The organism is Aquibium oceanicum, from assembly GCF_001889605.1.
Lineage (GTDB): Bacteria > Pseudomonadota > Alphaproteobacteria > Rhizobiales > Rhizobiaceae > Aquibium > Aquibium oceanicum.
Window position 1 is genome coordinate 3603170 of sequence record NZ_CP018171.1, and the last position, 55757, is coordinate 3658926.

Sequence of the window (55757 nt, forward strand, 5' to 3'; positions counted from 1 at the left end):
CCGCGCTCGACGTCCTGCTGGTGGACGAGGGGCCGGCGGACGAGGACCGCGAACTCGCCGAGGCGCTGGCCGGCAGCCCGACGGTGATCGCGGGCGCCGCCGTGTTCGAGGAGATGGCGCAGACGACGCCGGGGGAAGGCCCGCTGGCGGGCGTGCCGGTCGCGGCGCGGCTGCTCCTGCCGCGGCAATCCTTCCTCGATCGCGCCTCGCTCGGCATCGTCAACGTGGCCACCGACCGCAACGGCACACCGCGTTTCGTCCCGATGCTCTTTCGCACCAGCGACAGGCTGGAGATATCGCTTCCGCTCCGTGCAGCCGCTTCCGCGCTGGGCGAGGAGCCGGTTCTCGGAGACGGAGCGCTGCGGCTTGGCGAACGGCGGATCGCCACCGACATAGGCTACCGCCTCCCGCTGGCGTTCTTTGGCGGGCGCGGGACGATCCCGACATTCAGCGCCGCCGACCTTCTGGACGGAACGGTCGCGCCGGAGGCGTTGCGCGGCCAAGTGGTGGTCGTCGGCGCCACGGTGACGGGCGGCGGGGACGTGTTTCCCACGCCCTTCGATCCGGTGCTGCCAGGCGTGGAGGTGATCGCGACGGCCGTCTCCCATCTCATTGCCGGCGACGCCCTCGTGCGCGACCGGAACGTCCGGCGCATCGACGCCGCGATCGCCGTCGTGCTGCCGATGGTCCTGGTGGCGCTGATCGGCTGGCGCCGCAACGTCATCGGCATCGCCGCGGTCGGCGCCGTGCTGACCGTCTGGGCGATCGGCAACGTCGCCGCCTTCGACACCGGCTACTGGCTGAGTGCGGCCGTGCCGCTCGCCGCGGCGGCGCCGCCGGCGCTGATCTACGGCGCGGCGCAGCTGCTGCAGGGCCGCCAGCGCGCCACCTTCTTCGAGACCCAGAGCGCGATGCTCCAGCGCATCCAGGCAGCCGGGCTGTCGCAATGGCTGGCGCGCGATCCTGACTTTCTAAGCGAGCCGGTACGGCAGGACGCGGCGGTGGTGTTCGTCGACCTCTCCGGCTTCACCGGGCTGTCCGAGACGCTGGGTCCGGTGGCGACGCGCGAACTCCTCGACAGCTTCTACGATCTCGTCGACCGCGAGGTAACGGCCTGCCACGGCGCGGTGACCAGCTTCATGGGCGACGGCGCCATGATCCTCTTCGGCCTGCCGGAGCCGACCGCCGGGGACGCGGCCAACGCGGCGGAGTGCGCGGTGCGCCTGTGTCTCCGGCTGCGCGAATGGCTCGACAGGCGCGGCGAGACCCGCATCGGCTTCAAGCTCGGGGCGCATTTCGGCTCGGTGGTCGCCTCGCGCCTCGGCCGCGGCTCCAACCAGCAGATCGCCACGACCGGCGACACGGTGAACGTCGCCAGCCGGCTGATGGAGTTCGCCAAGGAGAACGGCGCCGAACTGGCGGTCAGTGAGGACTTGCTGCGCGAGGCGGGACGCACGACATTCGACCGGGGTACGCTCGACGGTCCGGCCGGCGCGCACCTGCGCGGACGCGCGGGAACGCTGTCGGTGTGGCTGTGGCGGCCGGCGCGGCAGAACCAAAGCGCTTGAGCCGCGTTCGCGCCGATACATATAGCTGTTGCGGGTCGGCGGTCACGCGCCTTTCGGAGGATGCACGATGAACGATGTGGCCGCGGCCGGTTTCGGGTTCTACGACGGGATCGCGCCCGAGACCGACTTCGACCGGCTGGCGGACGGCTCCGCCTACCGCCCGCTGCCCGGCGACTGGTTCGTCGGCGTCGCCGACATCGTCGATTCCACCGGGCACATCGCGGCCGGGCGCTACAAGACGGTGAACACGGTCGGGGCAGCGGTCATCTCGGCGCAGATCAATGCCGCCAAGGGGGCGGCCTTCCCTTTCGTCTTCGGCGGCGACGGCGCCGGCTTCGCGTTCCCCGAAGCGCACCGCGCGGTGGCCGAGGATGCGCTGGCGCGGGTGATCCGCTGGGCGGACGAGGAGTTCGGCTTCACCATGCGCGGCGCCCTCGTGCCCGTCGCCGACGTCCGCGCGGCGGGTCTGGACGTGCAGGTGGCGCGCTACCGGCCTTCGACCGGCGTCGACTACGCGATGTTCGCCGGCGGCGGACTTGCCTGGGCCGAAAAGGCGATGAAGGCGGGACGCTACGGCATCGAGCCCGCGCCGGCCGGCACGTTTCCCGATCTCGAAGGCCTGTCGTGCCGCTGGACGCCGATGCGGGCCCGCAACGGCAAGATCCTGTCGATCCTCATCGTTCCACAGCCCGGCGCGGCCCCCGGCCAGGTCGCCGGCGTCGCGCAGCGGGTGCTGGAGATCACCAAGCGCCTCGACCGCGGCGGGCATCCGGTGCCGGCGGAAGGGCCTGGCGTCGGCTGGCCGCCGGAGGGGTTGGCGCTGGAGGCGCATGCCACGCATGGCCGCACCTCGCTCTTGCGCCGCAAGGCCTATCTGCTGGCGGCGACCTTCATGGCGTACGTCCTGTTCAAGACGCGCTGGCGCGCCGGCACATTCGATCCCTCGCACTACGTCCACACGACGCGGGACAATGCCGACTACCGCAAGTTCGACGACGGGCTGAAGATGACGATCGACTGCGACGCGGAGACCCGGATGAAGATCGAAGCGGTGTTGAAGCGCGCGCAGGCAGACGGGATCGTCTCCTACGGCCTGTTCGAGCAGGACGAGGCGATCATGACCTGCATCGTTCCGGCGGTCTCGCGCGACGACCACGTCCACTTCATCGACGGCGCGGCCGGCGGCTACACCAGCGCCGCGACGGCGATCCGGCAGACCGCGGCGGGCGCGAGCCAAGCCTGAGCATCGTTGCGGATCAGCGCGACACCATGCGGTTCCAGGCGTCGAGGCCGGCGATCTTGTAGGCTTCGGCCAGCGTCGGATAGTTGAAGGTGTTCTCGACGAAGAAGTCGACCGTGCCGCCGAGATTGATCACAGCCTGTCCGATGTGGATCAGTTCGGTGGCGCCCTCCCCCACGATATGCGCGCCGAGCAGCCTGCGTGTCTCGAGCGAGAAGATCAGCTTCAGGAACCCCGAATTGACGCCCATGATGTGGCCGCGCGAGGTCTCGCGGAAGCGCGCGATGCCGCATTCGTAGGGCGCGCCGCTCGCCCTTACCTCTTCCTCCGACTGGCCCACGGTCGAGATCTCGGGAACCGCGTAGATGCCGTACGGAAAGGTCGCAGGCGCCGGCGGCAGCGGCATGCCGAAGGCGTGGCAGGCCGCCACGCGGCCTTGTTCCATCGAGGTGGAGGCGAGGCTCGGGAAGCCGATGATGTCGCCCGCGGCATAGATGTTGCCGGCCGAGGTCTGGAAGGTGCGCGGATCGACCGTGATGCGCCCGCGGCTGTCCGGTTCGATGCCGACGGCGTCGAGCCCGAGGTCGTCGACGTTGCCGGTCCGGCCGGCGGCATAGAGCACGATCTCGGCGCGCACGACGCGGCCGTCGGCCATCCGCACCTCGACGTGGTCGCCCTTCCTCTCCACCGCCGCGACGCCGCAGCCGAGCCGCACGGTCATGCCCCGGTCGCGCATCTGGTGGACGAAATCGTCGACGATCTCGCGATCGACGAAGTCGAGGATCGCCGGGCGCGATTCGATCAGCGTGACGGGAACGTCGAGCGCCGAGAAGATCGTGGCGTATTCCACACCGATGACGCCGCCGCCGATCACCGCCAGCGTTCGGGGCAGGTGCGGAAGATCGAGGATCTCGTCCGAATCAAGCACCCGCTCGCCGTCGAAAGGGATGTTCTTTGGCCGGTGGGGTCGCGTGCCGACGGCGATCAGCGCATTGGCGAACCCGACTTCGCTGAAATCGCCGTTGCCCAGCGACAGCCGCACGCGGTCTGGCCCGACGAAGCGCGCCGCGGCATGGGCACTGCGAACCATGTTGCGCATGAACTGGTGCTGCAAGACTTCTACTTCGTGGTCGAGCGTCTTGTGGAGCCGCGAGACCAGATCGGTCATCGCGATCTCCTGTTTCACGCGGTAGGCCTGGCCGTAGAAGCCACGCTCGCGAAAGCCAGACAGGTTCAGGACAGTCTCGCGGATCGTCTTGGACGGGATCGTCCCGGTGTGCACCGAGACGCCGCCCAGCCGCCGCCCCTTGTCGACCACCAGCACGGACTTGCCGAGCTTGGCGGACTGCACGGCGGCGCGCCGGCCCGAGGGTCCGCTGCCAATGACGAGCATATCGCAGTCCTGCATCGCGCCCCTCCGATGCGAAGCGAACATCATCTGCTGCGACGCACATAATGCACTGCAATATACTAGGTCGTTTCCGGCGCGGAAGTGAAGGCTCTCCGGCGCGGAATCTTGAATTTCCGCAGCTCTCCACCCATTTCAGACGCACAGATGGCCCGCATCCGGGCACGAGGAGAAAAATGACCGAACGCGTACTGGATGGCGAAATCGTTGGTTCGAGGCTCGACGACTGGCGGGCCTACGAGGGCGTGCGCACGCGCCGCGTGTTCGCCTTCCTTATCGACTACCTGATCGTCGGGCTGCTGTGCATCCCGTTCGCGATTCTGATCGCCATCCTCGGGGTCATCACGCTCGGGCTCGGCTGGGCGCTCTTCGGCATCATCGGGCCGCTGGTCGCCGCCATCTACGTATGGAACACGCTCGGCGGAAGCAACCAGGCCACGGTCGGCATGCGCATGATGGGCATCCGGCTCGAAAGGCTCGACGGGCGTAAGGTCGACGGCCTGATCGCTGTGGTGCACACCGTGCTGTTCTGGGCCGGCAACGTGCTGCTGACGCCCCTGATTCTGCTTGCCCCCCTGCTTCTCGACCGCAAGCGCACGGTCCACGACCTGCTCCTGGGAACCGTCGTCACCCGCTCCGACTTCTGATCCGGACGCAAAGCCCCGCCCGCCGCCACGCTTCGGCCCGAAATACGGTTGACGTTTCGCGCCGACCGGACGATTTTTCTGGGGCCACCGCAGAGTCTCGCGAAGAATGACGCATCATCCTACCCAGTCGCCTCAGTTCTTCCTGACCGCGCCATCCCCCTGCCCCTACATCGAGGGGCAGTTCGAACGGAAGGTCTTCACGCATCTCGTCGGCGACAAGGCGCCGGAGATGAACGACCTCCTGACCCAGGGCGGTTTCCGCCGTTCGCAGAACATCGCCTATCGCCCGGCCTGCGAGACCTGCCGCGCCTGCGTGTCCGTGCGGATCATCGCCGACGAGTTCAAGCCGTCCAAAAACATGAAGCGCATCCTGCGCCGCAACGCCGACCTGATCGGCGCCATGCACGATGCCGAGCCGACGACGGAGCAATACTCGCTCTTTCGCACCTATCTCGATGCCCGGCACCGCAAGGGCGGCATGTCGGACATGACGGTGCTCGACTACGCCATGATGGTCGAGGACACCCACGTCGACACGAAGATCATCGAGTACCGGCGACGGGGACCCGATTCCTTCATCACCGGCAAGGGACAGGGCGAACTCATCGCCGTCGCTCTGACCGACAAGATGGCCGACGGCCTCTCCATGGTCTATTCCTACTACAACCCTGAGCTCGAGGACCGCTCGCTCGGGACCTTTTTGATCCTCGACCACATCGCGCGCGCCCGCGCCGCCGGCCACCCGCACGTCTATCTCGGCTACTGGGTCGAGGGTTCGCGCAAGATGGCCTACAAGGTCCGCTTCGGGCCGCAGGAGCATCTTGGCCCGAAGGGGTGGGACCGCTTCGACACCGAGGCCGTGTAGCGGCTGGCCCATCCCTTTCGACCGCAAAGCGCTGTTGCTTTCCAAGCGACGACGATAGCTTGCGGCTCTTTTTTCCCACGAAGCACGAATGCGCGCCGCGCAATCGTCAAACCGCGGCGGATCCGGCGTTTCATGTCCAACCTCTCCAGCAACCACGCCCGGGGGCTTCTGATCACCGGCATCGGCGGAATGGCGCTGACCGTCGACATCCCTCTCATCCGGCTGGCCGATGGCGAGCCGTGGACGATCCTGCTCTTGCGCGGCCTGGCGACGCTGGTGGTAACGCTGGTGATCTGGGGCGCATGGCGCATGTTGCGCGGCGACGCACCCGCGTTGATACCGGGCCGGCCGGGGCTGGCCGTCGCAGGGCTCTACTCGCTCGCCTCGCTGGCCTTCATCACCGCCGTCTACACGACCTCGACGGCGAACCTCGTGTTCATCCTCGCCTTCAACACCATGTTCGCCGCCCTTCTGTCGTGGATCTTCCTGAAGGAACGCCCGCGGCCGGTCACGCTGGCGGCGATGCTCGTCATGCTGATCGGCGTCTTCATCATCGTGTTCGACGGCATGTCGAGCGGGCATCTGCTCGGCGACGCGCTGGCGCTCTTCACCGCCTTCTGCATCGCCTCCGCTATCACAATCACGCGGGCTTCCGGCCGGGACATGGGCTTCACCGCGCTGGTCGCCGTCGCGGCCCCGCTGCTGGTCGCGGCCTTCATGGTCTCCGATACGGGACTGCAGGTCGCAGCGCCGTGGTGGATCATCTTCAATGGAGCGGTGATCACGCCGGTCGCCTTCTTCTGCCTGGCGACGGGACCGAAATACATCACCGGACCGGAGGTGGCGATGTTCTACCTGCTCGAAACGGTGCTGGCGCCGGTCTGGGTCTGGATGATCTTTTCCGAGGTGCCCTCCACGGCATCGATGATCGGCGGCACGATCCTGATCGTCACCCTGGTGCTTCATTCGCTCTGGCAGTTGCAGGACGGCCGCCGGCGCCGCGCCGCGCTGGCCGTGCGCCATCCGGCTTGATCGGGATCTCAACGAAGCCGTGACCTGACGCGATTGCGCGGCTAAAGCGCGTCGCGATCTTCGGATTCGCTCGTTGCGCTTTAGCTGTTTGTTTTTATGCATGTCTTTGTCCCGAAACCGGTTCCCACTTTCGAGAGACATGCTCTAAAGCGCGTCGCGATCTTCAGATTCGCTCGTTGCGCTTTAGCTGTTTGTTTTTACGCATGTCTTTGTCCCGAAACCGGTTCCCACTTTCGGGAGACATGCTCTAGTAGAGAGCGCAACCAACGGAGCGGAGCACGAGGACACAGCATGACCGTCAGGGAAGGCGATCTCATCTGGAAGGGCGACGAGGCCTTCAGGACCGCGTCCAATCCCGCCCGGTTCATGGACTGGCTGCGGCGCGAGCGCGGGCTGGATTTCGCCTCCTACGAGGCGATGCTGGACTGGTCGACGAACGAGATCGAGGCGTTCTGGGCCGCCATCTGGGACTATTTCGGCATCATCTCCGAGACGCACTACGACTGCGTCCTCGAAGCCCGCACCATGCCGGGAGCCTCGTGGTTTCCCGGCAGCCGCGTCAACTACGCCGAGCACATCCTGCGCCGCGAGAACGATCATCCCGAACGCACCGTGTTCCATCACCTGTCCGAGAGCCGTCCGCTCGCCGAGATGAGCTGGGGCGAGCTTGGGTCCAGGGTCCGCATCCTGGCGACGCGGCTGCGCGAGCGCGGCGTCGGCCCCGGCGACCGCGTCGTCTCCTACATGCCGAACGTTCCGGAGACGATCATCGCCATGCTGGCGACCACGGCGATCGGCGCAATCTGGTCGTCGGCGGCGCCGGAATTCGGCGTCAAGACGGTCGCCGACCGCTTCTCGCAGATCGAGCCGAAGGTGCTCTTCGCCGCCGACGGATACCGCTTCGGCGGCAGGGACTTCGTCCGCGTGGCCGAGATCGAAGAGATCGCCGGCGGCCTGCCGAGCCTGGAGACGATCGTGTGGCTCGACTATCTCGGCAACCGCGAGCGCCCGAGAACGCATGTTGACGATTTCGTCGGCTGGGACGAGATGACGGGAGGCGAGCCAGTGACGGCGGAGGATTTCCGCTACGAGCGCGTCGCGCACGACCATCCGCTGTGGATCCTGTTCTCCTCGGGCACGACGGGCCTGCCCAAGGCCATCGTGCACAGCCATGTCGGCGTCATCGTCGAGCACTACAAGACGGCGGCGTTCCACCTGAACCTGCAGCCGCATTCCTGCATGTTCTTCTATTCCACCACCGGCTGGGTGATGTGGAACTCGCTGCTGTGGGGACCGCTGATGGGCGGGCGCGTGGCGCTCTACGACGGCAGCCCCACCTATCCCGGCCCCGACCTCCTGTGGAAGCTCGCCGCCGACGTCGGCGCGACCTCCTTCGGTGCGAGCCCGACCTTCGTGGAGAATATGCGCAAGCAGGGCATCGTGCCTAATGCGCGCTACGACCTCTCGAAGCTGGAGAACGTCTTCCTCGCCGGCTCGCCGTCGACGCCCGAAACCTTCGTGTGGCTGCAGCAGGCTGTGAAGGAGGACCTCTGGATCACCTCGCAGTCCGGCGGGACCGAATTCTGCAGCGGCATCGTCGGCGGCGCCCCGATGCTGCCCGTCCATGCCGGCGAGATCCAGTCTCGCTGCCTGGCCGTCGACGTGCGCGTGCTCGACGACGAGGGGAAGGAACTGATCGGCGAGGTGGGCGAGATGGTGATCGCCAAACCGATGCCTTCCATGCCGATCTTCATGTGGGGCGACGAGGACTTTTCGCGTTACCGCGAGAGCTATTTCGACGTCTATCCCGGCCTGTGGCGGCACGGCGATTTCATGCTGATCAACGAGCGCGGCGGCTGCTACGTGCACGGGCGCTCGGATTCGACGCTGAACAGGTTCGGCGTGCGCATCGGCTCGGCCGAGATCTACCGCACGCTGGAGAAGGTCGACGGCGTGGTCGACAGCCTGATCGTGTGCATCGAGGAGCCCGGCGGCGGCTTCTACATGCCGCTGTTCGTGCAGCTTCGCGATGGTGCGGCGCTCGACGAGGCCCTGGCCGGGGAGATCCGTTCGCGCCTGCGCAGCGAGCGCAGCCCCCGCCACGTGCCCGACGAGGTGATCGCGGTGCCGGCGATCCCCTACACGCTGACCGGCAAGAAGATGGAGGTGCCGGTGCGCAAGCTCCTGATGGGCTGGCCAGCGGAAAAGGCCTACAGCCCGGATGCGATGCAGAACCGCCAGTCGATGGACTGGTTCATCGACTTCGCCCGCCGCCGCAGCGAGGGCGGCGCTGGGATGTACCAGAGCCTGGCGCGACGGTAGCCGCCGCGGCAGGTCAGGCGAGCTTCAGGAGCTTCGCCGCGTTTTCCTTCAGCACCAGGGAACGCACCTCGTCCTTGATGCCGATCTTTTCGAAGTCGGCAAGCCAGCGGTCGGGCGTGATCGCCGGCCAGTCGGAGCCGAACAGCATTTTGTGCTTCAGGATGCTGTTGGTGTACTGGACGAGGATCGGCGGGAAGTACTTCGGCGACCAGCCCGAGAGGTCGATGTAGACGTTCGGCTTGTGGGTCGCGACCGACAGCGCCTCCTCCTGCCAGGGGAAGGACGGGTGCGCCAGGATGATCTTCATGTCCGGGAAGTCGACGGCGACGTCGTCGAGGTACATCGGGTTGGAGTATTTGAGCCGCATGCCCATGCCGCCCGGCATGCCCGAGCCGACGCCGGTCTGGCCGGTGTGGAAGAGCGCGATGGCGCCCTCCTCCGCGATCGCCTCGTACATGACGTAGGCACTGCGGTCGTTGGGGTAGAAGCCCTGCATGGTGGGGTGGAACTTGAAGCCCTTGATGCCGAAGTCGCGCATCAGGCGGCGTGCCTCGCGGGCGCCGGCCTTGCCCTTGGCCGGGTCGATCGAGGCGAAGGGGATCATGATGTCGCTGTTTGCGGCGGCGATCTCGGCCACTTCCTCGTTCTTGTAGCGGCGGAAGCCCGTCTCGCGCTCGGCATCGACGGGGAAGATCACGCAGCCGATCTTGCGCTCGCGATAGTAGGCCGCGGTCTCCTGCACCGTCGGCAGCATGCCCTTGGCGCCGGCCGGGTTGCGGAAGTATTTCGCCATGCCGGCCTGGAACTCGTCGTAGCCGTCGTCGCGCGGGCCGCAGCACGGTTCCTCCGCATGGGTGTGGATGTCGATCGCCACCAGTTCGTCGAGCTTCATGAAAATACCGGTCCCGTTTCGCGCGGCCGCCCCCAACCTCGAAGCGGCCGTCCTCTCGCGAGGAGGAATAGCGCTTCCGCCGCCAATGGCAACCATGTGCATGAAGGGAATGGCGAAGCGGGGCGGCTTCTAGCCGGGAGGTACAGGCCCCAGGCCTCCGAACCGTCCGGCAAACAGCGCCGGCTTCACCTGCCCCGGCATGCCCGCCCGGTCGAGCCAGGCCTCGCTCGGGCCGGCGAGTGCCGCGTACACAATTCGCACAGTCTCGCGCGCCTCCTCCCCCGGCCAGTCCGCCGGAAGCAACGCCTCGGGAAGGCCGGGATCGCGGAGCACGATGCGGCGCCAGGAGTGGTTGACCAGCACGCGCGCGGCCATGGCGTCGAGCGGCGCCAGCGCCTCGCCCCGCGACAGCGCGGCGGCCAGCGGCGCGAGCTCGTCGCGCAGGTCGCGGTAGGCATCGGCGATGCTTCCGAGCTGCCAGAGCCGGCCGACACCGTCCGGTATCCGCGCCGCCGCGCCGTCGATCACGAGCATGTCCTCCGGCAGGTCCTCCAGCGGGTCGGCGCCTTCGGTGTGCGGCTTCAGCCAGGCCGTCGGGCCGGTCGGGACGAAGCCCAGAGCCCGGAGCGACCGGCCGCGATCGCCGCGCCTTCCGCCGTCGCCTTCCGGCGAGACCGCGACGATCCAGCGCCCGTCCCAGGCCGGCGGGCCGGCGGCGTAGATGCGCCGCGTGGCGAGGTCGAAGGCGTGACGCCCTTCCTCCGCCAGCCGGTAGAAGCTGTTGCGGCCGCCGCGCTCGCGCGTCACCCAGTGGTCGGCCGCCAGCCGCGACATCGCGGTGCGCACCGCGCCGGGCTCGACGCGCAGCCGCGCCATCAGCTCCTGCAGCACCGACAGCGGCACCTGCCCGCCGCGCGGCACGACGCCATCGCCGAAGACGGTGATGACGAGCGACCACACCCGCAGCCGCCCTCGCTCGTGCAGGCGGTCGATCATGCGATCGAGGATCATGGGCGCGGATGGCGGCTCGGCATTCATCGCGTCCAGATGACATGCCGGGTTCGGGTCAGGCAAGCAGCGGCACGTTCGGAGACCGTCGCGGGAAGCGATCGCGACATACCGGCGAACGTTCGGCCGTCAGGTCAGGCCGCGGATTCCGCCAACCAGCAGCTTCGTCGCGAGCCCGGCATACTCCCGCCGGCTGACCGGGCCGCCGTCGCGGAACCACATGTAGAACCAGTTCAGCATGCCGAAGAGGCTCATCGTCACCGGCTTGAGCAGCGGCGTGCCCTCGAAGGCCTCGGGATCGATCGCGCGCACGGCCTCGGCGAAGCGCGCGACGAGGTCGCGTTCGAGCGATTTCAGCCGGGCCTGGTCGGCTTCGGGGAGCAGCTGCATGGCGCCGATTTGCAGCTTGTGCTCGGCGTCGGCGTCGCGATAGGCCTCCAGCAGCGCCGCGACCAGGCGCTCCAGACGCTCCTCCGCCGGCAGGCTCGCCTCGTCGGCCGCGTCGACGGCATCGATCAGCTCTTCCAGGTGCGAGTTGACGATGTCGAAGAGCAGCGCCTCCTTCGACGCGTAGTAATGGTAGAGCAGCGCCTTTGACACGCCGCATTCGGCAGCGACGCCGGCCATCGAGGCGCGGTCGTAGCCGTCGCGCGCGAACACGCTCGCCGCCTGGTGCAGCATGGCCTGGCGTTTGTCGTCGTAATCCTTGGCGCGGGTACGGGCCATCAGGTGTCGACCATGAGGCTGCCTAGCCCTTCGGCCGGTTGTCGACGATGCGCTGCGCCTTGCCCTGGCTGCGCGCGACCTTCTCCGGCTCGGTGACGTTGACCCGCACGCTGACGCCGACCACGTCCTTGACGCGCTCACGCAGCCGGTGGCCGGCGCTCATGCGCGCGTCGTCGGCGGTGTGCGTCACGGCGGCTTCCACATGGACGATCATCTCGTCCATGCGGCCTTCGCGGATCAGCTCGATCTGGAAATGCGGCGCCAGTCCCTCGACGGCCAGGATCTGCTCCTCGATCTGCGTCGGGAAGACGTTGACGCCGCGCAGGATCATCATATCGTCGGAGCGTCCGGTGATCTTCTCCATGCGCCGCATGGTGCGCGCGGTCCCCGGCAGGAGCCGCGTCAGGTCGCGCGTGCGGTAGCGGATGACCGGGAAAGCCTCCTTGGAAAGCGAGGTGAAGACGAGTTCGCCCTGCCCGCCGTCGTCGACGGGATCGCCGGTGATCGGGTCGATCACCTCCGGATAGAAATGGTCCTCCCAGATGTGCAGCCCGTCCTTGGTCTCCACGCACTCGTTGGCGACGCCGGGACCCATCACCTCCGACAGCCCGTAGATGTCGACGGCATGCATGTCGAAGGCGTCCTCGATCTCGGCCCGCATGGCGTTGGTCCATGGTTCGGCGCCGAAGATGCCGACCTGGAGCGGGCTCTGGCGCGGGTCGAGCCCCTGGGCGCGGTACTCGTCGAGGATGGAGAGCATGTAGGATGGCGTCACCATGATGGTGGTGGCGCGGAAATCCTCGATCAGCGTCACCTGCCGCGCGGTCATGCCGCCCGAGCACGGAACGACGGTGCAGCCCAGTCGCTCCGCCCCGTAGTGGGCGCCGAGCCCGCCGGTGAACAGGCCGTATCCGTAGGAGATGTGGACGATGTCGCCCGGCCGCGTGCCCGACGCGCGCATCGAGCGCGCCACGCATTCGGCCCACACCTCGATGTCGTTGCGCGTGTAGCCGACCACGGTGGGCTTGCCGGTCGTTCCCGAGGAGGCATGGACGCGCACCACCTTCTCGCGCGGGACCGCGAACATGCCGAAGGGGTAGTTCTCGCGCAAATCCTGCTTGGACGTGAAGGGGAATTTCTTCAGGTCCGAAAGCTGCTTCAGGTCGTCGGGATGGACACCTGCCGCGTCAAAGCTCTTCCGGTAGTGCGCGACGTTGTCGTAGGCGTGCTTGAGCGACCATTTCAGCCGCGAAAGCTGCAGCGCCGCGATCTCGTCGCGCGAGGCGATCTCGATCGGATCGAGATCCTGCTTGTTCGGTGTCAGATCCCTCATGTCGTTCCTCCCACGGACGCCCTCTGCCTCACGCGGCTCAGGCAGCGTCCTCGTCGAAATGCCTGCCCTCGATCGCCCGCGATGCGCCGCGGAATTCGGCGATCAGCCTGCCGGACTGATCGGTGACCCGGACGTCGTAGAGCCCGGAGCGGCCGAAGCGGGTCACTTCCTTCGCCGTCGCCTCCAGCCTGTCGCCGAGCCTCCCGGGCGCGACGAAGGTGATGACGTTGTGCTGCGCCACCACGAGCTGATTGTAGGAATTGCAGGCGAAAGCGAAGGCCGAGTCGGCGAGCGTGAAGATGAAACCGCCGTGGCAGATGTCGTGGCCGTTGGTGTGATGTTTTTCCACCGTCATCGACATGGTGGCGGTGCCGGGGCCGACGGCGTCGAGTGAGGCTCCAAGCCATTTCGAGGCATCGTCGCGCGCCCACATCGCGTCCGCCGAGCGCCGCGCGATCTCCTCAGCCGTCAGTGCCATCCGAGCCTCCCTGCCCGCGCCCCTCCCAGGGCATCGTGGCGGGAGACTTGCATAAACCGGCCGGCCGGTCAATAATACGCATGGAGCCGCCCGCGACCGGCTCCGCGCTTGGGAGGAGCGACATGCAGGCGGAACGATCTCTCGCCGAGGAGTTCGACATCGGCGCACTGACGCCCGGCTTCGCCGAGGACCCCTTCCCGGTCTACCGCGCCCTGCTCGACCATGCGCCGCTGAAGCGCTTCCGCGACGGATCGGTGATGCTGTCGCGCCACGCCGACCTCGACCGCGTCTACCGGGACACAAAGACCTTCTCGTCGGACAAGAAGGTGGAGTTTTTGCCGAAGTTTGGCCGCACGCCGCTCTACGAGCATCATACGACCAGCCTCGTCTTCAACGATCCGCCGCTGCACACGCGTGTGCGCAAGATCATGATGGGGGCGCTGACCCCACGGGCGATCGCGGCGATGGAGCCGGGTCTCGTCGAGCTCGTGGACGGCCTGCTCGACCGCATCGCCGACAAGGGCGAGGTCGACCTGATCGAGGATTTCGCCGCCGCCATTCCGCTCGAAGTGATCGGCAACCTCTTCGTCATGCCGCACGAGGAGCGCGGTCCCCTGCGCGACTGGTCGCTGGCGATCCTCGGCGCGCTGGAGCCTGTGCTGACGCAGGAACAGCAGGAGCGCGGCAACCGCGCCGTGAGCGACTTCAAGGCCTATCTCGGCGAGCTGGCGGAAAAGCGGCGCGCCAGCCCGGGCGATCCCGCCACCGATGTGCTGACCCGCCTCATCAATGGCAATGACGGCGAACTGCTCTCGGATACGGAACTGCTTCAGAATTGCATCTTCATCCTCAACGCCGGCCACGAGACCACGACCAACCTGATCGGCAACGCGCTGCACGAACTCACCCGCTGGCCAGAGGAGCGCCGGCGGCTGGCTGAGAACCCGGACCTCATCGATACGGCCGTGGACGAATTCCTGCGCTTCCAGAGCCCGAACCAGCTCGGCAACCGCATGACCGTGGAGGCCTGCGAATTTCACAGCGAGACGATCGAGCCCGGCACGCGCATCCATCTGGCGATCGGCGCGGCGAACCGCGATCCGCGCCAGTTTCCCGATCCGGACCGGCTCGACGTCGCCCGCAAGCCCAACCGCCACCTCGCCTTCGCGCAGGGCCCGCATCTGTGCGCCGGCTTCTCGCTCGCGCGCATGGAAGGCCGCATCGCCGTCTCGCGCTTCCTCGGGCGTTTTCCGGACTACCGCCTCGCCGGCGAGCCGAAACGCACCGGCCGCGTGCGGTTTCGCGGGTTTTCGACGCTGCCGGCGCGGATCGCCTGAACAACAGGAGTTTTTCCATGACCATCCTCTCGCTCAACAGCTACGCCGCCGGCAAATGGGTCGCGCCTTCGGGCAGAATCTCGGACCTGAAGAGCGCGGTGGACGGTCGCGTGATCGCCCGGCTCGGCGCAGAGCTCGACTTCGAACGCATGACCGACCACGCGCGCAAGGTGGGCGGACCGGCGCTGCGGGAACTCACCTTCCACCAGCGCGCGGCCATGCTGAAGGCGCTGGCGCAGTATCTGAACGAGCGCCGCGACGCGCTATACGAGCTCTCCTACGACACCGGCGCGACCAAGACCGATTCCATGATCGACATCGACGGCGGCATCGGGACGATGTTCGTCTACGCCTCGAAGGGGCGGCGCGAACTGCCCGACGACGTCATCTATGTGGACGGCAATCTCGAACAGCTCGGCAAGACGGGCGCCTTCCTCGGCCAGCACGTGGCGACGTCGCTGCAGGGCGTGGCGGTGCACATCAATGCATTCAATTTCCCGGTCTGGGGCATGCTGGAAAAGCTTGCGCCGACGCTGCTTGCCGGCGTGCCCGCAATCGTCAAGCCGGCCTCGGCCACCGCGTGGCTCGCCGAGGCCGCCTTCCGCATGATGATCGAGTCCGGCGTGCTGCCGGACGGCGCGGTGCAGTTCGTCGCCGGCTCCACCGGCGACCTGCTTGATCGCCTGGGCTCGCAGGACGTGGTCTCCTTCACCGGTTCGGCGGCGACGGCCGGCATGCTGCGCTCCAACGAAAACCTGCTCGGCAATGCGGTTCGCTTCGTTGCCGAACAGGATTCGCTCAACGCCACCATTCTGGGGCCCGACGCCGCACCCGGAACGCCGGAGTTCGACATTTTCGTGCGCGAGGTGCACCGCGAGATGACCGCCAAGGCCGGCCAGAAATGCACCGCCATCCGCCGCGTGCTGGTTCCGGCCGAACACCAGGAGGCCGTCATCGAGGCGATCTCGGAACGTCTGGCGAAGACCGTGGTTGGCGACCCTCGCGCGGAGGCCACGAAGATGGGGGCGCTGGCGAGCCTTGGCCAGCGCGAGGATGTGCTTGAGAAGGCGCGGCTCATCGGCTCGGAGGCACGGCTCGTCTTCGGCAGCACGGACGGTTCGCGGCCAGATGGCGTGGATGCTGAGGGCGCTTTCGTCTCGCCGATGCTGTTTTCCTGCGACGATCCGGACAGAGCCGAGAACGTGCACTCGGTCGAGGCGTTCGGGCCGGTCTCGACCGTCATGGCCTATCGCGATCTCGATCATGCGACCGCGCTCGCCAACCGGGGCGCGGGCTCGCTGGTCGCCTCGGTGTTCACCCACGATCCGCAGGTCGCCCGCAAGGTCGTGCTGGCCTCCGGCGCCTGGCACGGGCGCCTCTATTTCGCCAACCGCGACACCGGCAAGGAGGCGACCGGCCACGGCTCTCCCCTGCCCCATCTCGTCCATGGCGGACCGGGGCGCGCCGGCGGCGGCGAGGAGATGGGCGGCATCCGCGGCGTCATGCACTACATGCAGCGCACCGCGATCCAGGCGAGCCCGGATTTGCTTACCGGCATCACGCGGAGCTGGGTAAAAGGTGCGAGGACAAGGACCGGGGACGCGCATCCCTTCCGGATGACCTTCGGGGAACTTGAGATCGGGGACGCCATTGGCACTCCTTGGCGCGACGTGACGCTGGCCGACGTCGAGCACTTCGCCGAGTTCACGGGGGATAACTTCTATGCCCACATGGACGAGGAAGCAGCGAAGGCGAACCCGTTCTTTCCGGGCCGCGTCGCCCACGGCTACCTGATCCTGTCCTTCGCAGCCGGCCTCTTCGTCGATCCGGCGCCCGGCCCGGTGCTCGCAAACTACGGCCTCGACAATCTGCGCTTCATGAAGCCGGTCTCGCCGGGCGATCGTATCACGGTGAACCTCATCGTGAAGGAGAAGACACCCCGCAATGCGGAATACGGAGAAGTTCGTTGGGTCGTCGCGGTCACCAACCAGGATGGAGAACAGGTCGCGGGCTACGAACTGCTTACGATGAACGCGATGTAGGAGCGCTATCGGGCGCCGCCTTCACCTCCTCGGCGCCATCCCAGCAGCCCGAAGAGGCACAGCGTGCAGATGGCGAGCAGCGTCCAGCAGAACGCGGTGACGCTGTCGCCCGTCAGCACGACCAGAACCGCGACGATCGTCGCCGAGCCGATCTGGCTGACGAAGCCGTAGAAGGCGGCCGTGAAGCCGGCGATGTCGCCGTGCGGGTCGAGCACCATCGCGGCGGCGTTGGAATAGAGAATGAGGTAGCTGGTCGCGAAGAGCACGAGCAGCGCCGTCATGACGAATGCGCTCATGAAGCCGGCCCAGATTGCGGCCAACATGAGAAGCACTGAAACGATCAGCACCGCCGTGCCCGCGAGCATCGCGTTGACGATGCCGACGCGCCGGATCAGCTGCCTGTTCGCCGCCTGGCCGATGATGATCCCAAAGCCGTGGAAGGCGAAGTAGAGCGCGAACGTCGTCCCGGTCAGTCCGAACGCGTGCTCGTAGATGCGCGGCGTCGCGGCGAGGATCAGCAGCATCGACGACATGATGACTGCCGACAGGAACAGGAAGTGCCGCGATTGCGGATGGCGCAAGAGCCGTTGCACCCTCTGCAGGAACACGCGCGGCCGCATGGCATCGGGCGACGGCGTCCGCAGCGTCTCCGGCAGCCGCATCAGGACCACCAGCAGGCCGCCGGCGAAGATCGCGAGCCCCAGGAAGATGAAGCGCCAGCCCGCCAGAGCCCCGACGGCGGCGCCGATCAGCGGCGCGAGGATCGGCCCGATGGCGAAGATCGCGGTGGCGAGCGCGAGGTTGCGGGCGAGCTCCTCGCCCGAGTGCCGGTCGCGGATGATGGCCCGCGACGCCGCGATCGCGGCCGCCGCGCCAAGCCCCTGGAGGATGCGGCTTGCGAGCAGCAGGGTGATCGACGGGGAAAGGGCGGCGACGAGGCATCCGAGCAGGAAGATGCCGAGCCCCGCGCCGAGCGCCGGGCGGCGGCCGAAGCGGTCGGACACCGAGCCCCAGAAGAGCTGTCCGAAGCCCGCGCCGATCATGTAGAGCGAGATGGTCCACTGGACCTGTTCGAAGGGCGCGCCGAAATCGCGCGCCATCGCGCCGAACGACGGCAGCGTGATGTCGACCGAAAAGGACGAGATCGACATCAGCATGCCGCAATAGAAGACGATGGCGCGTTCCTTCACGCGGACGCGTCTCGCGCCTTGAAGGAGATGTTGGCGACGAGCTTCGCCGCGGTGGAGAGCGCCGCCCCGCAGGCGATGGTCATCTGCGGCAGCAGCATCCACTCGAGCGTCCAGGCCGCGCCCGAGCGCTCGTTCTCGTGCACCATCGCGTGGTGCATGCCCGAAACCAGAGTGGCGTTGAAGCGCGCCAGCGTCACCAGCGCCTCGGCGCCGACGGGATTGACCTTGTGCGGCATGGCCGAGGAGCCGCCGCCCGAGCCGAGCCTGATCTCGCCCACCTCGCTCTGCGCGGCGAGCGCGATGTCCTGACCCATCTTGCCGAGGCTCCCCGTCACCACCGACAGCCATGACGCGAATTCGGCGATGCCGTCGCGCTCGGAATGGCGGGGATGATCGATAGCGGTAAGATGCAGCGCCTCGGCCAGCCGGGTCGATACCGCCTCACCCTTGCCGCCGAGCTTTTCCAGTGTTCCGGCCGCGCCCGCGAAATGAAGCACCGCCACGCCGTCGCGAACGGCCGGAAGCCGCTCGCGGTGGCGTTCCAGCGGATCGCGCCAGCTCCGGATCTTGCGCGCGGCGGTGACGGGGATCGCCGCCTGCATGCGCGTATGCGCCATGACCTCAGTGCCGCCGTCGCGGCGCTCCAGCGCGGTGAGGTCTTCGACGAGGCCTGAAAGCCTGCGGTCGAAGATATCGCAGACCCCGACGAGGCGGATCGCGAGGCTTGTGTCGATGACGTCCTGGCTGGTCGCGCCGAAATGGACGTGCACGGCATCGTCGCCGCCAACGGCCTTGCGCAACTGCCTGACCAGTTCGGGAATGACGAGACCGTCCTGCGCGACACCCGCCTTCAGCCCCTCGGCATCAGGCGAGAAGCCGGCGAGCACCTCGCCGATCCGCTCCGCCGCTTCCGCGGGAATGACCCCTTCAGCGGATTCCGCCCGCGCCAGTTCCGTCTCGAAGCGGAGCATCTCGCGCATCTCCGCCTCGGCCGAGAACAACGCGGCGATTTCCGCGTCGCCCAGGAGACCGGAAAGATGGGGATGGTCGAACGGCGATGCGGGCATGAAGTCGGGCAGTTCTCAGATGTCGAAGAAGACGGTTTCCTTCTCCCCCTGGAGATGGATGTCGAACGTGTAGACGTTGCCTTCCCGCTTCGCAATCAGGGTCGGCACCCGCACCTTGTGCTCGATCCGCTGCAGGACCGGGTCCTCGGCGTTCGCCTTCTCCTCGTCGCCGAAATACATCCGTGTATGGAGGCCGAGATTGATGCCGCGGGCGACGATCCAGAATGAGATGTGCGGCGCCTGCGGGCGGCCGTCGCGGAACGGCACCCGGCCTGGCTTGATGGTCTCGAAGACGAACTCGCCCGTATCCATGTCGGCCGGGCAGCGGGCCCATCCCGAGAAATTCGGATCGGCCGAGCCGCGCATTTCCGAGGGAGAATTGTAGAGCCCGTCGGCATCGGCCTGCCAGATCTCGACCAGCGCATCGCGCAACGCCGTGCCGGTGCCGTCGAGCACGCGCGCCTTCACCGTGACGCGCTCGCCCTTGGTCTTGTCATTGATCATCTGGGTGCCGAGGTCGGTTTCGTAGACCCCGCCGATATCGCAGAAATTCGGCGTCAGCCCGATGTGAACGTAGGGACCCGCGGTCTGCGAGGGCGTTTCCTTATAGCGGTCAAGCGACTGCATGGCTTCTCTCCCGATTAGCGATAGATGTCCGATCGATGGCCGATATCCACGACCAGGACGACGAGTTTCTGGTCCTTTATCTCGCAGATGAGGCGGTAGTCGCCCACGCGGTAGGACCAGTAGTTTTCAAGCGAGGCGTGAAGCGCCGCCGCCACGACTCTGAGCTCTCAATCGTCCCAGCCGAGGTCGCGTCTTACTTCATCCAGAGTGTAGGTCCTCTCTTCTCCGCGACGGATGCGTTCTGACACCTCTACCGCGGTGTAGTAGGCCTCCAAGTCATCCAGCCCGTTCGCGACCAGCTCGCGCAGGTGGTAGGCCTTGGAGTAACCGGTCCTGGCAGCCAGCGCGTCCAGTCGGGCTTCGATTCCGGGCTTGAGTCGAATGCTGTACGGCATTGAGACGACCTCCGCGTCGAATACATGCAGTGATGGCATTCAACGCAACCTTCGCTTCCAGATCAATTCCCCTCCAGCCGGTTCTCGAACAGGGTCGAGCGGCGCCCGCGCAGCACGATGTCGAACTTGTAGGCCATGGCGTCCATCGGGATGGTCGCTTCCATGTCGAGCGGCGCGATGAGCGCCTCGATCGCTTCCTTGCTCGGGATGGTAGAGACGATCGGGCACTTCCAGATCAGCGGATCGCCCTCGAAATACATCTGCGTGATCAGCCGCTGGCCGAAACCGTTGCCGAAGACGGCGAAATGGATGTGGCGCGGACGCCAGTCGTTGACGCCGTTCGGCCAGGGATAGGGACCAGGCTTGATGGTGCGGAAAGTGTAGAAGCCGTCCTCGCCGGTGATCGTGCGGCCGCAGCCGCCGAAGTTCGGGTCGAGCGGGGCCAGGTAGCCGTCCTTCTTGTGCCGGTAGCGGCCGCCGGCATTGGCCTGCCAGAATTCGACCAGCACGTTGGGAACGCCCTTGCCGCGCTCGTCGAGCACGCGCCCGTAGACGATGATGCGCTCGCCGATGGCGCTCTCGCCCGGCTTGGCGAAATTGAGGATCAGGTCGTTGTCGAGTTCGCCCAGGATGTTGTGGCCGAAGGTCGGGCCGGTGATCTCGCTGATCGTGTTGTCGAGCGAAAGCAGCGCCTTCTGCGGCGAGCGCAGCACCGAGGTCTTGTACTGCGGCGTGTAGGCCGGCGGATGCCAGGCGCGGTCGCGCTGGAAGAAGGATCCCGTTTCCGGTCCGCGGTTGGAAAGGTCGACCCTCTCGTTCATGACGTCTTCTCCTCCATTTCGGCAAGCGTCTGCTTGACGATCTTGATGGCATGGTTGGCGGCGGGAACGCCGGCATAGATGGCCACGTGCAGCATGGCTTCGCGGATGTCGCCGGGGGTGGCGCCCGTGTTGGCCGTGGCGCGCACGTGCATGGCGACCTCCTCGTCGTGGCCGAGTGCCGCCAGCAGCGCCAGCGTCACGATCGAGCGCTCGCGCTTGGTCCACTCCGGCCGAGACCACACGTGACCCCATGCCGCCTCGGTGATCAGGTCCTGAAACGGCTCGTCGAAACCGGTCTTCTTCGCCTCGGCCCTGTCGACATGATCGGCGCCGAGGACGCTCCGCCGCGTCGCCATTCCCTGGACATACCGCGGAGATCTGGCGTTTTCGTCGGTCAAATGAACCCTCCCTGATCGGTCTTTGTATACATAGCCGGGAAGCGCCGTCGCGGGAAAGGTCATTTCCGGAAGCATTCGTGACTTTTCCGGCGTGCTTCCTTGATGCAGATCAAGGCCCGCCCCGCAACCGCTTGTGCGCCTCGCCTCAGTAGGGCAGCCCGACGTAGTTTTCGGCAAGCGACATCGAGGCCGCGCGGGAATGCACGAGGTAGTCCAATTCGGCCTCCTGGATCTTCTGTCCGAAATCGCCCGCATCGTGGAACTTGTGCATCAGCGAGGTCATCCACCACGAGAACCGCTCCGCCTTCCAGATGCGCCTGAGCGCACGCTCGGAATAGCCGTCGATGCCGGCCGTCGATTTCTCCTGATAGTGGTCGCGCAGTCCATGAAACAGGTAGCGCACGTCGCTGGCGGCGAGGTTCAGCCCCTTGGCGCCAGTCGGCGGCACGATGTGCCCGGCGTCACCGACGAGGAATAGACGTCCGAAGCGCAGCGGCTCGGCCACGAAGGACCGCAGCGGCGCGATCGACTTCTCGATCGACGGCCCGGTGGTCATCTTTTGCGCCGCCTCTTCTGGCAGTCGGCGCCGGATCTCGTCCCAGAAGCGATCGTCCGCCCAGTCCTCGACCTTCTCTTCCAGTGACACCTGCACGTAGTAGCGGCTCCGCGTGTTGGACCGCATGGAGCAAAGCGCGAAGCCGCGCGGATGGTTGGCGTAGATCAGTTCGTGGTTGACCGGCGGCACCTCGGCGATGACGCCGAGCCAGCCGAAGGGATAGACGCGCTCGTAGGTCTTCAAGAGCGCCTCCGGCGCCGACTTGCGCGACACGCCGTGATAGCCGTCGCAACCGGCGATGAAATCGCAGTCGATGCGCGTCTCCACGCCGTCCTTGCGATAGGTCACGTAGGGATGCTCGCCGTCGAAATCGTGCGGCATGACGTCGGCCGCTTCGTAGACGGTGACGCCGCCGGTCGCCTCGCGCCGGTCCATGAGGTCGTGGGTGACTTCGGTCTGGCCGTAGACCATGACGCGCTTGCCGCCTGTCAGGCCGTGGAGGTCGATGCGGTGGCGCTGGCCGTCGAAGGCGAGGTCGAAGCCGTCATGCGGCAGGCCCTCGGCATGCATGCGCCGGCCCGCGCCCGCCTCGTCGAGCATGTCGCACATGCCCTCCTCCAGCACCCCGGCGCGGATGCGCGACAGCACGTAATCCTTGGTGACGCGCTCCAGGATGACGTTGTCGATCCCGGCATCGGTGAGCAACTGCCCGAGCAGCAGCCCGGCCGGCCCGGACCCGATGATGACGACCTGCGTGCGCATGGCTTCCTCCCTGACGCCTCCACTCTCCTCACGTCAGTGGACGACGGCGGCGAAGGTCTCAATGGACAGTCCGCGCAATAGCTTGCACAATCCGAACATTGCCAGGACCGCAACCATGAACCGCCCCGTCCCGAACTACCAGCTCTACGGCGAGACGCCCGACCGGGGCGGCGAATTCTGGTTACACTGCGAGACGATACCGGAGCGCAGCCGCCTGCACGAATGGGAAATCCGGCCGCACCGCCACCCGGCCTTCTTCCAGATGTTGTACATTTCGGACGGAAGCGGCGAGGTACTGGCCGACGGCGGCTACCTTCCCATGGCACGGTCGACGGCGGTGTTGATGCCGCCGGGCGCGGTGCACGGCTTCCGCTTCTCGCGCGACATTGGCGGGCTGGTGGTCACCGTGCTGCGCGAACGGCTCGACGCATTGTGCGCGGCAAGCAGCGACGTCGCAGCCTTCGCCGCGAGCCCCCGCGTCATCGCGCAGGCCGACGCGCGGGCGCCGGAGGCTGTCACTAGCCTGCGCCGCATCGAGGCGGAACTGGCCGGCCGCGGCATCGCGCGCATGGTCCTGCTCGACGCGCTGGTCACCTCGGCCGTCATCGAACTCGCGCGCACCGGCGGCAGCGCGGACGTCACGTCCGGGGAGCAGGACCGCGACCAGGCGCGGCTCGACGAACTCGCCGCGCTGATCGGCGCCCACTACCGCGAGCACCGCCCGGTGGCGTTCTATGCGGAGAAAATCGGTGTCTCGGCGACGCATCTCAACCGCATCGCGCGGGCGCGCACCGGCCACAGCCTGCAAGGCCTGGTCGACCTGCGCCTGATGGAGGAGGCCAGGCGCAACCTCGTCTTCACCTTCCTGCCGGCGCAGACCATCGCGCTCGACCTCGGTTTTTCGGACCCAGCCTATTTCAGCCGCTTCTTCCGCAGACAGGCAGGCGAGACCCCTGCGGCGTTCCGGGCGAGGGAAAGGGCGAGGCTGAGGTTTTGAGAGTCTGGTGTCGGGAACGAGGCGCCGGTTCCAGCCATACGTTCGGGCGGTTGGGGCGGTCGCCCGCCCCTTCCTCAACAATCGTCCGCTCCGTCAGCGCCGTCTCAGGCCGCCGCTCGGGCCTCGCGGAAGGAGACCAGCCGACGGGCGTTTTCGTCCCACAGGACGAGTTTGACGCATTTCAGGCTTTCCAGAAGCGTGATGCGGCCGACGTTGCGCAGGTCGGGATGGTCGCGCAGCACTTCCGGGAGGCGGTAGAACGGGATCTTCGCCGAAAGATGGTGGACGTGATGGATGCCGATATTGCCGGTGATCCAGGCGAGCGGCCATGGCAGGTCGTAGTGCGATGAGCCGTGAAGCGCGGCGTGCTGGAAGCTCCATTCGCCCTCGCCCGACCAGTGCGTTTCCTCGAACTGGTGCTGGACGTAGAACAGCCACACGCCGATGGTGGCGGCGAGAAGGGTGATCGGCACCTGCACCAGGAGGAAAGGCCACAGCCCCACCAGCCAGATCATGGCGGCGACCGGCAGGACGATGGCCAGATTGGTGGCGATGGTCGAGACCCAGGGCTGGGCGCCGGCACGCATCAGCCCGATGGGCAGGCGGTACTGGCACAGGAACAGCCAGGCAGGGCCGAGGCCGAACATGACGATCGGGTGGCGGTAGAGCCGGTAGCGCGCGCGGCCGAGCCAGGGGAGCGCACGGTATTCGCGCACCGTCAGCGTGTTGACGTCGCCGATGCCGCGCTTGTCGAGATTGCCCGCGGTGGCGTGGTGGACGGCATGGGTGCGGCGCCAGTAATCGTAGGGGGTGAGCGTGAAGACGCCGAGGACCCGGCCGGTCCAGTCGTTGAGGCCGCGTCGGGCAAACAGCGTACCGTGGCCGCAATCGTGCTGGAGGGCGAACAGGCGCACCAGGAATCCGGCCGCGGGAATGGTCAGGACGAGGCCCACCCAGTATCCGTTGAGTACCGCGACGGCCGCCAGGGCCCATAACGCGATGAAGGGCACCGCGGTCACCAAGATCTCGAACGTGCTTCGGACCGTACTCGGCTCCCGGTATTGCGCGAGGAGAGCGGACCACGACGGCGACTTCCGTTCGGCGGGGGCGGCGGCGAAGCTGATTTCCAACGAGTTCTCCAAATCGGGGCGGCGGCACCAGAGGTCCAGCTCGCAGGGGTGGGCCGTTCTCGAGAAGACTCTCGCTTCGTCGCACGATCCGTATGATATCCAACGCCGGCCGGAGGTAAATGGCTCCGGCTAATCGACGGCCCTATCGGGAAACCATCGTAGGCGTCATAAAAAAAGGCCGGGCGAAGGCCCGACCTCTCCTTGTCGTCTCGTCGCGCCGTGCCGGTACATCCGCGGTCACGGCGCCAAGACGAATGCCTTACGCGGCCTGCAGGTTTTCCGCGGCGTTCTTGCCCGAGCGGTTGTCCCTGACGACGTCGAAGGTCAGCTTCTGGCCTTCCACGATGGTGCGCATTCCGGCGCGCTCGACGGCGGAAACGTGAACGAACACGTCGGTCGAGCCGTCCTCAGGCTGGATGAAGCCGAAACCTTTGGTGGCGTTGAAGAACTTTACGGTTCCAGTGGTCATGACGATTTCCTTTCAATCGGTCACGGAAGACGCCTGCCACGCCGAATGCGCGACAGTGCGTTTGAGTCGACGTTGAAACGGAAGATCGTCGTGCTCGCGGACATGCCGCGCGAAACAAAGTTCAATTCGCAATATCGATGTTGGTTACATAGAACGTCGAGGTGGCGGAAACAAGGCGCCCATTGGAATAGATTGCCCCGCACCGCCCGCGGGCCGGGGGGCGGCCATTCCGGCGCCTATCCGACGATGCGCAGGTTCGACAATTCGTCCGCGATTTCCTTGAACTTGTCGGAAAGATTGGCGCCGGTCGCGTTCCAGTAGAGCTTCGCGGGACTTCCCGAACTGTCGTTGCGGAAGCGGGAGTTGGACGAGCACGCCTTGAGCGCGTCGATCTGCGCCTTTTCGTCGGACTTGGACGTGCTCAGATCGAGCGACACGGTCATGACGATGATGCCCTTGGCCTTGGCGCTTTCGCAAAGGGCGTTCATCTGCTGCGTCATGGCGCTGGTGTAGTTGTCGTTCGAATAGGTCGTCTTCCCGACCGTGGTGCCCATGAACATGCGGGTGTAGGATTCGCCCGGCTGCTTCAGGCCGGTGTAGCCGTAGGCCGAGTAGGTCGATTTGTTGGCCGCCGCGTCGGCATACCCCAGCGAGCTGGGCGTATAGTAGGTGTTGGCGCCGTCGGTGAGCACGATGACGACCTTGTCGTTGCCCTTCTCGGTCTCCACCCTGCCCTCGGTGAAGGGAGCATCGTGGGAAACGGTCCGCCATCCCCAGGCCAGGCCTTCGGGAACGTTCGTCGCCCCCAGCGGGGTCATCGCGTCGATCGCGTCCTCGATCTTCTTCTTACCGGCCGCGACGCTGACGTCGACGAGCGCCGTGATCGGCTTGGTGGTGCAGGAATCGTTCGGCCCGCTGCTGGCTGCCGCGGCGGACGTGCCCTCCCCGGCCGGCGTGAAGTACTTGGGCATGTATTTCTGCCGCGTCGAGGCGTTGCTGGAGGTCGTCACGTCGACCCACCAGCTGTTGGGTGCCGAACCGCCCGAGGTCTGGTCTGTCTCGTCGGGGGCGAACATCGGCACGAAGAGCGTCGCCGGCGTCGCCGTGAGCGGGGCGGCATCGTTGAGGTTGTAGGGATAGGGGCGCGCCTCGACGCATCCCTGCCAGCCGGCGAAGGCGCCGTAGGAATACTGGTACGCGCCGTTGTCGACCCAGCCATAGGTCCGGCACGATCCGCTCGACCTGTACGAGGTGCACACATACTGCATGTCCGCGACCCAGGACTTGCCGGTGACCCGCTTGACGTCGTTGAACATCGTGAAGCGGGTGACCTTCTGGTTCTCCTCCGCGCCCCAGTCCGCACCCTTCTTGTAGTAGATGCCGCCCGACAGCTGCACCTTCTTGGTCGAAGGCATGGTCGTCCAGTCGAAATCCTCGTGATGGATCGGCGAACGGCCATCGACGTCCATCCACGCGGCGGTGGCGTTGGAGGGACCCACATTCACGGAAGCGGCAAAGGGGACGAGCGAGAACTGCACCGGCTTGTCGACCTGCTTGAGCTGGTCGGCCTGCGCGGCGAGCGTGGAAACGAGTTGCTTGGCGGCGTCGCGCAGAAGCACGATCCGCTTCTTCCCCGATCCCGAACCCGTGTAGTCCATCGAGCCGGAGTTATCGAGGACGAGCGCGACCTCGAGCGTGTTCTTCAATCTCACCTTCGTCTCGGCCTGAAAATCCAGCACCGCCTTGTCGCTGCCGATGAGGCTGGTGAACCCGTCGAGGAAGAAGGGCTTGAAACTATGTGTCGCCGAGATCGTCAGCACACCGCCGCCGGTCCCCTCGTTGGGAAGGACGAGCGTGAACTTCGCGCCACCACCATCGATCCCGTTCAGGTTGGCGAGGAAGAAGTCCTTCGCGTAGGCGGTGGTCGCATCCTTGCTGGCGCCTTCGACGTAGTAGCGCGCAGCGGCGATGCCGGCCGCATCGAGGGCGTTCTGGACGATCGCCCGCTCTCTCGAAAGCTCGGTGTAGTCCACCGCCAGGGCGAGCGAGCCCAGGATCGGGATGATCGCCACCGCCGTGGCGATCGCATAATCGCCACGCACATCACGCAAGAATTTTCGGAACATCTGCCTGCACCCGCAAGAAACGAGCCCAACCAACGCGATCCTTAGGGATCATGTGTTAAAAATCCTTGCTGGGATTCCGCGGTATTCTTCGAATCGGGAGGAGATCGTCGGCGCGGCGCGATGGGACGTCAGAGATTGCCGGCAGATGGCCGGCGCCGTGTTTATTCCGGCCGACCGCTTGTCAATCGTCCAAATCAGGTGATCTATGATCATGCTGCCGCTGCACATACGCGGGGGGCGCGACATCGTCGGGGCGCACGCAGGCTGCCGGCAAGGAGTAGCCAGCATGACCGTCCGTACCCCAGAGACACCCCGGGAAGGGCCCGGCCATTCCGTTTCGCGCGATTTCGCCCTGCCCATCCTCGCGGCGGGGCTGGGTAAATGCTGATCCGCTACGGCTACGAGATCACGCTGACCTGCCAGCAGCCGACCGCGCTGGTGTGTCTCCTGTCGGTGCACCAGGACCGTGCGGCCGACATCAGGGTGCCGGAAGCCACCTTTACCGCGCCCGAAGTGCCCGTGACCAGCTATCGCGACCTGTTCGGCAATCTGTGCCGCCGTCTCGTCGCGCCGGCCGGCGACCTGACGATGTGGGGCGATGCAACGATCGAGGACGATGGCCAGCTCGACCCGGTTGTGCCTAGCGCCCGCGAGCGCACCGTGCCTGAACTGCCGGACGATTGCCTGGTCTACCTCATGGGCAGCCGCTACTGCGAGACCGATCGCCTGAGCCAGATCGCCTGGGATCTGTTCGGCTCACTGCCGCCGGGCTGGAGCCGGGTGCAGGCGATCTGCGACTTCGTCCACGACCATATCCGCTTCGATTACCAGCAGGCGCGCTCGACCCGCACCGCATTCGACGCCTACCACGAGCGGGTCGGCGTGTGCCGCGACTTCGCGCATCTCGCCGTCGCGTTCTGCCGCTGCCTCAACATTCCCGCCCGCTACGTGAACGGCCATCTCGGCGACATCGGCGTGCCCGTCGTAGACCCGATGGATTTCAGCGCCTGGATCGAGGTCTTCCTCGACGACACCTGGTACACGTTCGACCCGCGAAACAACGTGCCGCGCATCGGCCGGATCGTCGTGGCGCGCGGTCGCGACGCGGCGGACATTCCGCTCGTCAATTCGTTCGGGCCGCACGTGCTCAAGGGATTTCGCGTGTGGACCTACGAGGTCGCCGAGGCGACGCCCCGCTGAAACGCAGAAGGGGCGGACGCCCGCCCCTTCCGAAGATCCCGTTGCCGGAAATCCTTACATCGCGTCGGTGATGTCCGCCGTCCATGCGCCTTCCGGCTTTTCCTTGATGATGCCCTGGTTGACCAGCGCGTCGGCGGTGCGCTCGTAGGCATCCTCGCGCAGCTTGGCGTCCGGCTCGCCGATCAGCTTGGCGACCTCGCCCATCATGCGCACCTGGTGGTTCTCGTCCTGGCCGCCATTGTCCATGACGATACCGGCCGCCTCTTCCGGGTTGGCGATGGCGTATTCCCAGCCCTTCATCGAAGCGCGCACGAAACGGACCATCTTGTCCTTGAAAGCCTCGTCCTCAAGGTTCTCCTCAAGAACGTAGAGCCCGTCCTCCAGAAGGTCGTTGCCCATCTCGGTGTAGTTGAAGACGATCAGGTCCTCGGGCTTGTAGCCGGCGTCGATCAGCTGCCAGTACTCGTTGTAGGTCATGACCGAGATGCAGTCGGCCTGCTTCTGGATCAGCGGCTGCACGTCGAAGCTCTGCTTCAGCACCGTCACGCCCTCGGGGCCGCCTTCGGTCGAATAGCCGAGCTTGTTCATCCAGGCATAGAACGGATATTCGTTGCCGAAGAACCAGACGCCGAGCGTGTGGCCGGGGAAATCCGCCTCGGACTTGATCGGGCCGTCGGCCGGGCAGACGAGCTGCATGCCGGCGTTTTTGTACGGCTGGGCGATGTTGACCAGGTCGACGCCCTTCTCGCGCGCCGAGAGAGCCGCCGCCATCCAGGTGACGATGACGTCCGCGCCGCCGCCGGCGATCACCTGTTCGGGCGCGATGTCGGGGCCGCCCGGCTTGATGGTGACGTCGAGGTCCTCTTCTTCATAGAAGCCCTTCTCCTTGGCGACGAAATAACCCGCGAACTGGGCCTGGGCGACCCATTTCAGCTGCAGCGTCACCTCGTCGGCGGCCAGCGCCGGCAGGGCGGCGAGCGACATGGCGCCCGCGAGCATCGAAACGATCATTTTTTTCATGTCTTTTTCCCTCTGAAGTTGTGTCTATCCACCGCGGACAGACGGATGCCAGAACGTCACGGCCCGCTCGAGGAGGGCCAGGACACCGTAGAAGATCGACCCCGCCAGCGCCGCGACGGCGATTTCCGCCCACACCATGTCGACGTTCATCCTGCCGACTTCGGTGGAGATGCGAAAACCCATGCCGACCACGGGCGTGCCGAAGAACTCGGCCACGATAGCGCCTATGAGCGCCAAAGTGGAGTTGATTTTCAATGCGTTGAAGATGAAGGGCGCCGCGGCCGGAAGCCGCAGCTTCGCCAGCGTCTGCCAGTAGCCGGCGGCATAGGTGCGCATCAGGTCGCGCTCCATGGCGCCAGAGGCCGCCAGCCCCGCGACCGTATTCACCAGCATCGGGAAGAAGGTCATCACCACGACCACCGCCGCCTTTGACGGCCAGTCAAAGCCGAACCACATGACCATGATGGGCGCGATGCCGATGATGGGGAGCGCCGAGACCATGTTGCCGATGGGCATCAGCCCGCGGCGCAGGAAAAGGAACCGGTCGGCCAGCACCGCGACGGCGAAGCCCGTACCGCAGCCGATCGCATAGCCGATGACAACCGCCTTGAAGATCGTCTGGTTCACGTCCGCCGCCAGCACCGGCCAGGACTGCGCGATGCGCAGGCCGACCGCGCTCGGGGGCGGCAGGAGGACGAACGGGATGCCGGCGCCGCGTGTGATGGTTTCCCACAGGATCAGAAGCCAGGCGCCGAATATCGCCGGTACCAAAAGCCGCAGCAGCGCATCGATCTGGCGCGAGGACGATCGTATGTCGGACAGCACGGTCACCAGCCGCCACGCGAGCAGCCATGCCGCGGCGACCAGCACGAAGTAGGCGAGCGTCGCGGTGCCCTCGTTGCCGGCGATCATGGCGATCAGGAGCCATGCGGCGCCATGCACGCAGACGAAGAGGAACGCGGCTTCTGCAGGTCTGGACGGTCCGGTGACGGGGAACACCGCGCCCGCGACAATCAGCGCGAAGACGAGCACGGTCGGTCCCGCGCTGCCTTCCGCCACGATCAGCGGCAGGCCGAACAGCGCCGCGACGCACAGCAGGAGCGCCGGGATCGACTGCCAGGGGAGACGGGTTCCGAGCGCGGTCATGGATGGCACCGGGCGGTGGAGACATCGAGACCCCCACCCCCTCGAGGGGAGGGGTTAGGGATGGGAACAAATTCAGCCACAGGCACGATCATCCAGCCCGCGCCCCCATCGCCCGTTCGGTGATGCGCCCGGCCAGCCCGACAAGGCTGACGAGCAGCACCGCAACGATCGAGCCGGCCACCAGCGCGGCGAACATGTCGATCGTCTGGCTGTAGTAGGAGCCGGAGAGCAGCTTGGCGCCGATGCCGGCCACCGCGCCGGTCGGCAGTTCGCCAACGATGGCGCCGACGAGGCTTGCCGCGACGGCGACCTTCATCGAGGCGAACAGGAACGGCACGGACGACGGCACCCGCAGCTTCCAGAAGGTCTGGGCCTGGCTGGCATTGTATGTATGCATGAGGTCGAGATGGGTGATCTCGGGCGAGCGCAAGCCCTTCACCATACCAACCGCGACGGGGAAGAAGGACAGATAGGTCGATATCAGCGCCTTGGGGATCAGCCCCGTCACGCCGATCGCCGCGAAGACGACGACGATCATCGGCGCCAGCGCAAGGATCGGGATCGTCTGCGAGGTGATGATCCACGGCATCAGGCTGCGGTCGAGGCTGGTCACGTGGACGATGCCCACCGCGATCGCAATCCCGAGCGCTGTGCCGAAGGCGAAGCCGAGCACGGTCGAGGAGAGTGTCACCCAGGCGTGGTAGACGAGGCTGCGGGTCGAGGTGACCTTCCGCAGGAAGGTGTTCTCGAAGAAATTGACCGCCACCTGGTGCGGCGCCGGCAGCGTGGGCTTGGGTTGCGACATGGTCTTGACCACGAACTCCCACTGCCCCGGCGTCTCGCCCGCGCGCCGGTCGAGATCGCGCTGGAACGGGGCGTTCATGGCATAGGCGCCGACATACCAGACCGCCACGATCGCGGCGAGGATGACGAGCACGGGAACGATCCGGTTCATGCCGCCGCCCTCCCCCAGCGCGGAATCTCGGGCCCGCACGCCGCGATGATGGCTTCCGCGTCGTCTCGCGATATCCTCCTTGCGACACTGACCTGACCGGAACCGGTCCTGATCTTCAGCGCCGATTGCGGAATGCGCTTGCCGTTGACTTTCACGGTGATGCCCGGGTCGTCCGAAACCCAGTGCATGTCGCCCATCGCGTCGATCGGCAGGCGGGTCGTCCCGCCCAGGCCGAGGATCTTGCGCGATACCGAAACCGCCGCGGGGGTGATGACGAGGACCGTCCGCCCGAACAGCTTCCAGAGGATGTTGATCAGCGCGAAGGCTACGCCGATGACCCAGGCGACGAGCCACATGACGAAGAAGGCGCCCGACTGACCCTTGTCCCGCTCGACCATGAGCAGCATCACGGCAAGCAGGCCGCCGAAGCTCCAGAAGACGAGAAAGAATACCGGGACGACGACGGCTCCGATTCCGCCCGCGGGCTTGATGGACACCGTGGTGACCCCCTGCCGGTTGCGGACGGAAATACGCCGCGACAGCCTCCTGTTCTCGCTCACTCAGGCATCCTCATAACTATGCCCCGCCCTCAGGCCCTCGCGCACGCGGTGGGCGATCGCCAGGAATTCGGGAGTCTCGCGGATGTCGAGCGGCCGCTCCTTCGGCAGCGTCGAGTGGATGACGTCGGTGACGCGGCCCGGCCGTGGGCTCATGACGACGATCTTGGTCGACAGGTAGACGGCCTCCGGGATCGAGTGGGTGACGAAGCAGATCGTCTTCGTCGTGCGGGTCCAGAGATCCAGGAGCTGTTCGTTCAGGTGGTCGCGCACGATCTCGTCGAGCGCCCCGAAGGGCTCGTCCATCAGGAGGAGGTCGGCGTCGAAGGCGAGCGCGCGGGCGATCGAGGCGCGCTGCTGCATGCCGCCGGAAAGCTGCCAGGGGAACTTCTTCTCGAAGCCGGACAGATTGACGAGGTCGAGCGTGCGCTTCACCCGCTCGCGCTGCTCGGCCGCGGGCATGCCCATGATCTCGAGCGGCAGGGCGACGTTCTTCTCGATGGTGCGCCAGGGATAGAGCGCCGCCGCCTGGAAGACGTAGCCGTAGGCACGGCGTTTGCGCGCCTCGTCGGGCGACATTTCGTTGACCGTGATCGTGCCGGCGGTGGGCTGCTCCAGGTCGGCGATCACGCGCAGGAAGGTGGTCTTGCCGCAGCCCGACGGGCCGATGAAGGAGACGAACTCGCCCTTGCCGATCTCCAGATTGACGTCCGAGAGCGCGTGTACCGGACCGTCCGCGGTTTCGAAGGTAAGCCCCAGACCCGACGCATGGATGATCGGCGCGAGCCCGGCGCCCGCCTCAGCAGTTCTGGTCCGACTGTCGGAAGCGTTCATTCCTGCTCCTTTGCCATCCTCGATCGGACACCCATACGCCAAAAAACCCATCCGGCCAGCGCTCCGGAGACGGGCAGGTTTTCGCCCAGGTCCGGACAGGCGGACAGCATCGGCGCGACGGTGACGGCCGGGAACGGCCTCCCGATCAAGCTCACACCCCGCTGGCGGGGATGCCGGTGCGCTCGACCTTGCGCGGGGCGACAAGCTCCTTCCAGGTCGACAGCGCCTTGCTCACGGCCTGGTGCGGTTCGCGGGCGACGAACTGGCCGTGGCCAGGCTTGGCCTTGACTTCGAAATTCTCCACCGCGATCTCGCCGCGCGTCAGGACGTATCTCGGCAGGCCCTTCACCTCGATGCCCTCGAAGACGTTGTAGTCGATCGCCGACTGCTGCGCGCCCGACGTGATCGTCTTGGTCTTCTCGGGATCCCACACGATGATGTCGGCATCCGCGCCTTCCACGATCGCACCCTTCCTGGGGTACATGTTGAGGATCTTGGCGATGTTGGTGGAGGTGACGGCGACGAACTCGTTCATCGTCAGACGCCCGGTGTTGACGCCCCTGGTCCATAGCACCGGGAGGCGATCCTCCAGTCCTCCCGTGCCGTTGGGGATCTTCGTGAAATCGCCGACGCCATAGCGCTTCTGCTCGGTGGTGAAGGCGCAGTGGTCGGTCGCCACCACCTGCAGCGAACCGGCCGAAAGGCCTGCCCAGAGCGAATCCTGATGCTGCTTGTTGCGGAAGGGCGGGCTCATGACGCGGCGCGCGGAATGGTCCCAGTCCTTGTCGAAATACTCGCTCTCGTCGAGCACCAGGTGCTGGATGAGCGGCTCGCCGTAGACGCGCATGCCCTTCTGCCGCGCGCGGCGGATCGCCTCGTGGCTCTGCTCGCAGGAGGTGTGCACGACGTAGAGCGGCGCGCCCGCCATGTCGGCGATCATGATGGCGCGATTGGTCGCTTCGCCTTCCACCTCGGGCGGCCGCGAATAGGCGTGCGCCTCAGGCCCGTCATTGCCCTCGTCGAGCAGCTTCTGCTGCAGCTGCGCCACCACGTCGCCGTTCTCGGCATGGACAAGCGGCAGCGCGCCGAGCGCGGCGCAGCGCTGGAACGACGAATACATCTCGTCGTCGTTGACCATCAGCGCGCCTTTGTAGGCCATGAAGTGCTTGAACGAGGTGATGCCCTTGTCGACCACCTGCTGCATCTCGTCGAAGACTTGCTCGCTCCACCAGGTGATGGCCATGTGGTAGGAATAGTCGCAGCAGGCGCGGGTCGACTTGTTCGACCACATGTCGATCGCCTCGAGCAGCGACTGGCCCGGCGACGGCAGGCAGAAATCCACCACCATGGTGGTGCCGCCCGAAAGGGCTGCCCGCGTGCCGCTCTCGAAATCGTCCGTGGAATAGGTGCCCATGAAGGGCATCTCCAGATGCGTGTGAGGATCGATGCCGCCCGGCATGATGTAGCATCCGGTCGCGTCGATCTCGTGGTCGGCATGCAGGTCGTGCCCGATGGCGACGATCTTGTCGTGCTTGATCAGCACATCCGCCTTCCAGCTCCGGTCGGCAGTGACGATGGTTCCGTTCTTGATGACTTTGGACATTGTGTACCTCCGAAAATCTCAGTTTCGCAATGTGGCAAGTTTCAACCCAAAGCCGATGAAGACGAGGCCCGTCAAAGCCTTGACCCCGCGCTGAACACCCCCGCTGCGGGCTGCAGCGGACAGCCGATCGAACAGAAGTACGATCGGGCCGAACCATGCGACGTTCAGACAGGCATGGACCATGACGAGCAGGTAGGCCGCGAGCGGCGAGCCGCCGTCATGGGGCATGAACTGCGGAAAGGCGGCAATATAGAACATCGCGACCTTCGGATTGAGCGCATTGGTGAGGAACCCCTCGCCGAAGGCCTTGGCGAGCGTCCGCCGCCGCCGTGCCGGCGCGACCTGCGCGAGCTTCGCCGGACTGCCGCGCCCGGCTTCGACGAGCGCCTTCACCCCGATCCAGATCAGATAGGCCGCGCCGAGGAGCTTGACCGCCGTGAACAGATTGGCCGACTGAAGAAGCAGCACCGACAGGCCGAAGATCGCGAACGTGCCGTGCACGAAAAACGCGACCACGAACCCCGCGATGTTGGCGAAACCGGCCGCCCTGCCCGACGTCGGCACCGTCTTCGCGATCAGTACGCCGTTGGGACCGGGCGACATGATGAGCAGCGCGGCCATGGCAGCAAAGGCAAGGACGGTGGGAAGCGTCATGCGGGCAGATCCCCTACTCCACGATCCCCGCCGTTTCCACCACCGCGTGGAACAGCACGTCGGTCCCGGCCCGCGCCCACTCCTTCGAAATCTCCTCCGCCTCGTTGTGGCTGAGACCGTCGACGCAGGGGCACATCACCATGGCCGTCGGCGCTACGCGGTTGATCCAGCAGGCGTCATGGCCGGCGCCGGACACGATGTCGCGGTGCGAGTAGCCCAGCCGTTCGGCCGCGTCGCGCACGGCCTTCACGCAGCCTTCGTCGAAGGTGACGGGATCGAAATGGCCGACAGGCTCGACCTCGAAGCCGATGTCGAGCGCCTCGCAGATGGTGGCGATGCCCTCTTCAATGCGCGCACGCATCTCGTCGAGGATGTCCTTGTCCGGACAGCGGATGTCGATGGTGAAGACCGCCTTGCCGGGGATGACGTTGCGCGAATTGGGATAGACCTCGACATGACCGATCGCGCCGACGGCGTCGGGCTGGTAGTCCATCGCCACTTCGTGCACGAGTTCGGTGACCCGCGCCATGCCGAGCCCGGCGTTTCTGCGCTTGGGCATCGGCGTCGAGCCGGTGTGGGCATCCTTGCCCGTCAGCGTCACCTGCAGCCACCACAGCCCCTGGCCGTGGGTGACCACGCCGATGTCGACGTCCTCGTCCTCCAAGATCGGTCCCTGCTCGATATGCAGTTCGAAGAAGGCGTGCATCTTGCGCGCGCCGACCTCCTCCTCGCCCTTCCAGCCGATGCGCTCCAGTTCGTCGCCGAAGCGCTTGCCATCCCGGTCCTGGCGCGCGTAGGCCCAGTCCTGCTCGTGCTGGCCGGCGAAAACGCCCGAGGCGAGCATGGCCGGCGCGAAGCGCGTGCCTTCCTCGTTGGTCCAGTTGGTCACCACGATCGGGTGCCTCGTCTTGATGCCGAGATCGTTCAGCGTGCGGACCACCTCCAGTCCGCCGAGCACGCCCAGCACCCCGTCATACTTGCCGCCGGTCGGCTGCGTGTCGAGATGGCTGCCGACATAGACCGGCAGCGCGTCCGGGTCGGTGCCCTCGCGGCGGGCGAACATGGTGCCCATCTGGTCGACGCCCATGGTCAGGCCCGCCTCCTCGCACCAGCGCTTGAAGAGATGGCGCCCCTCGCCGTCGGCGTCGGTCAGGGTCTGGCGGTTGTTGCCGCCGGCGACGCCGGGCCCGATCTTCGCCATCTCCATGAGCGAATCCCACAAACGGTCTGGATTGATTCGCAGATTTTCGCCCGGTGCGGCCATGCGGCAGGTCCTCAGTTCTTCAGTTCGGTCTCCACGAAGGACATCGGCGCGGCCCCCGCGTTGACGACGTTGTGCTCCACGCCCTCGTCCCGACGGTAGGTCGCTCCCGCCTCCATGTCGACCCGGCGACTACCGCCGCCGGGCTCCTCCAGCAGGAAGGCGCAGGGCGTCAACGTGGTCACGACATAATCCATGCCGTGCCGGTGCCATCCCGTCTCCGCTCCGGGAGCGAAATCCCAGCGCGTGACGCGAACCTTCGCGTCGTCGACAAGAACCTCGTGCGTGGCCTGCGGACGCGACATGAGGCTATTCCACCTCGTTCAGGACGGTGCGCACGCAATCGACCAGTTCGTCGATCTGGCCCTTTTCGATGATCAGCGGCGGCGAGAGCGCGATGATGTCGCCGGTGGTGCGGATCAGGCAGCCCTTCTCGAAGGCCTTCACGAAGGCCGAGAAGGCACGCTTGGTTGGCTGACCGGCGATCGGCTGAAGCTCGATGGCACCGACCAGCCCGATGTTGCGGATGTCGATGACGTTGGGCGCGTCCTTCAGCGAATGCAGCGCGTCGGCCCAGTAGGGCGCGAGTTCGGCGCCGCGCGTCAGCAGCCCCTCTTCCTTGTAGGTGTCGAGCGTGGCGAGCGCGGCGGCGCAGGCGATCGGGTTACCGGAATAGGTGTAGCCGTGGAAGAACTCGATCATGTGCTCCGGCCCGGCCATGAAAGCGTCGTGGATCTCCTTCTTGACGAACACCGCGCCCATGGGGATGACGCCGTTGGAGACGCCCTTGGCCGTGGTGATGATGTCGGGGATCACATCGAAATAGTCTGCCGCGAACGGCGTGCCGAGACGCCCGAAGCCGGTGATGACCTCGTCGAAGATCAGAAGGATGCCGTGCTTCGTGCAAATGTCGCGCAGCTTCTTGAGGTACCCCTTCGGCGGGATGAGCACGCCGGTGGAACCCGCCACCGGCTCCACGATCACCGCCGCGATGGTCGATGCGTCGTGCAGGGTGACGATGCGTTCTAGTTCGTCCGCCAGTTCCGCGCCGTGCTCGGGCTCGCCTTTCGTGAAGGCATTCTTGCCCGGCAGGTGGGTGTGCGGCATGTGGTCGACGCCCGTCAGTAGCGTGCCGAACATCTTGCGGTTCGTGACGATGCCGCCGACAGAGATGCCGCCGAAATTGACACCGTGATAGCCGCGCTCGCGGCCGATCAGGCGGGTGCGCGATCCCTCCCCCTTCACGCGCTGGTAGGCCAGCGCGATCTTCAGGGCCGTCTCGACCGATTCGGAGCCCGAATTGGTGAAGAACACATGGTCCATGCCTTCCGGCGCGACGTCGACCAGGCGGTTCGCCAGTTCGAAGACGATCGGATGACCCATCTGGAAGGCCGGCGCGTAGTCGAGTTCGCCCGCCTGGTGCGTGATCGCCTCGGTGATCTTCGGCCGGCAGTGGCCGGCGTTGACGCACCAAAGCCCGGCCGTGCCGTCGAGGATCTTGCGGCCGTCGGTCGTCGTGTAGTGCATGTCCTTGGCAGAGGCCAGCATGCGCGGCGACTGCTTGAACTGCCGATTGGCGGTGAAAGGCATCCAGAACGCGGAAAGATCGTTCGGCGCCACATTGAGACGGTTCGACATACCAAGCCTTTCTTGTTTTCTTGAGCCCCTCGCCCTCGCCGGCCGATGCTTGGTCTGTCCGCGCCGACGCGCTTGCAATTTTTGACCGGTTGGACAAACGTTAGCACCGCCACATGAGCGGTCAAGGGAATACTAGCCCGAAGCCGCGCTCCGCAGCGCGCTCCACGGGCAGGCCACGAACTGGTCCAGTCCGTTGGGCCACCGGAGCAGCGAGGAAGGCGGCCGGTCATGGACGAAAAGGTGCGCAAGCCGCGCACGCGCATTCAGGTCGAGAAGCGCGAGCTGATCCTCGAGGCAGCGCTCGAATGCTTCTCACAACACGGGTTTCGCGGCGCGACCATCGACCAGATCGCGGCGTCGGCCGGCATGTCGAAACCCAACCTGCTCTACTATTTCAAGAGCAAGGACGACATCCACCGCACCCTGATCCAGCGCCTGCTCGACACCTGGCTGGCACCACTGCGCGAGATCGACGATATCGGCGATCCCGTCACGGAACTCAGGAGCTACATCCGCCGCAAGCTGGAGATGGCGCGCGATTATCCGCGCGAGAGCCGTCTTTTCGCGAACGAGATCCTGCAGGGCGCGCCGCGCATCCTGCCGATGCTGGAAGGCGAGCTGAAGTCGCTGGTGGACGAAAAAAGCGAGGTGATCCGGCGCTGGATGCGAACCGGCAAGATCGCCCGCACAGACCCTTACCACCTCATCTTCGCCATCTGGGCGACGACCCAGCACTATGCCGACTTCGATGTGCAGGTGCGCGCCGTGCTCGGCCCCAAACGCGACGGCGAAGGCCGCTTCGAGGACGCGGCGCGGTTCCTGGAGCAGCTGTTTGTCGAGGGGCTGAAGCCGAAGGGATGAGAACCGCGGGGTGAAGCTTCCCAACGTGATTGGGGCGTTGGATCAGTCGCGGAAGGTTCGAGCCTAACCGAGTTGGCGAAGCTATTCAGGATCGGCGGCCGCTTCGCGCCTGCTGCTGGACAAGAAGCCCGTCACAATCCACAGGCAGCTATGCCGATTCTCGCTGTCTGGAATCTCTCAGCAACTCCTGCGTGGCAGCCAAGTCCTGCGGCCGCCCCAGATAGTAGCCTTGAGCGAGCGGCACCCCCAATGCCCTCAGCGTATCCAGTTCGGCCTGCGTCTCGACGCCCTCGGCAATGATCACGCAATCCGTCTTGATGGCAAAGTATATGAGGGCCGCCGCCAAGGCTTGGCGCGCCTGGTCCGTATCGACGTCGCGGGTCAAGCTCATGTCGAGCTTGATGAGATCGGGGCTAAGGCTGAGAACGTGCTGCAGCCCCGAATACCCGGCCCCCGCGTCATCGACGGCGATCCGGACACCCGCTTGGCGCAAAGGCGCTATCGCTGCAGCCAGGGCCGTATAGTCAGCGACGGGCGCATGCTCGGTAATCTCGAGCACAAGTCGGTCCTTGGGAACGTTGGCCAGCACACGAGGCAATTCGCCACTCAGGATCGTCTGGGGAGCGGCATTGAGGGAAAGATAGATGTCTCCCGGCAGATGCCGGAAGGCTTCGAAGGCCTTCTCCAAGACAGCGAGTTCGAGAGCAACGCCACAGCCGCTCTCGAAGGCGTCCTTGAACCACTGATCGGGCGAGCGGTAGGGTTCGACCGTGAAGCGGCACAAGGCTTCCAACCACGTGGGCCGCGATGAATTGAAAGCCACGATGGGCTGGTAGACGATTTTGAAGGCGTCCTGGGCGAGAACCTGCTCCACCAGCGCGCGTCTGTCTTGCGCCTCCCGTTCTCGTTCCTTCCGGTCATTGATCTGGCTCGCCGCCATGTCCGCGAATATCTTCATCATCTTCAGGTCGCGGTCGTTCAACGTCTTGTTCGGTGAAGGGCTGAGGCAACAGAACATCCCGAACGGAATGCCGTCCTTACCCTTGAGCGGCACGCTCATATGCGCACCGATCGGCACATCCCTCGTTATCGGCATGGAACGCGCAAGCTCGTAGTCTGCCGTATCGGCCATCAGTTCGGGAAGCCTGCCTGCCAGGATGTGGCGGCAGTAGACATCGTCCAGCGAGCGGACGTCGCCCACCTTGATGAGCGCCTCAAGCCCTGGCGCGTCGACCTCCGCAAAAACGGAGTCGTTCCCGACAAACTCCGAGATGTAGGCCACCTCCATGCCGAGATGCTTCCTGATCGAAGCCAGAGCGAGCTTGACGGATTCGTCGGAACCAGCCCCGACGAGGGATGAAAGTGACTTCTGCACGACCTTACCTCATTGCGGGGCTGACCATGGGGCAGAATTCTTTAGGGATCGTAACGCCCGACTGAACACATCGGCGAAAGCGCCTGTCCGGAAGGGCGGGAGGGAAAACCCGCCGAATTCGCCAAATTGCGCCGAATTGCGAAAGCGGAACTTCAAACCCGCGCCGTACCCTGACGGCTCCTGAGGAGCCAGCACCAGTGAGAGAGCTCATTGCCGTTCTGATCGACGGCGAGAATGTCGCTTCGAGCCATATCGCCGCGATCATGAAGAAAGCCGAGAGCATCGGAGAGCCGGTGACCGGCTGCGTGGTCGGCGATTTTTCGGCGAACAGACTGGGAGAATGGGCAAGAGCCGCGCCCCGGCACGCGCTCGAACTCGTCTATCAGCCGTCATGCGGCAAGGGGATGAACTCGGCCGACATCGCCCTGACGATCCGCGCCATGGACCTGCTGGCCTCCGGCGCGTTCCGGGGCTTCCTGCTCGTCTCCAGCGATCGCGACTTCGCCCCGCTGGCCCTTCGCCTCCGCCGCGCGGGCGTGGCCGTCTACGGCATGGGCGAGGCGAAAGCCGGCGGCGCGTGGCGGAATGCCTGCACGCAATTCTTCGATCTCGTCGCCATCCCGACTGGCACGCCGGCTACCGCCACGGGTGCAAACCCGGCCACGATCGAGAAGCAAGCCGCGCCGCCGAACACCGCATGGGGCCAGCAGGACAGGGAAGCGGTCAGGGGAATCCTCAGAAGTTCGGCTCGCGATGGAGCATCCTGGGTCAAGCTGTCGCAACTCGGCCAATCCGTGCGCGACGTCTCGAAGGAACTCGGCGCACGCCTGGGAAACGGAAAACTCCTCAAGAACCTGCGGACGGACGCCTCGGTCGAAGTACGCGGGCAAGGCTCGGGAATCGTGGTGCGGCTGAAGCCGTGCGAAGAGAACGGACCGGCGACAATACGGGCGCCTGCTGCTGCGCGTGCGGCCGGGCCGAAGCGCTGTGCCGGCGTGACACTGGCAAGCGTCGAGTGAGACACGTTATCCGAGCGTGCAACCATGAAGGGACGTACGAAGTTCGCAAGCTGAAGCGCAGGTGGTACATCTCAAAGATCGCGGCGCGCTTTGGCAGCGCGATGGATCCGGTTCCCCATGTACCGGATGTTACCCGGTCAGTATCCCAGCCAAACCACGCCGACAACGACGAGCGCGAATACGGTCATGAACGCGATACCAAGCCTGACGGTGCGGCTATCGGCATGGGTGAGGGATTTTTCGTAGGCTTCATCGCCGAGTTCCTCGCGCGCCAGCCTCTCCCGCAATGCCCGTGCAGCTTCGTTGTCGCCGCGCTGCATCTGCTTGTAATAGCCGGACATGTCGTTCCCCCTCGTTTCGAGCAGTGTCGCGCAGGACCTGCACGGGGTGCAAGAGCGCGGCGGGATCGGATGGAGGATCCCGCCGCGTCATCGATATCTCGAAGCAGCCAGTCCGGCTCCTTTCCCCTGCTCCATTATCGTCCCGGTGCGCGCCCGCTGCGGACGGCTCCCTCCCGAGTTGCGCGTGGTGCGCGCGCGGCGCATTGTTGCGTGCGAGCAAGGCGCGTCGGCTCGCGCCGGATGAAGGAGGACAGTCATGGCGCAGATGTTTGTGATGTACCGCACGCCGGCAGACCGGGCGGAATTCGACCGGTATTATTTCGGAACCCACGTGCCGATCGCCAAGAAGATCCCCGGCCTGCGGCGCTACGAGGTCAGCGACGGCAGGATCGGCACGCCGGGCGGCGTGTCGGACTACCACCTGATCGCGACGCTCACCTTCGACAGCCGCGCTGACATCGAGAAGGGACTGGAATCGGATGAGGGCAAAGCCGCCGCCGCCGACCTCGCCAATTTCGCCGGCGCGGGCGTGGAACTGTTCTTCTGCGATACGAAAGAGGTGTAGGGGCGTACAGCAATTGCGGCGGCGCGGCGGCGGCCCTGCCCTCGACCATCGCGCGGCCCCCCATCCGCCCCTTTGGGGCACCTTCTCCCCGTGAACGGGGAGAAGGAGGCAAGGCGTGCGATGGGCGCCCCATCCGCCAGCGCCATCAGATACCTCAGGCGGCCAGGATCGATCGTCCGCCGCGCGATAGCGGCAGTCCTGCCGCCTCCCCCTCCTTCGTCATCCTCGGCCGACCGGAGCGCAGCGCAGGGAGAGCCGAGGATCGATGCCCGAGCGGTGGCGACGCGCAAGGTGGCGGAAGACGGGGGCGATTCTACACCGCCTCACGCTGCCGAAATTAACAGGCATAGATCCCAGGGTCGGCGCGATGCCGCTCCGCGGCTGCTCCGCCCTGGGATGACGAAGGTGGGGCGCCAACCGTGCGCCGCCTCCCTCCGCTTCGTTGCGTTCGTAGCACCTACTCCGCCGCCACCCGCGTCGCCGGATTGTTCGGGTGCGTGGTCCAGTTGGCGTAGGTCGGCTTCACCACCTCGCCGGTGCGCTGGTCGAGCGCGCCGGCCGCTAGCGGCTGCATGGTGATGCAGTTCTCGACCGGGCAGACGTTGACGCAGAGATTGCAGCCGACGCACTCGTCGTCCATCACCTCGAAGTGGCGCTTGCCGTCGACCATCGCGGTGATCGCCTGGTGCGAGGTGTCCTCGCAGGCGATGTGGCAGCGGCCGCACTTGATGCACAGGTCCTGGTCGATGCGCGCCTTGGTGACGTAGTTGAGGTTCAAGTACTGCCAGTCGGTGACGTTGGGCGTGGCGCGGCCAACGAAGTCGGAAAGCGTCCGGTGGCCCTTTTCGTCCATCCAGTTCTCCAGCCCCGCGATCATCTCCTGGACGATCTTGAAGCCGTAGGTCATGGCCGCCGTGCAGACCTGCGCGTTGCCGGCGCCGAGCGCCATGAACTCGGCCGCGTCGCGCCAGGTGGTGATGCCGCCGATGGCCGAGATCGGCAGGCCGGCGGTCTCGGGATCGCGCGCGATCTCGGCCACCATGTTCATGGCGATCGGCTTCACCGCCGGGCCGCAATAGCCGCCATGCGTGCCCTTGCCGTCGATCATCGGCTCGGGCGAAAAAGTGTCGAGATTGACGCCGGTGATCGAGTTGATGGTGTTGATGAGCGACACCGCGTCCGTTCCGCCGGCGTGGGCCGCGCGCGCCGGCTTGCGGATGTCGGAGATGTTGGGGGTGAGCTTGGTGATCACCGGCATGCGGGTGTTGGCCTTGCACCAGCGCACGACCATCTCGACATATTCGGGCACCTGACCGACCGCCGAGCCCATGCCGCGCTCGCTCATCCCGTGCGGGCAGCCGAAATTGAGCTCGATGCCGTCTGCCTCGGTCTCCTCGACCAGCGGGAGGATGGCCTTCCACGCCTCCTCCACGCAGGGCACCATGAGCGAGACGACCAGCGCCCGGTCCGGCCAGTTCTTCTTCACCTGCTTGATTTCGCGGAGGTTCACGTAGAGGTCGCGGTCGGTGATGAGCTCGATGTTGTTGAGGCCGAGCAGCCGCCGGTCCGCGCCCCAGATCGCGCCGTAGCGCGGTCCGTTGACGTTGACCACCGGCGGCCCCTCCTCGCCCAGCGTCTTCCAGACCACGCCGCCCCAGCCCGCCTTGAAGGCGCGCTCGACGTTGTAGGCCTTGTCGGTCGGCGGCGCGGATGCCAGCCAGAAGGGATTGGGCGACTTGATGCCGACGAAGTTGCTGGAAAGGTCTGCCATGGCTCATGCTCTCCCATTAGAGGTGAGTGTCCGATGCATGCTCTCCGCCGCATCCCTGCCCGCGGCGACGGCCGCCACCGTCAGATCCTCACGAGCATCCGCCACGCAGTCGCCGCCGGCCCAGACCTTGGCCATCGAGGTGCGGCCTTCCGCGTCGACCTTGATGCGGCCGCGCTCCAGCGCGATGGAATTGCCGCTGCCGTTGAGGGGTGCTGCGTCGAACGACTGGCCGATCGCCTTGAACACCTGGTCGGCCGCCAGCGTGATCGTTTCGCCGGTGCCGGCCAGCTTTCCGTCCTTGATCGCGGTGTATTCGAGCTCGATGCCCACCGTGCTGCCATTGACGCCGACGATGCGCTTGGGCTGCATCCAGTGCCGGATGGTGACGCCGTTGGCCGCGGCGAGGTCCTGCTCGTAGACCGACGCGTTCATGTTTTCCTTGCCGCGACGATAGCAGATGGTCACCTCTTCCGCACCGAGCAGACGCGCCTGCACGGCGGCGTCGATCGCCGTCATGCCGCCGCCCAGAACCACCACCCTTCGCCCCACCGGCAAATCCGCAAGGTCGCTCGCCTGGCGCAGCTCGGCGATGAAGTCGACGGCGTCGCGCACGCCCTCCGCCTCCTCGCCCTCTCCGCCGAGCGCGTTCACGCCGGCAAGTCCCATGCCGAGGAACACCGCGTCGTAGCTGGCGGTGAGTTCAGCCAGCGAGAAATCGCGCCCCAGCGCCTTGCCGTTCTCGACAGTGATGCCGCCGACCGAAAGAATGTAGTCGACCTCGGCCTGGGCGAAACCATCGACCGTCTTGTAGCTCGCGATGCCGTACTCGTTGAGGCCGCCCGATTTCGGCTTGGCCTCCAGGACCGTGACGTCGTGCCCCTTCACGGCCAGCCGGTGCGCGCAGGCGAGCCCGGCCGGGCCGGCACCGACGACCGCGACCTTCTTGCCCGTCGGCGCGGCGCGCGGGAAGAACTGCTTGTCCTGCGCCATCGCAGTGTCGGTCGCGTAGCGCTGCAGCATGCCGATCTTCACCGGCTTGCCTTCCGCGATTTCGCGCACACACACCTCTTCGCACAGCGTCTCGGTCGGGCAGACGCGGGCGCACATGCCACCGAAGATGTTCTGTTCGAAAATCGTCTTGGCGGCGCCCAGCGGATTGCCGGTCGCGATCTCGCGGATGAACAGCGGAATGTCGATCGCGGTCGGACACGCCTGCATGCAGGGAGCGTCGTAGCAGAAGTAGCAGCGGTCGGACTCGACCAGAGCCTCGTGCCGATCGAAGGGCGGATGGAGATCGGAGAAGTTGTCCGCATACTGCCCGGACGGGAGCCTGCCCGGGACGATCCCTTCCTTGAAAAGACCTTCAGTCATGCCTGTTCCCCGTTCTCGTTTGGAGGAACGCTAGCGTAGAATCCTTTTTTTATCAATTGGTCAATTTTTCAGGACGAGCGCTAAGCCTTTATTATCATGAGTGTTCTTGTCATGTTAATCGCCGCGACCTTCACTGGAAGATCGCGGCGCACTCGTCTAAAGCTGCGGCACCTGAATTCGGGAGGTCGAAATGTCCGGTCTGGTCCTTCACAACTATTTCCGCTCCTCGACGTCTTACCGCGTCCGCATCGCTCTGAAGATGAAGGGGCTGGATTACGACTACGTTGCCCATCACCTTCGCCATGGCGGGCAGCGTTCCGCGGAGTTCCTGGCCGTCAACCCACAGGGGCTGGTGCCGGCGCTGGTGCTGGAGGACGGCACGATGTTGTCGCAGTCGCTGGCGATCTGCGAGTATCTGGACGAGATCCATCCCGAGCCGCCGCTCCTGCCGGCGGATCCGCTCGGCCGCGCGCGTGTGCGCATGGTCGGCCAGATGATCGGCTGCGACATCCATCCGGTGAACAACCTGCGCATCCTCACCATGCTGCGCAGCCGCTTCGGCGCCGACGACGCGGCCGTCGCCGAATGGTTCAGGCACTGGGTGGACGAAACCTTCCAACCGCTTGAAGCGATTCTGGCTTCGGACGGAAAGGCCGGCCGCTTCTGCCACGGCGACAGCCCGACGCTGGCCGACCTCTGCATCGTCGCCCAGGTCGCCAACAACGGCCGCTTCGGCGTCGACATGAGCCGCTACCCGACGATCGGCCGGATTTACGAGGCCTGCATGGAAATCCCGGCGTTCGCGGAGGCCGCACCGGGGAAACAGCCGGACGCGGAGTGAGGGATGTGCTGTTTGGGAGCTGATTCCTGCCGGCGCTGAGGGCGGCCAGCGCTGCTCAAGGCGCCTGCTGGATGTCGGTCAGAGCGAAATCGTTGCCTTTGAAAAGAAGCGGCACTGCCAATCGTCTGGCCATCGCATACGAAAAGCAATCGCCGAAGTTAAGTCGGGCCGGGTGACCGGTGCCCTTACCGAACGCCTGATACGCTTGCATTACCTCAAGTGCCAGGTCGTCGGGTACTCCGACGATCTTGATGCCCATTTCCCTGATGACATCCTGCACCTGGGCTGTCCCGAAGGAGTAATCCTTGCCGAAGATGCGACCGGTCGCGATTGCTGCCTCGACCTGGCTCACGACCGACGTCACCAACCCTTCGATTGCAGCGCAACGAAACGCGAGTGCTTCGCTGTCCGGCTCTGCAGCTGCGAGCGAGACGAGAACGGAACTGTCAACGTAGCTCAATCGCTCCCTTCCCACATCTCGTCGCGGAAATCCTTCAGGTCGAACTTCGCGTCGGCGGGAATGCCGAGTTCTTTCCTGCGGGCACGGGCGCGTTCGAGAATTGGCTCGATCTTCTGCGCCAGCTTCGCGCCGTTGCTCTTTGTCGCCGCCTCAGCCTCCTCGACGGCCACCTTGACCGCGGTCGAGACGTCGAGTCCCCGACGCTCTGCGAACGCGCGCAGCACGCGCGCGGTCTCTTCGTCCTGGATGTGGATGCCCATCGCGGCCACCTCGTGCAAAGCGCGGAATACCGCTCGATGTTACAGCATCGCGGCGCCACGGTACATAATCATGCGGGCTGCGCGCGCAAACCGGTCGGCTAGAGTCGCTCACGGCTCACCCACCCCGATCTCTTCCTTCCGCCGCTCGACATACGCGTCGAGTTCCTCGCGCACCGCCGCGTCCATCGGCGGCTGGCTGTATTCCGCGAGCGCCTTCTTCCAGATGCCGGTGGCGCGCGCGGTCGCGTCGAGGCTGCCTGCTTCCTGCCAGGCTTCGAAATTCTGCCAGTTGGAGAGGATCGGCTGGTAGAAGGCGGTCGAATAGCGCTCCAGCGTGTGCGGATCGCCGAAGAAGTGGCCGCCGGTCGGCACGCGGGCGAGCGCGTCGAGCGCCAGTTCGCCCTCGTCCACCGCGATCGGCTTCAGGAAGGCGATCATGTGCTGGATCATCTCGACGTCCATGACGAACTTCTCGAACGAGGCCGTCAGCCCTCCCTCCTGCCAGCCTGCGGCATGGTAGACGAGGTTGCCATGGCCGAGCACGGCGCCCCACAGCGCCATCATCGTCTCCCATGCCCCCTGCGCATCCGCGGCGTTGGAGGCCGAACCCGGCGTCGTGCGGTAGGACAGGCGGTAGCGGCGCGCGAGCTGGCCCGAAGCGATGTTGGCCTTGGTGTTCTCCGGCGTTCCGAAGGCCGGCGCGCCAGAGCGCATGTCGACATTGGAGGTGAAGGCGCCGTAGATTACCGGCGCGCCGGGCCGCACGAGTTGCGTCAACACGATGCCGAACAGCGCCTCGGCGTTCTGTTGCGCCAGCGCGCCGGCAAGCGTCACCGGGCTCATGGCGCCCATCAGCGTGAAGGGCGTGACGCAGACCGCCTGCCCGTGCTCGCTCATCGTCATCATGCCCTCCGCCATCTCGCCGTCGAAGCGGCGCGGCGAGTTGACGGAGATGATGGTGGTAAGCGCGGGATCTTCAGCGAGTTGTTCGACCGTCAGCCCGCGGGCGATGGCCGCCATGCGGATGCCGTCGAGCGCCCTGCCCCGGCCAATGGCCGAGACGTGGAAACTCTTGTCGGTCAGCGTCAGGTTGGCATGGTAGGTGTCGAGGTGGCGGCTGTTGGCGGGCAGCTCGACCGGCGCGCAGACCTGGTTGCCGAGCATGGTGATGCAGTCGAAATGCTGCGCCATGCTCACCAGCTCGCCATAGTCGCGCATGTTGCCGGCGCGGCGGCCGCGCTCCATGTCGTGCACGTTGGGCGGCCCGGCGACCAGCGTGAAGTTGATCCGGTCGCCGCCGATCTCCACCCGGTTCCGCGGATTGCGCGGCGTCAGCGCGAAGCGCTCCGGCGTCGTCTTCAGCGCCTCGGCCACGAGGCCGCGGTCGAGCCGGACCGTCTGGCTCGCCCGATCGACGCTGGCGCCCGCGCGCGCGAAGAGATCGAGCCCGCGCGGGCTCATCAGCTCGATGCCAAGATTTTCCAGGATATCGAGCGAAGCCTCGTGGATCGCCTCGACCTGGTCGTCCGACAGGAGGCGCATCGGCGGATACGGGTTGCGCACGCTGCGTTGGCCGAGCCGCGGGATGCGGCTTTCGCCCCTGGCGGCTGATCGGTCCGCGGAGCGGCGTCGGCGAGGTTCGGCGGTCATGGCCCATGAAAGACCGATCCGGCCGCCCCGACTATCGGAAAAACGGCGCGCGCAGCCGTTGCTGTCGTCTTCCGGATCAACAATATCAGGAAAGCGACATCGCGCGGCGCTTTCGCATCAAGACGTCCTCGGCGGTTAACGGCGCCCTCAAGACTCCCTTCAGCATTTCCCGCTATGCGTGAGCCGATGTATGCGTCCGTTTTTAATCGAGTTGTAGCGATCGCACTGGTCGCCTCGCTGGTCGGCTGCGCGAGCGCGCCGCGACACATCAACGACGTCTGCGCGGTGTTCGACCAGCGCGACGGCTGGTTCAACAACTGGCATCGCGAGGCCAGGAAAACCGAGCGCAAGTACGGCATTCCGGTGCCGGTGCTGATGGCGACGCTGCGCAAGGAATCCGGCTTCAAGCAGCACGCCCGCCCGCCACGGACGAAGCTCTTCGGCTTCATCCCCTGGAAGCGGCAGTCGAGCGCCTATGGCTATTCGCAGGCGCTGGACGGTACCTGGTCGCAGTATCGCCGCGAGAGCGGCAACATCACCGCGCGCAGGTCCAGCTTCTCCGACGCGGTCGATTTCGTCGGCTGGTACCACTCCAAGACCGCCGACACGCTCGGCGTCTCGAAGAACGACGCCTACAATCTCTATCTCGCCTACTACTTCGGGTGGGGCGGCTACAAGAACGGCTCCTGGCGCAGCAATTCCGGCGTCCAGCGCTACGCCCGCGACACCGACAAGATGGCCCGCACCTACGCCGCCCAGATGCAGAAGTGCGGGTCGTAGCCGGCCGCGGGACAAGCGGATGTGATCGGCATCGGACGATTGGCGATACCCGACGGCCGCGGCTTCGGCTAGGCTGACCTTTACGAACGGAGATTGGGCGATGCGGTTCTATGCGATCCTTCTGGCACTCGGCCTCGCGACCCCGCTGGCCGCGACCCTGGCGACCGGCGCGGTGGCTCAGGAATGCAGCGGCAGCGACTGTCCGCCGCCGGACAGTGGCGGTTCGGGTGGATCCGGCTGCCACGGCACGAAGAGCGATCCGATCACCTCATAGTCGCGCCGGGCCGACAACCGGAAGTTTATCGCCGCACCCGGATGCAAGGAGCGGGATCGGTCAGTCGAACATCGCCGACCTTGCGCGGATCGCGTGATGCAGGAGGATCCTCCTTCGGGGACTTAATATCTCCTCAATTCCGCTTAGACCGAAAGAGATGTTCCGCCGCCTTTTCATTGCACTCCTGGTCGTTGCGCTCATGCCCGCAAGCTTCTCCGCGGCCGCCCGTCCGATTGCGGCGGCACAGCCGCTGTCGGTCGAACGCTCGACGGTGTTGTCGGCGTTGGGAGAGAGTTACGCCGCGATGACCGTGGCCACCTGGAAGCGCTGCAAGCGTGGTCCTTCCGGATTTTCGTCCTGCGGGCCGGACATCGGCCTGCCAGTGGCTTCCTGCGCAAAAGACGGTCCGGCCTGCCCTCCCGTCTTCGACGATGCCGGCTGCCCGATGGCGGGCCTGACGCCCTCCTGTCTTGTCGGTCCTCCCCGGCTCGGTTGATCGCCCTCCGCGGTGCCTGGCGCCGAACACCGATCGACCAACAAGGAAACTACCGATGATCACCCGCCGCTCACTTCTGGGCGCGGCCTCGATGGCCGCTTTGTCGGGCTGCACCAGCATGGGCAGCCGACCTTCCACAAATTCAGCCGTCGCGGTCGCCGCGCCGCCGCCGGCGCCCGATATGCCCGCCTTCTATGGCCCCATCCCCGACGAAACGTTCCCGGTTCCGGCGGTGCCGGCGGGGGTCGTGCCGCAGCGCTACTGGCGCCGGCGCGTCGCAAATCCCTTTCCCGATCACGCGGCCGGAACGATCATCGTCGATCCGAACGCCTTCTATCTTCATCTGGTCGAAGGGGATGGAAGCGCGATGCGCTACGGCATCGGCGTCGGCCGCCAGGGCTTCTCCTGGGCAGGCGACGCGGTCGTCCAGTACAGGCGCAAGTGGCCACGCTGGAAGGCGCCGGACGACATGGTGGCGCGCCAGCCCGAACTTGCTCCCTACTCGGTCGCCGCCGGCGGAATGGACCCCGGCCTGAAGAACCCGCTGGGTGCGCGCGCGCTCTACCTCTTCCAGAACGGGGAGGACACGCTCTACCGCATCCACGGCAACCCGGAGGCGAATTCGATCGGCAGGGCCGTCTCCTCCGGCTGCATCCGGCTGCTCAATCACGACATCATCGACCTGCACGATCGCGTGCGGGACGGATCGAAGGTCGTGGTGCGTCCCTCTACCATGCCGGACGCGCTGGCCTGAGCACGTGAACAAGGGGGAGCGATGGCGCTCTCCTGCCCTCCGGTGCGACCTCGAGGGTGGGGATGCCTGCCGGGCTACTTCGGAGCGGGGCGGGACCTTATTTTTTTGCGATGATTGCGCAGGCCCCGTTCATCTGAGACTTTAGCATGCATGCATCTATGATGGAGCCGCCCGTGCGCAGCCTGATCGCTCTTCTTCTCCTCGTCTCATGCCAGATATTCGCGTCGGCCCCCGCTTTCGCTTCCAGCGACGACGCCTGGGCGGAATTCCATCAGGAGGTCGAGGACACCTGCCGCGCGCTTGTTCAGGGTGAGGTCGATACGGTCGATGTCAACGTTGTTCCGTTCGGATCGGAAAGCTACGGCGCGGCGGTCGTCACGGTCACTGCCAGCTGGGGCACGGAGCGCTCGGTCTGCATCTTCGACAAGGCAAGCCGCAAGGCGGAGCTGACCGGTCCGCTTGCGGAGTAGGCGAGCCCCGAACGACGGAGGGCGACGAAAGTATCTCTCCGACCAAAACCCTTTTGCTACCCTACTGCACGCGCCTCGGCTCGTGCGCGAAGGGGCTGAGGCCGAGCCATTGCTGCATGGAGCCAGCCAACGAGGCGTCGCCCTCGATCTCCAGTTGGCCGCTTTCGGCTTCCTTACGGATGGTGGACAGCCCCATCCAGATCGCCGTCATCGTTCGCAGTGAACTCCTGACGAGGAGGTCGAGTTCGTGGCCCGGGTCGAAGCTGCACAGGTCCGCTGCTCCCCCCTCCACCACCAGCCACCAGCTCTTCTGCGGGGCGGGAAGTTCCGAGTACAGAAATTGTATCGTGCAGCGCCTCTCCGGCAAAAGCTTCACGACGACGTGGCGGCGCATGTCCCACATGAGCAGTGACGGATCGAGGTTCTTCAGCGACAGACGCGATTCCATCCAGCGCTGTGCCCAGTTGCCGAGCCCCATGATCAGGGGCCGCAGGTCCTCGCCCGCTTCCGATAGGTGATAGTCGACGGAGCCGTTCGCGCGGCGCCTGACGACGACGATGCCGGATTGCTGCAGCTCCTTGAGCCGTTTGGACAGCAGCGCCGGCGACATCTTCGGCACGCCCCGCCGTAAATCGTTGAAGCGCGTGCTGCCGCAGAGCAGTTCGCGCACCACCAGCGTGGTCCAGCGGCTGCACAGTATTTCCGAAGCCATCGAGACCGGACAGAACTGACCGTAGCCGCCGCGCTCCTGCATGGTGCCCCCCCCTGCCTGCTCGCAGCCATGCTACTCCAAAATCCGCGCGCCGGATACGTCCGCAGTACAGTTCCTGAACTGGAATGACGGCGCGGTTGGTGAGATCGTGGGATATCGAACCAAGCACAGGAGATTACCATGTCTGCCCAGCCTGCCTTGAAGACCCTCGCCGGCCTGCCCTCTGCAAGCGAAGCCGCGCCGGATGTCGTCGAAATCGCCACCAGCCTTGCGCCGTCGCTTGCCGGACGATCAGCCGAGATCGACCAGAACGACCGTTTCGTGGCGGAGAACTACGCGCTTCTGAAGGAAGCCGGTCTCGTCGAGGCCGGCGTTCCAGCCGAACTCGGCGGCGGCGGGGCCGAGGTGCCCGAACTCGCCGAAATGCTGCGCATCCTGGGTCGCGCCTGCGGATCGACCGCGCTGGCCTTCTCCATGCACACGCACCAGGTGGCGATCCCCGCATGGCGCTGGCGCCACCAGAAGGTCGCCGCCGCCGAGCCTCTCCTGAAGCGCATCGCCGCCGAGCGGATCATCCTGCTCTCCTCCGGTGGCTCGGACTGGATCGGCGGTTCCGGCAAGGCCGAGAAAGTCGAGGGCGGCTATCGCGTCACGGCGCGAAAGGTCTTCACCTCCGGCGCGGAAGCCGGCAACGTCCTGATGACGGGCGCGATCCACGAGGCCGAGGACGGGACGCGGTCCGTCATCCATTTCGGGGCGCCGATGAAGGCGCCGGAAGTGCGCATCGAGGACACCTGGCGCACGATGGGCATGCGCGGCACCGCCTCCAACGACGTCGTCATCGAGAACCTGCTCGTGCCTGACGCCGGCGTCGCTTTCTCGCGCAAGGCGGGCGAATGGCATCCGGTGTTCCAGATCATTGCCACGATCGCCTTCCCGTTGATTTACGCCGTCTATCTCGGCGTGGCGGAAAGCGCCCGCGACATCGCAATCGACATCGCCAAGCGCAAACCCCAGCCGGACCTGTCGCTCGCAGGCCGCATGGACACGGAACTGCGCGCCGCGCAGATCGCGCATCGCTGGATGCTGGAGGCGGTCGCCCGCAACGCGCCGTCGGCCGACACGGTCAACGAGGTGATGATCGGCCGCACGCTGGTCGCACGTCACGCGATCGCGGCGGTGGAACTGGCGATGGAACTCGCCGGCGGAGCGTCCTTCTACCGCGCCAACGGCCTGGAGCGCCGCTTCCGTGACATCCAGGGCGCCCGGTTCCATCCGCTGCAGGCCGGCCCTCAGGCGGTCTATGCGGGTGCCACGGCGCTGGGGCTTTCGACGGCAACGGTGTTCTGAGACCTTTGCTCAGAAACGGAAGAGCCGCCGCCCGCCCCGATGGGGCCGGTGGCGGCTCGAGCGTGGCGCTCTCGAATGAGCGATCGGCTAGCGGCTGCGGCAACGGCCGGTCTTGGTCGTTTCCTTGTCTCCGTCGTCATAGGCGATGCCGATCGTCTCGCCAGCCAGGGCGGAGATCGTGCCGGGATACCAGTTGCCTTGTCCCTGGAAGTTGCACTCGACCTTCATGCCGATCATCCAGTCATACGGCCGCACGGCCGTCAGACCGACGGTCTCGCGATCGCCGTCGTCGTAGACCACCGTGACCGTTCCATTCCCGGTCTTCTCGACGACGCCGGGAAACCAGTAGGCGCCGCCCTTGTAGTTGCCAAGCACCCAGTCTCCCACCGTCTGCGCGCTGGCGGAAGTGACGAGCGCGGCAAGAATGCCGGCCGCCAGGAAAATCTTCGACTTCATGAAAAACACCCGTGGGAGCAAGCCTCCCCAGCCTGCTCCGTGTGGGGAAGGCCGGCAGAACTATCCCGGCGGGTGCTTTGGTGGCAATAGCATAGCATCCGCCAAATTAGTGTACGCCTTCGCTTCCCGCGGAAAGATCCCGCTCGAGAAACGCGATCAGGTGTTCGTGGTGCTCGTTCTCCGCAGCACCTCCGGGACCATGATCCCTGCTACCGCGGCTTCCTGCCGAACACCCGCACGTATTCCTCGACGCCTCCCTTGGCGAGCGCCTCGGCCTGGCGGACCCATTCGTCGCGGTCGATGCGGCCGCGGAACTTCAGGAACCCGTCGACCCACTGGCGCTCGGTCTTCGTCCAGGCCGCGATCTGGGCGTAGGTGTAGATGCCGAGGCCGTTCAGCGTCGCCTCGATCTTGGGACCGACGCCGGCGATCATCTTCAGGTCGTCCGGCCGGTCTGGGCGCTTCATGCCGGCGGGGCGGTTTTCGTCATCGGCGGTCACGCCGACCGCGGGCGAGGCTTCCGCATAGGGATGGATCGGCTCTTCCTCGGCGACGGCGGGCTTTCCGGCCGGTTTCGCCGTAGGCTCCGCCTCGCCGGGCACGACGTTCGGGTCGACGCCCTGCCGGCCGGAGCCCACTTCCTGGGCGCGGCGCTTCGGCGAGGATTCGCCGGGGATCGCCGAGCCGGCGCCGGTCTCGCGCGATTGCGCCGCCGCTTCCTCGGCCTGCGTGCCGTCCTCGTCGAGCGAACTGGCGCGTGGCAGCGCCCTCGCCTTTCTGGCGGGGGCGGCGGCCGGTTCCTTGGCGGCTGGAGCGGAGGGCGCCGGCTTCCGCGGCGTTACCTCCGGGGCACGCTCCACGGCCTCGTCCTTACGGCCGAGCGTGATGACCGGCTCCATCGAGGCCAGTTCCTCCTCGTCGAGCCAGCACAGGCTGCGATGGCCGTTGCCGAGTTCGCGGAAAGGCGGCACCTGCGTCTCGCAGAGATTGTCGGGCACGCGGCTCTTCCAGCGGCAGCGCGTCTGGAAAGGACAGCCGCTGGGCGGGTTCATGGCCGACGGGATGTCGCCTTCGAGCACGATGTGCTTCTTCACCACGCTGGTGTCGGCGATCGGGATCGCCGAGAGCAGCGCCTCGGTATAGGGGTGGTAGGGCGGCGCGAAGATCTGGTCCGTCGTGCCCTGCTCGACGATGTAGCCGAGATACATCACCACCACCCGGTCGGCGAGATATCGCACCACGGAGAGATCGTGGCTGATGAACAGCATCGTCGTGCGGTTGCGCCGCTGCACGTCCATCAGGAGTTCCGTCACCGCGGCCTGCACCGACACGTCGAGCGCCGAGACCGGCTCGTCGGCCACCACCACGCGGGCATTGCCGGCGAAGGCGCGCGCGACGCCGATGCGCTGCTTCTGGCCGCCCGATAGCTGGCGCGGCATGCGGGTGGCGAAAGCGCGCGGCAGCTTCACCAGGTCGAGCAGTTCCAGCATCCGGCCCTGCCGCTCGGACTGGCTCTTGCCGACCTTGAACTTTTCGAGCGTGCGGATGATCTGCGATCCCACCGAATGGCTGGGGTTCAGCGTGTCGAACGGGTTCTGGAACACCATCTGGATCGACGAGATCGTGTCGACGTCGCGCTCCTCGATC

General features: G+C 66.0%; 55 protein-coding genes and 2 pseudogenes (2 of these 57 running past the window's edge). 20 read left to right on the forward strand and 37 right to left on the reverse strand.

Annotated elements, in window-relative coordinates; translation table 11 throughout:
- Nucleotides 1-1568, forward strand: partial view of a CHASE2 domain-containing protein gene (locus tag BSQ44_RS17660; RefSeq protein WP_235633256.1) — the 3' portion only. 286 nt of this gene lie to the left of the window's left edge; the window shows 1568 of its 1854 coding nt (coding positions 287-1854); its start codon lies off the left edge, out of view; it ends in the stop codon at nucleotides 1566-1568.
- Nucleotides 1569-1635: 67 nt separating this feature from the next.
- Nucleotides 1636-2811 (forward strand): DUF3095 domain-containing protein, encoded by a 1176-nt coding sequence (locus tag BSQ44_RS17665; protein WP_072606458.1) that lies wholly within the window; start codon nucleotides 1636-1638, stop codon nucleotides 2809-2811.
- Nucleotides 2812-2824: 13 nt separating this feature from the next.
- On the opposite strand, the gene sthA is transcribed toward BSQ44_RS17665, so the two are convergent.
- Nucleotides 2825-4216, reverse strand: a complete 1392-nt coding sequence (gene sthA, locus BSQ44_RS17670; protein ID WP_072606459.1) for a Si-specific NAD(P)(+) transhydrogenase — start codon at nucleotides 4214-4216, stop codon at nucleotides 2825-2827.
- 176 nt (nucleotides 4217-4392) lie between these two features.
- Between sthA and BSQ44_RS17675 the strand changes: the two genes are divergently transcribed.
- From BSQ44_RS17675 to BSQ44_RS17690, 4 genes are all read left to right on the forward strand, one after another.
- Nucleotides 4393-4863 (forward strand): RDD family protein, encoded by a 471-nt coding sequence (locus tag BSQ44_RS17675; RefSeq protein ID WP_072606460.1) that lies wholly within the window; start codon nucleotides 4393-4395, stop codon nucleotides 4861-4863.
- Nucleotides 4864-4969: 106 nt separating this feature from the next.
- Nucleotides 4970-5728, forward strand: coding sequence for an arginyltransferase (locus BSQ44_RS17680; protein ID WP_072606461.1), 759 nt, complete (start codon nucleotides 4970-4972; stop codon nucleotides 5726-5728).
- A gap of 132 nt (nucleotides 5729-5860) precedes the next feature.
- A complete protein-coding gene (locus BSQ44_RS17685; protein WP_072606462.1) occupies nucleotides 5861-6760 on the forward strand; it encodes a DMT family transporter in 900 nt (299 codons plus the stop codon).
- A gap of 291 nt (nucleotides 6761-7051) precedes the next feature.
- Entirely contained in the window at nucleotides 7052-9082 is a 2031-nt protein-coding gene (locus tag BSQ44_RS17690) for an acetoacetate--CoA ligase (RefSeq protein ID WP_072606463.1), read from the forward strand.
- A 13-nt stretch (nucleotides 9083-9095) separates the two neighbouring features.
- Here BSQ44_RS17690 and BSQ44_RS17695 read toward each other — a convergent pair whose 3' ends face one another.
- From BSQ44_RS17695 to paaI, 5 genes are all read right to left on the reverse strand, one after another.
- Nucleotides 9096-9974, reverse strand: coding sequence for an amidohydrolase family protein (locus BSQ44_RS17695; protein ID WP_072606464.1), 879 nt, complete (start codon nucleotides 9972-9974; stop codon nucleotides 9096-9098).
- A gap of 129 nt (nucleotides 9975-10103) precedes the next feature.
- Nucleotides 10104-10985, reverse strand: a complete 882-nt coding sequence (locus BSQ44_RS17700) for a PaaX family transcriptional regulator (RefSeq protein ID WP_235633257.1) — start codon at nucleotides 10983-10985, stop codon at nucleotides 10104-10106.
- 126 nt (nucleotides 10986-11111) lie between these two features.
- Entirely contained in the window at nucleotides 11112-11708 is a 597-nt protein-coding gene (locus BSQ44_RS17705; RefSeq protein WP_072606466.1) for a TetR/AcrR family transcriptional regulator, read from the reverse strand.
- Nucleotides 11709-11730: 22 nt separating this feature from the next.
- On the reverse strand, nucleotides 11731-13041 hold the full coding sequence (gene paaK / locus BSQ44_RS17710; RefSeq protein WP_072606467.1) for a phenylacetate--CoA ligase PaaK: 1311 nt from the start codon (nucleotides 13039-13041) through the stop codon (nucleotides 11731-11733).
- Between the two features lie 37 nt (nucleotides 13042-13078).
- Nucleotides 13079-13519 (reverse strand): hydroxyphenylacetyl-CoA thioesterase PaaI, encoded by a 441-nt coding sequence (gene paaI / locus BSQ44_RS17715; RefSeq protein ID WP_072606468.1) that lies wholly within the window; start codon nucleotides 13517-13519, stop codon nucleotides 13079-13081.
- 122 nt (nucleotides 13520-13641) lie between these two features.
- Between paaI and BSQ44_RS17720 the strand changes: the two genes are divergently transcribed.
- Both BSQ44_RS17720 and paaZ read left to right on the forward strand, forming a co-directional pair.
- A complete protein-coding gene (locus BSQ44_RS17720) occupies nucleotides 13642-14856 on the forward strand; it encodes a cytochrome P450 (protein WP_072606469.1) in 1215 nt (404 codons plus the stop codon).
- 17 nt (nucleotides 14857-14873) lie between these two features.
- On the forward strand, nucleotides 14874-16898 hold the full coding sequence (paaZ, locus tag BSQ44_RS17725; protein WP_072606470.1) for a phenylacetic acid degradation bifunctional protein PaaZ: 2025 nt from the start codon (nucleotides 14874-14876) through the stop codon (nucleotides 16896-16898).
- Between the two features lie 5 nt (nucleotides 16899-16903).
- Here the strand turns inward: paaZ and BSQ44_RS17730 are convergent, their stop codons facing one another.
- The 8 genes and pseudogenes from BSQ44_RS17730 to pobA form a co-directional block, all read right to left on the reverse strand.
- On the reverse strand, nucleotides 16904-18190 hold the full coding sequence (locus BSQ44_RS17730) for a multidrug effflux MFS transporter (RefSeq protein ID WP_072606471.1): 1287 nt from the start codon (nucleotides 18188-18190) through the stop codon (nucleotides 16904-16906).
- Nucleotides 18085-19155 (reverse strand): 3-carboxy-cis,cis-muconate cycloisomerase, encoded by a 1071-nt coding sequence (locus BSQ44_RS17735; RefSeq protein WP_072606472.1) that lies wholly within the window; start codon nucleotides 19153-19155, stop codon nucleotides 18085-18087. Before BSQ44_RS17735 ends, BSQ44_RS17730 begins: the two co-directional genes overlap by 106 nt.
- 15 nt (nucleotides 19156-19170) lie before the next feature.
- Complete coding sequence (gene pcaG, locus BSQ44_RS17740; protein WP_072606473.1) at nucleotides 19171-19782, reverse strand: protocatechuate 3,4-dioxygenase subunit alpha; 612 nt, start codon at nucleotides 19780-19782, stop codon at nucleotides 19171-19173.
- Between the two features lie 14 nt (nucleotides 19783-19796).
- Nucleotides 19797-19943 (reverse strand): annotated as a pseudogene (locus BSQ44_RS17745) (type II toxin-antitoxin system RelE family toxin); the annotation flags it as partial.
- Between the two features lie 6 nt (nucleotides 19944-19949).
- Entirely contained in the window at nucleotides 19950-20216 is a 267-nt protein-coding gene (gene relB / locus BSQ44_RS17750) for a type II toxin-antitoxin system RelB family antitoxin (protein WP_235633258.1), read from the reverse strand.
- 23 nt (nucleotides 20217-20239) lie between these two features.
- A complete protein-coding gene (gene pcaH, locus BSQ44_RS17755) occupies nucleotides 20240-20998 on the reverse strand; it encodes a protocatechuate 3,4-dioxygenase subunit beta (protein WP_072606475.1) in 759 nt (252 codons plus the stop codon).
- On the reverse strand, nucleotides 20995-21354 hold the full coding sequence (gene pcaC / locus BSQ44_RS17760) for a 4-carboxymuconolactone decarboxylase (protein ID WP_378216149.1): 360 nt from the start codon (nucleotides 21352-21354) through the stop codon (nucleotides 20995-20997). Before pcaC ends, pcaH begins: the two co-directional genes overlap by 4 nt.
- A 187-nt stretch (nucleotides 21355-21541) precedes the next feature.
- The gene (gene pobA, locus BSQ44_RS17765; RefSeq protein WP_072606476.1) at nucleotides 21542-22714 is read right to left on the reverse strand and encodes a 4-hydroxybenzoate 3-monooxygenase; all 1173 of its coding nucleotides are present in this window, start codon (nucleotides 22712-22714) and stop codon (nucleotides 21542-21544) included.
- A 115-nt stretch (nucleotides 22715-22829) separates the two neighbouring features.
- On the opposite strand from pobA, the gene BSQ44_RS17770 reads away from it, so the two are divergent.
- Nucleotides 22830-23711, forward strand: coding sequence for a helix-turn-helix domain-containing protein (locus BSQ44_RS17770; protein WP_072608136.1), 882 nt, complete (start codon nucleotides 22830-22832; stop codon nucleotides 23709-23711).
- A gap of 104 nt (nucleotides 23712-23815) precedes the next feature.
- On the opposite strand, the gene BSQ44_RS17775 is transcribed toward BSQ44_RS17770, so the two are convergent.
- The 3 genes from BSQ44_RS17775 to BSQ44_RS17785 all read right to left on the reverse strand — a co-directional run bounded on the left by BSQ44_RS17775 (nucleotide 23816) and on the right by BSQ44_RS17785 (nucleotide 27412).
- Nucleotides 23816-24835, reverse strand: a complete 1020-nt coding sequence (locus BSQ44_RS17775) for a fatty acid desaturase (RefSeq protein ID WP_378216147.1) — start codon at nucleotides 24833-24835, stop codon at nucleotides 23816-23818.
- 265 nt (nucleotides 24836-25100) lie between these two features.
- A complete protein-coding gene (locus tag BSQ44_RS17780; protein ID WP_072606478.1) occupies nucleotides 25101-25310 on the reverse strand; it encodes a cold-shock protein in 210 nt (69 codons plus the stop codon).
- Nucleotides 25311-25546: 236 nt separating this feature from the next.
- Nucleotides 25547-27412, reverse strand: a complete 1866-nt coding sequence (locus tag BSQ44_RS17785; RefSeq protein ID WP_335623218.1) for a pilus assembly protein TadG-related protein — start codon at nucleotides 27410-27412, stop codon at nucleotides 25547-25549.
- A gap of 405 nt (nucleotides 27413-27817) precedes the next feature.
- Between BSQ44_RS17785 and BSQ44_RS17790 the strand changes: the two genes are divergently transcribed.
- On the forward strand, nucleotides 27818-28636 hold the full coding sequence (locus BSQ44_RS17790) for a transglutaminase-like domain-containing protein (protein WP_072606480.1): 819 nt from the start codon (nucleotides 27818-27820) through the stop codon (nucleotides 28634-28636).
- Nucleotides 28637-28690: 54 nt separating this feature from the next.
- Here BSQ44_RS17790 and BSQ44_RS17795 read toward each other — a convergent pair whose 3' ends face one another.
- The 10 genes from BSQ44_RS17795 to aptA all read right to left on the reverse strand — a co-directional run bounded on the left by BSQ44_RS17795 (nucleotide 28691) and on the right by aptA (nucleotide 38304).
- Nucleotides 28691-29656 (reverse strand): ABC transporter substrate-binding protein, encoded by a 966-nt coding sequence (locus BSQ44_RS17795; RefSeq protein WP_072606481.1) that lies wholly within the window; start codon nucleotides 29654-29656, stop codon nucleotides 28691-28693.
- 24 nt (nucleotides 29657-29680) lie between these two features.
- Nucleotides 29681-30802 (reverse strand): ABC transporter permease, encoded by a 1122-nt coding sequence (locus tag BSQ44_RS17800; RefSeq protein WP_072606482.1) that lies wholly within the window; start codon nucleotides 30800-30802, stop codon nucleotides 29681-29683.
- An 88-nt stretch (nucleotides 30803-30890) separates the two neighbouring features.
- Nucleotides 30891-31757, reverse strand: a complete 867-nt coding sequence (locus tag BSQ44_RS17805) for an ABC transporter permease (RefSeq protein ID WP_072606483.1) — start codon at nucleotides 31755-31757, stop codon at nucleotides 30891-30893.
- Entirely contained in the window at nucleotides 31754-32317 is a 564-nt protein-coding gene (locus BSQ44_RS17810; protein WP_072606484.1) for a hypothetical protein, read from the reverse strand. The genes BSQ44_RS17805 and BSQ44_RS17810 overlap by 4 nt, the downstream gene beginning before the upstream one ends.
- Nucleotides 32318-33148: an ABC transporter ATP-binding protein gene (locus BSQ44_RS17815; RefSeq protein WP_072606485.1), complete on the reverse strand. Its 831-nt coding sequence runs from the start codon at nucleotides 33146-33148 to the stop codon at nucleotides 32318-32320. It lies immediately after the preceding gene.
- A gap of 151 nt (nucleotides 33149-33299) precedes the next feature.
- Nucleotides 33300-34751 carry a dihydropyrimidinase gene (gene hydA, locus BSQ44_RS17820; RefSeq protein WP_072606486.1) on the reverse strand — a complete coding sequence of 484 codons (1452 nt, stop codon included), beginning with the start codon at nucleotides 34749-34751 and terminating at the stop codon, nucleotides 33300-33302.
- Between the two features lie 18 nt (nucleotides 34752-34769).
- Nucleotides 34770-35405, reverse strand: coding sequence for a LysE family translocator (locus tag BSQ44_RS17825; RefSeq protein ID WP_072606487.1), 636 nt, complete (start codon nucleotides 35403-35405; stop codon nucleotides 34770-34772).
- A gap of 13 nt (nucleotides 35406-35418) precedes the next feature.
- Nucleotides 35419-36669, reverse strand: coding sequence for a Zn-dependent hydrolase (locus tag BSQ44_RS17830; RefSeq protein ID WP_072606488.1), 1251 nt, complete (start codon nucleotides 36667-36669; stop codon nucleotides 35419-35421).
- Nucleotides 36670-36680: 11 nt separating this feature from the next.
- Nucleotides 36681-36971 (reverse strand): cupin domain-containing protein, encoded by a 291-nt coding sequence (locus BSQ44_RS17835; RefSeq protein ID WP_072606489.1) that lies wholly within the window; start codon nucleotides 36969-36971, stop codon nucleotides 36681-36683.
- 4 nt (nucleotides 36972-36975) lie between these two features.
- Nucleotides 36976-38304 carry an omega-aminotransferase AptA gene (aptA, locus tag BSQ44_RS17840; protein WP_072606490.1) on the reverse strand — a complete coding sequence of 443 codons (1329 nt, stop codon included), beginning with the start codon at nucleotides 38302-38304 and terminating at the stop codon, nucleotides 36976-36978.
- Nucleotides 38305-38532: 228 nt separating this feature from the next.
- Between aptA and BSQ44_RS17845 the strand changes: the two genes are divergently transcribed.
- Nucleotides 38533-39165 carry a TetR family transcriptional regulator C-terminal domain-containing protein gene (locus tag BSQ44_RS17845; RefSeq protein ID WP_072606491.1) on the forward strand — a complete coding sequence of 211 codons (633 nt, stop codon included), beginning with the start codon at nucleotides 38533-38535 and terminating at the stop codon, nucleotides 39163-39165.
- A gap of 148 nt (nucleotides 39166-39313) precedes the next feature.
- Here BSQ44_RS17845 and BSQ44_RS17850 read toward each other — a convergent pair whose 3' ends face one another.
- The gene (locus BSQ44_RS17850) at nucleotides 39314-40540 is read right to left on the reverse strand and encodes a sensor domain-containing phosphodiesterase (protein ID WP_072606492.1); all 1227 of its coding nucleotides are present in this window, start codon (nucleotides 40538-40540) and stop codon (nucleotides 39314-39316) included.
- Between the two features lie 197 nt (nucleotides 40541-40737).
- Here BSQ44_RS17850 and BSQ44_RS17855 point away from each other — a divergent pair, with 197 nt between their 5' ends.
- Entirely contained in the window at nucleotides 40738-41559 is an 822-nt protein-coding gene (locus BSQ44_RS17855; protein ID WP_072606493.1) for an NYN domain-containing protein, read from the forward strand.
- A gap of 137 nt (nucleotides 41560-41696) precedes the next feature.
- Here the strand turns inward: BSQ44_RS17855 and BSQ44_RS17860 are convergent, their stop codons facing one another.
- Nucleotides 41697-41900: a hypothetical protein gene (locus BSQ44_RS17860; RefSeq protein WP_072606494.1), complete on the reverse strand. Its 204-nt coding sequence runs from the start codon at nucleotides 41898-41900 to the stop codon at nucleotides 41697-41699.
- A gap of 256 nt (nucleotides 41901-42156) precedes the next feature.
- On the opposite strand from BSQ44_RS17860, the gene BSQ44_RS17865 reads away from it, so the two are divergent.
- Nucleotides 42157-42465 carry an EthD family reductase gene (locus BSQ44_RS17865; RefSeq protein ID WP_072606495.1) on the forward strand — a complete coding sequence of 103 codons (309 nt, stop codon included), beginning with the start codon at nucleotides 42157-42159 and terminating at the stop codon, nucleotides 42463-42465.
- A gap of 457 nt (nucleotides 42466-42922) precedes the next feature.
- Here BSQ44_RS17865 and preA read toward each other — a convergent pair whose 3' ends face one another.
- On the reverse strand, nucleotides 42923-44236 hold the full coding sequence (preA, locus tag BSQ44_RS17870; RefSeq protein WP_072606496.1) for an NAD-dependent dihydropyrimidine dehydrogenase subunit PreA: 1314 nt from the start codon (nucleotides 44234-44236) through the stop codon (nucleotides 42923-42925).
- Between the two features lie 3 nt (nucleotides 44237-44239).
- Nucleotides 44240-45607, reverse strand: a complete 1368-nt coding sequence (locus tag BSQ44_RS17875; protein ID WP_072606497.1) for an NAD(P)-dependent oxidoreductase — start codon at nucleotides 45605-45607, stop codon at nucleotides 44240-44242.
- A 190-nt stretch (nucleotides 45608-45797) separates the two neighbouring features.
- On the opposite strand from BSQ44_RS17875, the gene maiA reads away from it, so the two are divergent.
- Nucleotides 45798-46448, forward strand: coding sequence for a maleylacetoacetate isomerase (maiA, locus tag BSQ44_RS17880; RefSeq protein ID WP_072606498.1), 651 nt, complete (start codon nucleotides 45798-45800; stop codon nucleotides 46446-46448).
- A gap of 55 nt (nucleotides 46449-46503) precedes the next feature.
- Here the strand turns inward: maiA and BSQ44_RS17885 are convergent, their stop codons facing one another.
- The 3 genes from BSQ44_RS17885 to BSQ44_RS17895 form a co-directional block, all read right to left on the reverse strand.
- Nucleotides 46504-46908, reverse strand: a complete 405-nt coding sequence (locus BSQ44_RS17885; RefSeq protein ID WP_072606499.1) for a type II toxin-antitoxin system VapC family toxin — start codon at nucleotides 46906-46908, stop codon at nucleotides 46504-46506.
- On the reverse strand, nucleotides 46905-47168 hold the full coding sequence (locus BSQ44_RS17890; protein WP_072606500.1) for a type II toxin-antitoxin system VapB family antitoxin: 264 nt from the start codon (nucleotides 47166-47168) through the stop codon (nucleotides 46905-46907). The genes BSQ44_RS17885 and BSQ44_RS17890 overlap by 4 nt, the downstream gene beginning before the upstream one ends.
- A 108-nt stretch (nucleotides 47169-47276) precedes the next feature.
- On the reverse strand, nucleotides 47277-48818 hold the full coding sequence (locus BSQ44_RS17895; RefSeq protein ID WP_072606501.1) for a trimethylamine methyltransferase family protein: 1542 nt from the start codon (nucleotides 48816-48818) through the stop codon (nucleotides 47277-47279).
- 5 nt (nucleotides 48819-48823) lie between these two features.
- Between BSQ44_RS17895 and BSQ44_RS26960 the strand changes: the two genes are divergently transcribed.
- The 5 genes from BSQ44_RS26960 (at nucleotide 48824) to BSQ44_RS17915 (ending at nucleotide 51592) form a co-directional block, all read left to right on the forward strand.
- Nucleotides 48824-49000: a hypothetical protein gene (locus tag BSQ44_RS26960; protein WP_157894627.1), complete on the forward strand. Its 177-nt coding sequence runs from the start codon at nucleotides 48824-48826 to the stop codon at nucleotides 48998-49000.
- Between the two features lie 4 nt (nucleotides 49001-49004).
- Entirely contained in the window at nucleotides 49005-49598 is a 594-nt protein-coding gene (locus BSQ44_RS17900; protein WP_072606502.1) for a transglycosylase SLT domain-containing protein, read from the forward strand.
- Nucleotides 49599-49698: 100 nt separating this feature from the next.
- The gene (locus BSQ44_RS26965) at nucleotides 49699-49872 is read left to right on the forward strand and encodes a hypothetical protein (protein ID WP_157894628.1); all 174 of its coding nucleotides are present in this window, start codon (nucleotides 49699-49701) and stop codon (nucleotides 49870-49872) included.
- 551 nt (nucleotides 49873-50423) lie between these two features.
- The gene (locus BSQ44_RS17910) at nucleotides 50424-51122 is read left to right on the forward strand and encodes a L,D-transpeptidase (RefSeq protein WP_072606504.1); all 699 of its coding nucleotides are present in this window, start codon (nucleotides 50424-50426) and stop codon (nucleotides 51120-51122) included.
- Between the two features lie 146 nt (nucleotides 51123-51268).
- Complete coding sequence (locus BSQ44_RS17915; protein WP_210187883.1) at nucleotides 51269-51592, forward strand: hypothetical protein; 324 nt, start codon at nucleotides 51269-51271, stop codon at nucleotides 51590-51592.
- Nucleotides 51593-51653: 61 nt separating this feature from the next.
- On the opposite strand, the gene BSQ44_RS17920 is transcribed toward BSQ44_RS17915, so the two are convergent.
- A complete protein-coding gene (locus BSQ44_RS17920) occupies nucleotides 51654-52346 on the reverse strand; it encodes a winged helix-turn-helix transcriptional regulator (RefSeq protein WP_072606505.1) in 693 nt (230 codons plus the stop codon).
- A 138-nt stretch (nucleotides 52347-52484) separates the two neighbouring features.
- On the opposite strand from BSQ44_RS17920, the gene BSQ44_RS17925 reads away from it, so the two are divergent.
- Nucleotides 52485-53654 (forward strand): acyl-CoA dehydrogenase family protein, encoded by a 1170-nt coding sequence (locus BSQ44_RS17925; RefSeq protein ID WP_083534801.1) that lies wholly within the window; start codon nucleotides 52485-52487, stop codon nucleotides 53652-53654.
- A gap of 87 nt (nucleotides 53655-53741) precedes the next feature.
- On the opposite strand, the gene BSQ44_RS17930 is transcribed toward BSQ44_RS17925, so the two are convergent.
- Complete coding sequence (locus BSQ44_RS17930; protein WP_072606506.1) at nucleotides 53742-54110, reverse strand: tudor domain-containing protein; 369 nt, start codon at nucleotides 54108-54110, stop codon at nucleotides 53742-53744.
- Nucleotides 54111-54913: 803 nt separating this feature from the next.
- Nucleotides 54914-55757 (reverse strand): annotated as a pseudogene (locus BSQ44_RS17935) (dipeptide ABC transporter ATP-binding protein); its annotated part runs 1322 nt beyond the window's last position; the annotation flags it as partial.

Coding starts and splice junctions, on each gene's coding strand:
- BSQ44_RS17665 (WP_072606458.1), top strand. CDS start 1,636: ATGAACGATGTGGCCGCGGCCGGTTTCGGGTTCTACGACGGGATCGCG.
- sthA (WP_072606459.1), bottom strand. CDS start 4,216: ATGCAGGACTGCGATATGCTCGTCATTGGCAGCGGACCCTCGGGCCGG.
- BSQ44_RS17675 (WP_072606460.1), top strand. CDS start 4,393: ATGACCGAACGCGTACTGGATGGCGAAATCGTTGGTTCGAGGCTCGAC.
- BSQ44_RS17680 (WP_072606461.1), top strand. CDS start 4,970: ATGACGCATCATCCTACCCAGTCGCCTCAGTTCTTCCTGACCGCGCCA.
- BSQ44_RS17685 (WP_072606462.1), top strand. CDS start 5,861: ATGTCCAACCTCTCCAGCAACCACGCCCGGGGGCTTCTGATCACCGGC.
- BSQ44_RS17690 (WP_072606463.1), top strand. CDS start 7,052: ATGACCGTCAGGGAAGGCGATCTCATCTGGAAGGGCGACGAGGCCTTC.
- BSQ44_RS17695 (WP_072606464.1), bottom strand. CDS start 9,974: ATGAAGCTCGACGAACTGGTGGCGATCGACATCCACACCCATGCGGAG.
- BSQ44_RS17700 (WP_235633257.1), bottom strand. CDS start 10,985: ATGATCCTCGATCGCATGATCGACCGCCTGCACGAGCGAGGGCGGCTG.
- BSQ44_RS17705 (WP_072606466.1), bottom strand. CDS start 11,708: ATGGCCCGTACCCGCGCCAAGGATTACGACGACAAACGCCAGGCCATG.
- paaK (WP_072606467.1), bottom strand. CDS start 13,041: ATGAGGGATCTGACACCGAACAAGCAGGATCTCGATCCGATCGAGATC.
- paaI (WP_072606468.1), bottom strand. CDS start 13,519: ATGGCACTGACGGCTGAGGAGATCGCGCGGCGCTCGGCGGACGCGATG.
- BSQ44_RS17720 (WP_072606469.1), top strand. CDS start 13,642: ATGCAGGCGGAACGATCTCTCGCCGAGGAGTTCGACATCGGCGCACTG.
- paaZ (WP_072606470.1), top strand. CDS start 14,874: ATGACCATCCTCTCGCTCAACAGCTACGCCGCCGGCAAATGGGTCGCG.
- BSQ44_RS17735 (WP_072606472.1), bottom strand. CDS start 19,155: ATGCCCGCATCGCCGTTCGACCATCCCCATCTTTCCGGTCTCCTGGGC.
- pcaG (WP_072606473.1), bottom strand. CDS start 19,782: ATGCAGTCGCTTGACCGCTATAAGGAAACGCCCTCGCAGACCGCGGGT.
- relB (WP_235633258.1), bottom strand. CDS start 20,216: ATGCCATCACTGCATGTATTCGACGCGGAGGTCGTCTCAATGCCGTAC.
- pcaH (WP_072606475.1), bottom strand. CDS start 20,998: ATGAACGAGAGGGTCGACCTTTCCAACCGCGGACCGGAAACGGGATCC.
- pcaC (WP_378216149.1), bottom strand. CDS start 21,354: ATGGCGACGCGGCGGAGCGTCCTCGGCGCCGATCATGTCGACAGGGCC.
- pobA (WP_072606476.1), bottom strand. CDS start 22,714: ATGCGCACGCAGGTCGTCATCATCGGGTCCGGGCCGGCCGGGCTGCTG.
- BSQ44_RS17770 (WP_072608136.1), top strand. CDS start 22,830: ATGAACCGCCCCGTCCCGAACTACCAGCTCTACGGCGAGACGCCCGAC.
- BSQ44_RS17780 (WP_072606478.1), bottom strand. CDS start 25,310: ATGACCACTGGAACCGTAAAGTTCTTCAACGCCACCAAAGGTTTCGGC.
- BSQ44_RS17790 (WP_072606480.1), top strand. CDS start 27,818: ATGCTGATCCGCTACGGCTACGAGATCACGCTGACCTGCCAGCAGCCG.
- BSQ44_RS17795 (WP_072606481.1), bottom strand. CDS start 29,656: ATGAAAAAAATGATCGTTTCGATGCTCGCGGGCGCCATGTCGCTCGCC.
- BSQ44_RS17800 (WP_072606482.1), bottom strand. CDS start 30,802: ATGACCGCGCTCGGAACCCGTCTCCCCTGGCAGTCGATCCCGGCGCTC.
- BSQ44_RS17805 (WP_072606483.1), bottom strand. CDS start 31,757: ATGAACCGGATCGTTCCCGTGCTCGTCATCCTCGCCGCGATCGTGGCG.
- BSQ44_RS17815 (WP_072606485.1), bottom strand. CDS start 33,148: ATGAACGCTTCCGACAGTCGGACCAGAACTGCTGAGGCGGGCGCCGGG.
- hydA (WP_072606486.1), bottom strand. CDS start 34,751: ATGTCCAAAGTCATCAAGAACGGAACCATCGTCACTGCCGACCGGAGC.
- BSQ44_RS17825 (WP_072606487.1), bottom strand. CDS start 35,405: ATGACGCTTCCCACCGTCCTTGCCTTTGCTGCCATGGCCGCGCTGCTC.
- BSQ44_RS17830 (WP_072606488.1), bottom strand. CDS start 36,669: ATGGCCGCACCGGGCGAAAATCTGCGAATCAATCCAGACCGTTTGTGG.
- BSQ44_RS17835 (WP_072606489.1), bottom strand. CDS start 36,971: ATGTCGCGTCCGCAGGCCACGCACGAGGTTCTTGTCGACGACGCGAAG.
- aptA (WP_072606490.1), bottom strand. CDS start 38,304: ATGTCGAACCGTCTCAATGTGGCGCCGAACGATCTTTCCGCGTTCTGG.
- BSQ44_RS17845 (WP_072606491.1), top strand. CDS start 38,533: ATGGACGAAAAGGTGCGCAAGCCGCGCACGCGCATTCAGGTCGAGAAG.
- BSQ44_RS17860 (WP_072606494.1), bottom strand. CDS start 41,900: ATGTCCGGCTATTACAAGCAGATGCAGCGCGGCGACAACGAAGCTGCA.
- BSQ44_RS17865 (WP_072606495.1), top strand. CDS start 42,157: ATGGCGCAGATGTTTGTGATGTACCGCACGCCGGCAGACCGGGCGGAA.
- preA (WP_072606496.1), bottom strand. CDS start 44,236: ATGGCAGACCTTTCCAGCAACTTCGTCGGCATCAAGTCGCCCAATCCC.
- BSQ44_RS17875 (WP_072606497.1), bottom strand. CDS start 45,607: ATGACTGAAGGTCTTTTCAAGGAAGGGATCGTCCCGGGCAGGCTCCCG.
- maiA (WP_072606498.1), top strand. CDS start 45,798: ATGTCCGGTCTGGTCCTTCACAACTATTTCCGCTCCTCGACGTCTTAC.
- BSQ44_RS17890 (WP_072606500.1), bottom strand. CDS start 47,168: ATGGGCATCCACATCCAGGACGAAGAGACCGCGCGCGTGCTGCGCGCG.
- BSQ44_RS17895 (WP_072606501.1), bottom strand. CDS start 48,818: ATGACCGCCGAACCTCGCCGACGCCGCTCCGCGGACCGATCAGCCGCC.
- BSQ44_RS26960 (WP_157894627.1), top strand. CDS start 48,824: ATGAAAGACCGATCCGGCCGCCCCGACTATCGGAAAAACGGCGCGCGC.
- BSQ44_RS17900 (WP_072606502.1), top strand. CDS start 49,005: ATGTATGCGTCCGTTTTTAATCGAGTTGTAGCGATCGCACTGGTCGCC.
- BSQ44_RS26965 (WP_157894628.1), top strand. CDS start 49,699: ATGCGGTTCTATGCGATCCTTCTGGCACTCGGCCTCGCGACCCCGCTG.
- BSQ44_RS17910 (WP_072606504.1), top strand. CDS start 50,424: ATGATCACCCGCCGCTCACTTCTGGGCGCGGCCTCGATGGCCGCTTTG.
- BSQ44_RS17915 (WP_210187883.1), top strand. CDS start 51,269: ATGCATGCATCTATGATGGAGCCGCCCGTGCGCAGCCTGATCGCTCTT.
- BSQ44_RS17920 (WP_072606505.1), bottom strand. CDS start 52,346: ATGCAGGAGCGCGGCGGCTACGGTCAGTTCTGTCCGGTCTCGATGGCT.
- BSQ44_RS17925 (WP_083534801.1), top strand. CDS start 52,485: ATGTCTGCCCAGCCTGCCTTGAAGACCCTCGCCGGCCTGCCCTCTGCA.
- BSQ44_RS17930 (WP_072606506.1), bottom strand. CDS start 54,110: ATGAAGTCGAAGATTTTCCTGGCGGCCGGCATTCTTGCCGCGCTCGTC.